This is a genomic window from uncultured Allobaculum sp. (genome assembly GCF_948576815.1).
Taxonomy (GTDB): domain Bacteria; phylum Bacillota_I; class Bacilli_A; order Erysipelotrichales; family Erysipelotrichaceae; genus Allobaculum; species Allobaculum fili.
Map to the genome: position 1 here is coordinate 1 of NZ_CAPAEZ010000013.1, position 41,652 is coordinate 41,652.

The 41,652-nt window shown below is 52.4% G+C and carries 29 protein-coding genes, 1 pseudogene and 1 other annotated feature; of the genes and pseudogenes, 24 read left to right on the top strand and 6 right to left on the bottom strand.

Annotated elements, in window-relative coordinates:
• The first annotated feature begins 349 nt into the window (after positions 1-349).
• The 8 genes and pseudogenes from Q2J39_RS02920 to Q2J39_RS02955 all read left to right on the top strand — a co-directional run bounded on the left by Q2J39_RS02920 (position 350) and on the right by Q2J39_RS02955 (position 13,344).
• The gene (locus Q2J39_RS02920) at positions 350-1,534 is read left to right on the top strand and encodes a RodZ family helix-turn-helix domain-containing protein (protein WP_288338918.1); all 1,185 of its coding nucleotides are present in this window, start codon (positions 350-352) and stop codon (positions 1,532-1,534) included.
• A gap of 181 nt (positions 1,535-1,715) precedes the next feature.
• A complete protein-coding gene (gene pgsA, locus Q2J39_RS02925) occupies positions 1,716-2,312 on the top strand; it encodes a CDP-diacylglycerol--glycerol-3-phosphate 3-phosphatidyltransferase (RefSeq protein ID WP_288338917.1) in 597 nt (198 codons plus the stop codon).
• A gap of 66 nt (positions 2,313-2,378) precedes the next feature.
• A complete protein-coding gene (locus Q2J39_RS02930) occupies positions 2,379-3,020 on the top strand; it encodes a CinA family protein (protein ID WP_288338916.1) in 642 nt (213 codons plus the stop codon).
• 336 nt (positions 3,021-3,356) lie between these two features.
• A pseudogene (gene recA, locus Q2J39_RS02935) lies at positions 3,357-4,355 on the top strand (recombinase RecA); the annotation flags it as partial.
• 565 nt (positions 4,356-4,920) lie between these two features.
• Complete coding sequence (locus Q2J39_RS02940) at positions 4,921-9,930, top strand: sugar-binding domain-containing protein (protein ID WP_288338915.1); 5,010 nt, start codon at positions 4,921-4,923, stop codon at positions 9,928-9,930.
• A 324-nt stretch (positions 9,931-10,254) separates the two neighbouring features.
• Positions 10,255-10,875 carry a cysteine hydrolase family protein gene (locus tag Q2J39_RS02945; protein ID WP_288338914.1) on the top strand — a complete coding sequence of 207 codons (621 nt, stop codon included), beginning with the start codon at positions 10,255-10,257 and terminating at the stop codon, positions 10,873-10,875.
• 6 nt (positions 10,876-10,881) lie between these two features.
• Entirely contained in the window at positions 10,882-12,327 is a 1,446-nt protein-coding gene (locus tag Q2J39_RS02950; RefSeq protein WP_288338913.1) for a nicotinate phosphoribosyltransferase, read from the top strand.
• 240 nt (positions 12,328-12,567) lie between these two features.
• Positions 12,568-13,344, top strand: coding sequence for a uracil-DNA glycosylase family protein (locus Q2J39_RS02955; protein WP_230267565.1), 777 nt, complete (start codon positions 12,568-12,570; stop codon positions 13,342-13,344).
• Positions 13,345-13,443: 99 nt separating this feature from the next.
• Here Q2J39_RS02955 and Q2J39_RS02960 read toward each other — a convergent pair whose 3' ends face one another.
• Positions 13,444-14,133, bottom strand: a complete 690-nt coding sequence (locus tag Q2J39_RS02960) for a carboxylesterase (RefSeq protein ID WP_288338912.1) — start codon at positions 14,131-14,133, stop codon at positions 13,444-13,446.
• Positions 14,134-14,680: 547 nt separating this feature from the next.
• Positions 14,681-15,196 (bottom strand): hypothetical protein, encoded by a 516-nt coding sequence (locus tag Q2J39_RS02965; protein ID WP_288338911.1) that lies wholly within the window; start codon positions 15,194-15,196, stop codon positions 14,681-14,683.
• 122 nt (positions 15,197-15,318) lie between these two features.
• Between Q2J39_RS02965 and Q2J39_RS02970 the strand changes: the two genes are divergently transcribed.
• The 5 genes from Q2J39_RS02970 to Q2J39_RS02990 all read left to right on the top strand — a co-directional run bounded on the left by Q2J39_RS02970 (position 15,319) and on the right by Q2J39_RS02990 (position 22,685).
• A complete protein-coding gene (locus tag Q2J39_RS02970) occupies positions 15,319-15,855 on the top strand; it encodes a hypothetical protein (protein ID WP_288820755.1) in 537 nt (178 codons plus the stop codon).
• Positions 15,850-16,081, top strand: a binding site (T-box leader). (Overlaps the previous gene by 6 nt.)
• A 62-nt stretch (positions 16,082-16,143) precedes the next feature.
• Entirely contained in the window at positions 16,144-17,187 is a 1,044-nt protein-coding gene (locus Q2J39_RS02975) for a methionine ABC transporter ATP-binding protein (protein ID WP_230267561.1), read from the top strand.
• Positions 17,171-17,848: a methionine ABC transporter permease gene (locus tag Q2J39_RS02980; RefSeq protein ID WP_230267560.1), complete on the top strand. Its 678-nt coding sequence runs from the start codon at positions 17,171-17,173 to the stop codon at positions 17,846-17,848. Before Q2J39_RS02975 ends, Q2J39_RS02980 begins: the two co-directional genes overlap by 17 nt.
• 220 nt (positions 17,849-18,068) lie before the next feature.
• Positions 18,069-18,935: a MetQ/NlpA family ABC transporter substrate-binding protein gene (locus tag Q2J39_RS02985; RefSeq protein ID WP_288338910.1), complete on the top strand. Its 867-nt coding sequence runs from the start codon at positions 18,069-18,071 to the stop codon at positions 18,933-18,935.
• A 258-nt stretch (positions 18,936-19,193) separates the two neighbouring features.
• A complete protein-coding gene (locus Q2J39_RS02990) occupies positions 19,194-22,685 on the top strand; it encodes a transglutaminase domain-containing protein (RefSeq protein ID WP_288338909.1) in 3,492 nt (1,163 codons plus the stop codon).
• A gap of 201 nt (positions 22,686-22,886) precedes the next feature.
• Here Q2J39_RS02990 and Q2J39_RS02995 read toward each other — a convergent pair whose 3' ends face one another.
• Positions 22,887-23,435 (bottom strand): hypothetical protein, encoded by a 549-nt coding sequence (locus tag Q2J39_RS02995; RefSeq protein ID WP_230267557.1) that lies wholly within the window; start codon positions 23,433-23,435, stop codon positions 22,887-22,889.
• Positions 23,436-24,433: 998 nt separating this feature from the next.
• Between Q2J39_RS02995 and Q2J39_RS03000 the strand changes: the two genes are divergently transcribed.
• Entirely contained in the window at positions 24,434-25,126 is a 693-nt protein-coding gene (locus Q2J39_RS03000) for an HAD family phosphatase (RefSeq protein ID WP_288338908.1), read from the top strand.
• A gap of 104 nt (positions 25,127-25,230) precedes the next feature.
• Here Q2J39_RS03000 and Q2J39_RS03005 read toward each other — a convergent pair whose 3' ends face one another.
• On the bottom strand, positions 25,231-26,052 hold the full coding sequence (locus tag Q2J39_RS03005) for a M15 family metallopeptidase (protein WP_230267555.1): 822 nt from the start codon (positions 26,050-26,052) through the stop codon (positions 25,231-25,233).
• Between the two features lie 274 nt (positions 26,053-26,326).
• On the opposite strand from Q2J39_RS03005, the gene Q2J39_RS03010 reads away from it, so the two are divergent.
• Positions 26,327-27,187 carry a zinc-ribbon domain-containing protein gene (locus tag Q2J39_RS03010; RefSeq protein ID WP_230267554.1) on the top strand — a complete coding sequence of 287 codons (861 nt, stop codon included), beginning with the start codon at positions 26,327-26,329 and terminating at the stop codon, positions 27,185-27,187.
• Between the two features lie 333 nt (positions 27,188-27,520).
• On the opposite strand, the gene Q2J39_RS03015 is transcribed toward Q2J39_RS03010, so the two are convergent.
• Positions 27,521-28,447 (bottom strand): class I SAM-dependent methyltransferase, encoded by a 927-nt coding sequence (locus Q2J39_RS03015; protein ID WP_288338907.1) that lies wholly within the window; start codon positions 28,445-28,447, stop codon positions 27,521-27,523.
• Positions 28,448-28,632: 185 nt separating this feature from the next.
• On the opposite strand from Q2J39_RS03015, the gene Q2J39_RS03020 reads away from it, so the two are divergent.
• Entirely contained in the window at positions 28,633-29,817 is a 1,185-nt protein-coding gene (locus Q2J39_RS03020) for a hypothetical protein (protein WP_288338906.1), read from the top strand.
• Positions 29,818-30,108: 291 nt separating this feature from the next.
• Here the strand turns inward: Q2J39_RS03020 and Q2J39_RS03025 are convergent, their stop codons facing one another.
• Complete coding sequence (locus Q2J39_RS03025) at positions 30,109-30,840, bottom strand: SIS domain-containing protein (RefSeq protein ID WP_288338905.1); 732 nt, start codon at positions 30,838-30,840, stop codon at positions 30,109-30,111.
• 514 nt (positions 30,841-31,354) lie between these two features.
• Here Q2J39_RS03025 and Q2J39_RS03030 point away from each other — a divergent pair.
• The 8 genes from Q2J39_RS03030 to Q2J39_RS03065 all read left to right on the top strand — a co-directional run.
• Positions 31,355-33,634, top strand: a complete 2,280-nt coding sequence (locus tag Q2J39_RS03030; RefSeq protein ID WP_288338904.1) for an ATP-dependent helicase — start codon at positions 31,355-31,357, stop codon at positions 33,632-33,634.
• A 275-nt stretch (positions 33,635-33,909) separates the two neighbouring features.
• The gene (ligA, locus tag Q2J39_RS03035; RefSeq protein ID WP_230267549.1) at positions 33,910-35,913 is read left to right on the top strand and encodes an NAD-dependent DNA ligase LigA; all 2,004 of its coding nucleotides are present in this window, start codon (positions 33,910-33,912) and stop codon (positions 35,911-35,913) included.
• Positions 35,900-37,021: a CamS family sex pheromone protein gene (locus Q2J39_RS03040; RefSeq protein ID WP_230267548.1), complete on the top strand. Its 1,122-nt coding sequence runs from the start codon at positions 35,900-35,902 to the stop codon at positions 37,019-37,021. The genes ligA and Q2J39_RS03040 overlap by 14 nt, the downstream gene beginning before the upstream one ends.
• 137 nt (positions 37,022-37,158) lie before the next feature.
• Complete coding sequence (gene gatC, locus Q2J39_RS03045) at positions 37,159-37,452, top strand: Asp-tRNA(Asn)/Glu-tRNA(Gln) amidotransferase subunit GatC (protein ID WP_288338903.1); 294 nt, start codon at positions 37,159-37,161, stop codon at positions 37,450-37,452.
• Complete coding sequence (locus Q2J39_RS03050; RefSeq protein WP_288338902.1) at positions 37,453-38,832, top strand: amidase family protein; 1,380 nt, start codon at positions 37,453-37,455, stop codon at positions 38,830-38,832. It abuts the gene before it with no gap.
• On the top strand, positions 38,817-40,238 hold the full coding sequence (gene gatB, locus Q2J39_RS03055) for an Asp-tRNA(Asn)/Glu-tRNA(Gln) amidotransferase subunit GatB (RefSeq protein WP_230267545.1): 1,422 nt from the start codon (positions 38,817-38,819) through the stop codon (positions 40,236-40,238). The genes Q2J39_RS03050 and gatB overlap by 16 nt, the downstream gene beginning before the upstream one ends.
• 180 nt (positions 40,239-40,418) lie before the next feature.
• Positions 40,419-41,153, top strand: a complete 735-nt coding sequence (locus tag Q2J39_RS03060) for a hypothetical protein (RefSeq protein ID WP_230267544.1) — start codon at positions 40,419-40,421, stop codon at positions 41,151-41,153.
• Between the two features lie 328 nt (positions 41,154-41,481).
• The coding region (locus Q2J39_RS03065) for a transposase (RefSeq protein WP_300968113.1) at positions 41,482-41,652 on the top strand (171 nt) is incomplete at its 3' end.

The window sequence follows — 41,652 nt, forward strand, 5'->3', positions numbered from 1 at the left end:
AACTAACCTGATTTGTAAGTGAGCTTGTGAAGCTTAAGTGAACAGCATTGGCTTTGCAACGACGCGAAAAAAGCAGAACATCTTAAAAAGAAAAGAGAAGAAACGAAGCGCCGGGCGAAGAACCTGGCGCTGCATCGTGTGGACTGCGCGTTAAAACGGCGTGCAAACGGGACAGAAAAACGGAGAAATTCCGCTCCTTTGGGTCTTCTAAAAAATGGGATATAGGCCAAAAACGCTTTATCTTTAGGTGGCGTCCCAAAATATATTGACAACTTCACATACTGCCACAGCCAATCCCGATCGGATCATGGAAGGTGTTTTGCTATAATTGAGAACCGAGGGAGGAGCTATGCCCTATTATCAGACACTGAAACATCGACGGGAAAGCCTGCACCTGTCCATTGAAAACGTATCGACACAGACGAGGCTGAAACCCGAATTTATCCGCGCGATTGAAGAACACAATCTGGATCTGTTTTCAGATGACTTTTCGTATGTCCGCTATTTTATTCATGCGTACTGCGATGCGATCGGTGTCAACTGGGACATGATCCGCAAGGAAGTCGATGAAGACGTTTCCCGCTATGCCCAGGCGCGCGATCAGGCGCTTTATCAGGCCCAGATCCAGATGATCGAAACGATGCCGCAGGCCAAATCGACTAAAGCTACGGTGCGCAAGGGAAAACGCCGCCGCAAGAAATCGTTTCTCGAACGCAGCGCCGGATCGCTCTCGCGAAAACTCAGCTGGGGCGGCAAGAAAATTTCCAAAGGCATGATTCTTCTGATCGTGGCTGCCGTAGCCGGACTGTTCGCCTTAAGCGCCTATCAGAATTCCGTCGCGCAAAAAGCCTATGCCGCGCGTGCAAAGCAGATGGAAGAAGAACGGCTGGCCAAGGAAGAAGAAACCCAGCGCCTTGCGCAGGATCTGCAGTCCAAGCGCAGCTCGGATGCGCAGCCGGAAAGTGAAAAGCCGACGCTTCGCATCAGCTCGCTTGAATCCGAAAACACTTACCGCGTTGAAGGCTTTCTGTCCTCCCAGCCGCAAGTGCAAGTACAGTTTTACGCGGTCGGCAGCCAGACCGTGACCATTACGTGGAACGGCGCGCCCGCCTTTTCTCAGGTCGTCAGCGGGGAATATACGTACACCCTGCAGGCGGGACAGAGCGGCACGCTGTCCGTCGTCTTCTCCGGTCCGTCGGTTTATAACTGGCTGCGCATTGACGGCAGTGAAATTCCAGCCGACTATACGCAGTACTCCCAGTCCGGAGGAAACCGCATTGATCTCGATCTGATCTTCTCCGGAACGCCGGAACCAGCCGATTCCACGCAAAGCAGCGACGAAACGGTACCGGAAAGCCAGCCGCTTACCGATCCAGCCGGTCAGGATCTCAATACGCCATACGTCGAGGATGCCTACGATGCCCCGATTGACGAAAACGGCTACTACACCGATCCAAACGCCTACGATCCCAATGTGTACGGTGACGGCACGGAGATCTACGGGGATACGGATGGTGCCGAAGCTTTGCAGTAAAGGTTTGGAAACACAGGATTTGTACAGGAAATACGAATATGGCTTTATACTGAAAAGGATCGAATGCCGCCTCATGGCGGGCTGTTCGATCCTTTCTGGCTGTCTGGGGGACGGGCGCGTGTTCGTCTTTGCCCTGGGTTTGTGCAGCCGAAATTTTGAAGTCTGAAGAAGGAGAAATGAAATGAATTTCTGGAAGCAGCTTAATCTGCCCAATAAACTGACTGTGCTTCGCATGGTCATGGTCCCGGTTCTGTGGATCGTCTATCTTTGCATTCCAGCCGACTGGCTGCTCATGTCCAAGGAAGCCGGATTCGGTCTGCGCAATCTGCTTGCGCTGCTGCTTTTTGCGGCCGCCTCGATTACCGATCTGCTCGATGGCAAAATCGCCCGTTCGCGTCATCTGATTACCTCGTTTGGCAAGTTCCTTGATCCGATCGCGGACAAGATGCTCGTCAACAGCACCCTCATCCTGCTCGTTTACACCCATTCGGCAGCTGTGCTTCCGGTTCTGCTGATGATCAGCCGCGACCTCGTTGTTGACGGTCTGCGCCTGAGCGCGGCCTCCAAGGGCAAAGTCGTTTCCGCGGGCTTTCCGGGCAAGCTGAAAACCGTTCTGCAGATGATCGCGATCATTCTTCTGCTTCTGGGCAACTGGCCGTTTGTCTACCTGCACTTCCCGCTGGATCAGATTACCCTGTGGGCAGCAGCGCTGGTTTCGCTGTATTCCGGATGGATTTATTTTGTAAAACTGCGCAAATACGTCATGGAGTCTATGTAGTGCGCATCTGATTTCTCTTTTTCCCGGGAATCGTCAAAGATGAAAGGGGAAGAAGGAGAGTTTGATATGAATGCAACACAAAGTGAAGAAAAAGCTATTCAAAATCACGGCGGTCTGTCCGAAGAATCGTACGAAGAAATCGATCAGCTGACGATCGAGCCTCTGCAGGACGACGGCCTGATTTCGTATGACGATCTGTTCGACGCGGCCAGAGCGCTCGTAGAATGTGCCAGCGCCTTTTCGCAGACGGTATGTTCCTGCGAAAGCTTCACCGCCGGTCTGTTCTGCGCGACCATCGGCAGCGTTCCTGGCGCCTCCAGAGTTCTGCGCGGCGGACTGGTCACGTACCAGACTCCGCTCAAAACGCTTCTTGCCGATGTAAGCCCGGCGCTGATCGAAGAGTTCGGTGTCGTAAGCGCCCCGTGCGCGGCGGTGATGGCTTATCATACCCGTCAGAAACTGCAAGCCGACTACTGCGTATCCTTTACCGGAAACGCCGGTCCGGACGCGATGGAAGGCAAGCCGGCCGGACTCATTTACTGCGGTCTGAGCGGTCCGCGAAAAACCGTCGTCTTCAAGGCGCATCTTCAAAGGGAGAGAAACGGTCTGCGCAAGCTGGCTGTACGGTCCATGCTGATTACGCTGCGTCAGATGATGGAAGACGATCTTCTCGATGCGGCCGCACAAAAGCAGGATGAGCAGGCCTGAAAAAACACGTTCCCAAGCGGCTGAAAAGCCGCTTTTTTGGTGCATAATGAGTAAAAAATGCGTATAATATCAGAGTGATATGCGCGAAATTGATTCAATTTACGCAACAAATAAGCACTTTACGCAAATCGAAAGAGATTTTAGATAAGCGGCGCGATTCAAAAAGAATACGAAGAATCGCGCTTGTCTGCGTATACTGAAAAGAAGAATCCCTTTTTCCAGAGGCAAGTCTGGAAAACGGCAATTATCCTTGGGATTCAGAATCTTCTGCATCCCCGATCAAGAAAACAGGGAAAGGAGAATTTTATGGCTGTAAAAAAAGCATCTGTAAAAACGATCGCGCAGAAGCGATCGGAAAAAATCAAGAATAAATCGAAAGACGAACTTTTAGGCGATGTCGTCAAGGCGATTGAGAAAGAATACGGAAAAGGTTCGATCATGAAGCTGGGCGATCGCTCGAGCGTGGACGTTGAACCGATTCCATCCGGCTCGCTGCTGCTCGACCAGGCGCTGGGCATCGGCGGCTATCCAAAAGGCCGTATTATTGAAATTTACGGTCCAGAGTCTTCGGGTAAAACGACCCTCGCGCTGCACGCGATTGCGGAAGTGCAGAAAAAAGGCGGACGCGCGGCGTTTATCGATGCCGAAAACGCGATCGACCCGGTTTACGCCAAGCATCTGGGCGTCAACATCGATGAGCTCATTCTCTCCCAGCCGGATTCCGGTGAACAGGGTCTGAACATCATGATGATGCTGATTGAAAGCGGCGCCGTGGATCTGGTCGTTGTCGACTCCGTTGCGGCTCTCGTTCCGCAGACCGAACTGGACGGCGAAATGAACGAGCTGCAGGTCGGCGCGCAGGCGCGAATGATGTCCAAGGCGATGCGTAAAATCGCCGGTATCATGAACCAGTACGACTGCACGGCGATTTTCATCAACCAGCTGCGTATGAAAGTCGGCAGCATGTACGGCAACCCGGAAACGACCCCGGGCGGCGTGGCGCTGAAGTTCTACGCTTCGGTACGTATCGATATCCGCAAGAGCGAAACGATCAAGGCCAACGGTGAATCCATCGGTAACAAAGTCAACATCCGTGTCGTTAAAAACAAGGTGGCCCCTCCGTTCCGTACGTGCCAGCTGGAAATCATTTACGGTGAAGGCCTCTCGGCCATTTCCGAGCTGATCGATCTGGCTTCCGAATACGATGTCATTAAGAAGTCCGGTTCCTGGTATTCCTATCAGGGCGAAAAGATCGGCCAGGGCAAGGAAGCGGCCAAGGCATTCCTGAAAAAGAACCCGGAACTGTACGAAGACATCGTTAAGAAGGTTCAGGAAATCATGCGCGGTACAACCCTTTCGGACGATATCGACAAGGACGATCAGAAAAAGGAAACCGACAAAAAAAACAAGACGAAAAAGGCCGATGAGGACGACGCAGAGGCCGAATTCGATCTGGCTGAGGGCGATTTTGAAGACGATGACGAAGACTTCGACGATGATCTCGACGGAAACTTCGTGGACTTCGATCTTGAAACCGGCGAAATCCGCGAATAATCCGTTTTTCGCAGAGCTCACCTAGAGAAACGATTAAAATCCTGTACAAAACTCCATGAATACGGCTCTGCCTTCTGCAAGGATGATTCCTGCAGAAGACAGAGCTTTTTTGCGTGCGCGCCTCGCCGCTGCAGTCTGAAAAAACGGATTAAAAACGACTGAAAAGTGTGTGGGAATTGGGAATGGATTTGCACGGATACAAGCATTCTATTCAGTTTCCTCCGGTATTTTTGTAAACTTTTAATGTAATGGGTTTCATCGCAGACGACGGCAGTGGCATATTCGGGCAGCTTTACACGTCATGACCGCTCTTCTGCGAATCAGTTTTTCTAGAAAGGAAACATAAATGAGAAAAAATAAAGCAAGGCTTGCTTTCGGTTCCGCGATTTTAACGGCAGCCATGGTTGTGTCTTCCGTTCCTTCCTTCGCCCTGCCGGTGGCAGCCGTGGAAGATACGAAGACCGGGACCCAGTCCGGACAGCTGGATACCCCATCCTACACACATCCCGTGCAGACCGTCAGCGCCCAGGATGCATCGAAGAGAAGTCTGAACTTCAACGAAAGCTGGAGCTTCCACTTTGGCGATGCAGCCGGTGCCGAACAGCCGCTCGCTGACGATGCCAGCTGGGAAATCGTCAATGTACCGCACGACTATTCCATCACTCAGGATTACGACCGCAACCTGGAAGGCGAAAGCGCCTATAAGCCAGGCGGTCTGGCCTGGTACCGCAAGTCCTTTACGCTGGATGATGCCCTGATGGGAAAACAGGTCCGTATTGACTTTGACGGCATTTACATGAATTCCACCGTCTACATCAACGGACACAAACTCGGCGATCATCCGTATGGCTATTCGCCGTTCTCCTATGATCTGACACCGTATCTCAACTGGGGCGGCGAAAACGTCATCAGCGTTCGGGTCAACCACCAGATTCCATCCTCCCGCTGGTATTCCGGAAGCGGTATCGGACGCAACGTCCATCTGACCGTAACCGACGACGTTCATGTCGATCTCAGCGGAACGCAGATTACCACGCCAAAACTCGCAGAGCAGCACGACGGCGATGTTGATACCAACGTCAAGACGACGATCGTCAACTCCAGCAACGAAGCGAAAACCGTAACGGTTCAGCAGTTCCTGTACGAAAAAGGACAGGAAGACGGTGAACCGGCCGCTTCTTCCGCAAAGAGCGATGCTGTAACGCTCGAAGCCGGCAGCACGCAGGTTGTGGATCAGACCTTCCAGGTCAGCAAGCCAAAACTCTGGCATACCACGAACAGCTTTGAAGAAAAATCACAGCTTTACACCGTTGTGACGAAAATCTTTGAAGGCGAAAACGAAGTCGACAGCTACTCTACTGAATTTGGCTATCGCTATTTCAACTTTGATAAGGATACCGGCTTCTCGCTGAATGGCGAAGACATGAAGCTTAACGGTGTCTGCATGCATCATGACCAGGGCGCGCTCGGTTCGGTTGACACGTATCGTGCCGTAGAACGCCAGGTCGAAATCCTGAAAGGTATGGGCGTCAATTCCATCCGTACGTCTCATAACACTCCAAGCAAGGTTCTTGTCGATGTCTGCAACGAAAACGGCATCATCCTGATGGAAGAAATTTTTGACGGATGGGATCAGCACAAAAACGGAAATACCGAAGATTACGCCAGCTACTTCAGCGAACCGCTGCCGGAAGATACCGAACTTCTGCATGCGGATCAGGCCGAAGTCTGGGCGCAGTATGACCTGCAGGAATCCGTACGCCGCGACCGCAACGACCCGGCGGTAGTAATCTGGGATATCGGCAACGAAGTTGAACACGGCTCTACATCCCACTTCCCGACGATCTGTCAGAACCTGCTCGACTGGATCAAGGCCATGGACGATCGTCCCGCTGTTTTAGGCGATAACAAGACTTTAGGCAACGCCACCCCCGTATCCAACCAGATGCGTGACGCCATTCACGCCGCCGGCGGTCTGATCGGTTCCAACTACGGTCTGCCCGAAGCGCTGCTTACGCGTTTCCGCCTCCACCATCCGGAATGGCGCTTTATCGGTACCGAAACCGTTTCTTCTGTAAACTCCCGCGGCATTTACGATCGCGTCGGCAGCCAGGCCGACAAGAATGGCGACCGTCAGCTGACCAGCTACGACTACTCCTGCGTAAGCTGGGGCCATCGTGCAGCCCAGGAGATGATCGGAAGTCTTCAGTACGACTGGTACGCCGGTCAGTACGTATGGACCGGATTTGACTACCTCGGCGAACCGACGCCCTGGAACGGCATTTCCAATACCGATCATGCCAACTATGGCTGGCCGGCTCCGAAAAACTCCTACTTTGGAATTATCGACACCGCCGGTCTGCCAAAGGACACCTACTATTTCTACCGTGCAATGTGGAAACACGATGATACGACGCTCCATATGCTTCCGGCATGGAAGTCGGATCTGGTTTACACCGGCAACTCCAAAGGCGTTCCGGTTGTCGTCTACACCAACGCGCACAAAGTAAAACTGGAATTCACCGATACCAATGGTCAGACCAGGGAAATCGGAACGAAGGAATTCACCGAAAAAACAACCGAAAACGGCTACAAGTGGCGGATTTACGAAGGCGCGGATAAAGAAGGCGCCGACTATATGAATCTCTACTTCACCTGGTACGTTCCATACGCTGACGGCACGCTGACCGCGACCGCCTATGACGTCAACGGAAACGAGATCGAAAAGACCGTTGGACGCAATCAGGTAACGACGTTCGGCGATGCGGCCAAACTCGACGCCGAAGCCGACCGCACCGAAATCAAGGCCGACGGCAAGGACCTTTCCTACATCACCGTCGACATTAAGGATGCAAAAGACAACGAAGTAGCCAACGCGACCGACCGTGTTTCCTTCAGCGTCGAAGGCCCTGGCGAAATTGTCGGCTGCGACAACGGAAACTCCATTGACTTCCAGCCGTATGACGAAGACAACCGTGCCGCATTCTCCGGCAAGATGGTGGCTATCGTCCGCTCTACCGGCGAAGACGGCGAAATTCGCGTCACCGCTTCTGCCGACGGTCTGGCGTCGGATACCGTAGTCATTAACGCTTCCGGAGCCCAGGCGCCAGAAGCCAGCGATCTGATCAGCGCCGAATACGCGAAAGGCTGCTACCTGCGCAGCGGCGCCGTTCCGACACTTCCAGCCACCGCGAAACTGACGTACGCGGATGGAACCGTTAAGGAAAACGTTCCAATCGTCTGGGAAGACTTCTCCCTCGATAACCTGACGTTCGACAAGCCGGCCGTTGTCAACGGCGTGGCCGACGGTCAGAAACTCACGTACTACATCAACCTTGTTGCCGATCAGGGCGCTGTTGCCAACTACTCGGCTGTGGTTAAACCAAACGAAAAACCGTCTCTGCCTTCCACTCGCCCATTCCTGTCTCAGGATGGCGATGTGATGCCGTTCCTGGCGCCAGTCACCTGGAAAAACGTACCGGAAAACGGCTGGACTGACGAAGGCACGTACACGATTGAAGGTACAGCCGATGTTCTCGGCAAGGAATACCCGGTAACCGCAAGCATTCGCGTCGGAACCGAAACTCTGACCCAGGGAGCCAACGTTGTTCCAAACCTTGGCTATAAGATCGAACAGAATATTCCAGCTTCTCTGCAGTCCGATACGCTGCTCGCCATTAAGGACGGAAATGTCGCACCGTCTGCTCAGGGCGGAACGAACAAGACGATCTGGACCAACTTCAACGCGACTAACGCGACCGGCGAGAATAAGATGCTCGACACGGAAATCAAGGTATACCTCGATACCGCGCAGCTGATCAACCAGACGAGCATTTACTTCATCAAGGACACCTGGTCCGCCGTTTACCCGGCAGCCGGCGCTGTAAAACTGTACGCATCGGCAACGGGTGAAGAAGGAACCTGGACCGAAATCAATGCGACCGAAACGATCGGCGACGAACAGGGTGATGAAGCTCCGTTCTACAAGGAATACAAGTACACCTTCGATCCGATGTCGATTACCGTTCTGAAAATTGCCTTCACTACACCGGAAGGACAGGGCCTTGGCGGTGCGGACGTACACGTTTGCCACGGCATTTCCGAAGTCGAAATGTATCCCGTTACTTCCGCTCTGGAAGCCGGATCGACAACCGATCTCGAAACGCTCATTCTGAACGGCAAGGACGAAGATCTGACGGCTACGCAGGCAAGCCTGCTCAAGTCCGTAGCGTACCTTGTGGATACCCTCGACGTGAAGGGTGCCGAAAATGCGGCGGTAACCGTCGTTCGCCAGGATGACGAAAGCGTTCTGCTTTACGTGGAATCCGAAGACCACAGCGCGACCCGTCTCGTGACGGTAAAACTGCGCACCCCGTATGAACGTGAACCGGAAACTGATGAGTACGATCTCGATCGCACGACGATGACCGCTTCTGCGACGAGCGTATACCCCGGTACAAATGAAGGACCGGCGTCCAACGTTCTCGATAACAGCACCGGAACCTGGTATCACACCAACTGGAACAATTCCGAAGGTTCCAAAGTGGAAAACCGTCACATCGATCTGACCTTTGAAGAACCGCAGACGATCGCGGCTCTGCGCTATCTGCCAAGAAACAGCTCCGGCAGCGGCGGACGCAACGGTCAGGTTGTTACCTACAAAGTGCAGTACAAGGAAAGCGATGACGGCGAATGGAAAGACATTTCCGAAGGCGAATGGCCGTATACCACCGGCTGGAAAGTCGCGGAATTCGACCATACCGTTACCGCGAAAGCGGTTCGTTTCATCGGTGTCGAAACCATGACCAACGGTGGCAAAGCCAATACGGACATGTCGGCAGCCGAAGTGCGCGTGGCGACAGAATTCCCGAAACGGAATCTCACAGCGCTTGAAGGCTTTAGCGTAACCTGGCCGGAAACGATCGACGATACGTTCGTTCTTGGTCAGACCGACCTGCACAAGGACATCACCGTGAGCGCCAATGAAACGCTCCATTACGGAAGCGACTACTACTTCGATTACGAAGCCAATCCGGAAACAAACGAAGTGACCGTAACCCTCAAAGGAAACGGCTACTATTCCGGTTTGGTTTCCAAAACGTATAAAGTGGCTTCCATCATCGCCATCGATACGACCCAGCTCGAACTGGCAATCGCCGAAGCCGATGATCTGCTCCAGAACGCCCAGGCGTATAAGACCGTTGCTCCGGTAACGGCAGCTCTGCCCGAAGCCAGAACGGCTCTGGACAAAAAGGAAAGCCAGAAGGCGGTTAACGACGCGGCCCTCGCGCTCAACCACGCTCTGCTTTCTGTACGTCTTCAGCCGGGCACAGACGCACTGGACGCCCTGAAGTAGTCGATCCAAACGCATATCCAGAGATCCAGAGCGTTTTAAAGATTTCTTCGAATTCAGGACATACAAAAGGCTCCCCATTTGCACAGTACTGTGCAGGCGGGGAGCCTTTCTTATTGGGCCGCAGTGTGCCGCAGGAAAGCGGACCGTTCCGGTTTCGAGGCATTTCGTAACGAAAACGGCACGAATTGAAAAGATCGAAACCTCAGAAATTGGCCGGCACGATTTAGAGTATAATAATGCACAAACTCAGGCGGCCCGCTTTGTGTCCCCTTTTTCTGTGCCTCAAACCGACGCAGAAGGCCGCCAAAGAAAGGAAACTGAAGTATGGCTCGTCTGCAGCGTTCAAAATCATCGTCTGTATCGCTTGAATCGCTTCATCATCCCGTTGTGTTTGTGGTCGATATGATTAACGGCTTCGCCCGTGAGGGCGCACTGGCCGATCCGGCGATTCTGCAGTCTGCAGCACCGATTCGAAAGCTCATTGAAGAATCTCAGGCGCCCGTCTGGTTCATCCGGGATTCGCATACGCCCGATGCGGCGGAATTTCAGTCGTTTCCCGTGCACTGTCTGGAAGGCAGTGAAGAATCCATGGTGATCGATGAACTGAAGGATCTTGAAACGGCTTCGCATACCCTGTATAAAAACTGCATCAGCGCCGCGGCCAGCCCGCAGTTTGCCTCCATGCTCGAAAGCCTTCCAGAAGAAGGCGCCGATCTGATTGTGACCGGATGCTGCACCGATCTTTGCGTACTTCAGCTCGCCCTGCCGCTTCAGAGCTGGATCAATCAGACCAATCGAAAAAACATGCGCGTGATCGTGCCGGAAGACTGTGTGGAAACGTACCACATCCCGGATGTACACGATGCCGCCAAGTGGAACGAAACCGCGCTGGCCATGATGGCCGCAAATGGAATTCTCATCGCAGGTTCCGTTGAAAAGGAATAAGGAAAAATGAAAGATGGAAGAAATCTGACCCTGGTCATGGATTTTTACGAACTCACCATGAGCCAGGTCTACTTTAATCAGCACAAAAACGAAGAAGTTGTGTTTGATCTGTTTTATCGACGCAATCCCGAAAAAGGCGGCTTTGCCATCTTCGCCGGACTGAATCAGGTCATCGAATACATTCAGGATCTGCATTTCTCGCCGGAAGAAATCGACTACCTGCGCAGCCGCGGGCAGTTTACGGAAGAGTTTCTCGAATACCTTTCTCAGGTGAAATTTACGGGCGATGTCTGGGCGATTCCGGAAGGAACGCCGGTCTTCCCGTACGAACCGCTCATTCGCGTCAAGGCGCCGCTGATTGAAGCCCAGCTGCTCGAAACCGCGCTCCTTCTTGCGGTCAACCACCAGACGCTGATCGCCACCAAGGCCAGACGCATTGTGCAGGCGGCCAAAGGCAAGGCGGTTATGGAATTTGGAGCCCGCCGTGCCCACAACTTCGATTCCGCCATTCAGGGCGCACGTGCGGCGTATATCGCCGGCGTAGCCGGAACCGCAACGACGGAAGCTGGCAAGCAGTTCAGCATTCCCGCCCTTGGCACGATGGCTCATTCCTTCGTGCAGAGCTTTGACAGCGAATACGACGCCTTCCTGGCGTATGCCAAAATGTATCCGGACAGCTGCACGCTGCTGATCGATACGTACAACACGCTGCACTCCGGTCTGGAAAACGCTATTCGCGTTGCCAAGGAATACCTTGAACCCAACGGCCATCGCCTCAAAGGCGTGCGCATTGACTCCGGCGACATGGCGTATCTGTCTAAGAAAATCCGCCGCCGTCTCGATGAAGAAGGCATGCAGGACTGCTCCATCGTCGTTTCCAACTCGCTCGATGAATACCTGATTGAATCGCTCGTAGACCGTCAGGGGGCCAAGATCGATGCGTACGGCGTCGGTGAAAACATGATCGTCTCCAAGGACTCGCCGGTATTTGGCGGCGTGTACAAGCTGGCGGCCATTGAAGAAAACGGCGTTATGGAACCCCGGATCAAGATTTCGGAAAACGAAGAGAAGATCACCAACCCGGGCTATAAAAACCTGTACCGCATTTACAACAAGGAAGACGGCAAAGCGGTCGCCGACCTGATGACGCTTTCGGATGAAGTGCTCGATGAATCGGAAGATCTGACGATTTACCATCCGATGAACAAGTGGAAAAACAAAGTCATCGAAAAGGACACGTACGAAATCCGCGAACTTCTCGTGCCGATTTTCATTAACGGCGAACTCGTGTACCGCCAGCCGTCCCTGCTTGGCATTCGCGACTACTGTGCCAGAGAGCAGGAAACGCTCTGGGAAGAGATCAAGCGCTTCACCAACCCGCAGATCTACTACGTCGACCTTTCCGAAAAGCTCATTGACCTCAAGCTCGACATGATCAAGTCCAAGCGCTGAATGAAACGCTGAACTCCGATCGAAAATACATTTGCCCGGATCCAGACGGATCCGGGTTTCTTCGTCCGTCTGTGCGGATCCTTTACCGGGGGCAGAAAGCAACGCATATGCCCCTTCCTGCGCAGACTTTATTTACGCTATGACTAAAGCGGTGGAAGCGGTATCCCGTTTTCAATGCGCTACACTGGCAGAAGAGCCGAAAAGACAGGCACGATTCACAGAAAGAGCAGGTACCGTTTTATGGAAACCGATACAGCGTTACAGGCGGACAAAAACCAGACGCCGGCAACTAAACCGTCCGATTTCAATCAATCCGAAAGGATCGATACGCCCATCGACTGTCTTCAGAAACAGATTCTGGCCTGCCGTCAGTGCCGCCAACTGTTTGGTTTTGAACCGCGCCCGGTCGTCTTTGGCGGCCCGCATGCGAAAATCGTTCATATTTCTCAGGCGCCCGGACGTCTCGTCCATGAAATCGGCCGCCCCTTCGCGGATCCTTCCGGCAAGCGTCTGCGCCAGTCCTGGTATTACCTGAGCGAAGAGCAGTTTTACGATCCGAAAAACTTCTACTTCACTGTTATGGGTCACTGCTTTCCCGGCAAGGGAAAGACCGGCGACAAGAAACCGCCTGCCGTATGTTACGAGCGCTGGACGAAAAAAGAGCTTGAGCTTCTTAAGGAAGCCGAGCTGATTCTGATCGCCGGCCGAGAAGCCGCCAGCCGGATTTTTCCGGGAAAGACGCTCGATGAGCTCGTCTTTTCCCATCTCGAATACGAAGGCAAGCCCTGCTGCGTCCTGCCGCATCCCTCGGGATTAAACCGCGGCTGGTTTATGAAGCACCCGGAATTTGAAGAAAAGGTCGTACCGGAAATCCGTCAGAAAATTCATGACGTGCTCAGTATTCCGATCGATCCCGACTTTAAAGACCATCTGCCCAAACGCGAGAGCTGGCAGAAAACCGCCTCGAGAAAGCCGGCAGGATCAAAGACAGACGATACGCAGAACAAACCAAAATAGCAGCGGCCAGACGAAAGCATAAATCCAGTCCGCAGATCCAGCCGGGCGGCATAAAAAAGACCGCCTCAAAATGAAGCGGTCAATCGGTCGAGATAACAATCAGTGAAAAGGCGTCATCTCATTGCGGAAGTAATCGCGAATGATCGGAAAGACGATCGATTCGTACGTGCCGTCATACAAAAAGCGATGTTTCGCTCCATACAGATAGAGCAGACGCGTATGCGCCGGATCAAGCAGGGAAATCATGCGTTCGGAAGATTTGGCGCTGATGACCTCATCCGCCGTTCCGTGCAAAATGAGAACCGGACAGTCTACCTGCAAAATCGAATAGCGATACGTCGAGACGACTTTCAGAAACGTCTGGGTATGATTGCGGCTCAGACTGCCGGAATCCCCGTCGCTGAAGGGAAAGAGCGCTTTTTTGGCGGCGCGTTCCACCTGATAAAAATCGAGCGGGAAATAGGCGGGTGCGCAAAGCAGCAGATGCTTCACCTTGAATACGGAAGCCAGATAGGAAGAAACCACGCCGCCCATGGAAAAGCCAAGCAGGTGAACGGGACGACCCGTCGCAATCGCCTGGCGCAGTTTTTCTTCACAGCGGCCGATCCAGTCTTCCATGCGGGTATCGCCTGGATCCTGCGGATCAAAGTAATCAAAAGTCCAGACTTCAAAGCCCTGCTTTTCCAGCCACGCTTTGAGCGGATCCATCTCGTGAGAAACTCTTCGCCCGAATCCGTGAATGGTGACGACAATATCCGGACGGTGAATAAACGGGAAATGTAAGTTCATGGCCGAATTATACCATGGGCAAAGATCCGGCTTCTGTCCGCTTTTCGAAGAAGGCCGTCCGCCCTGTCCAAGACGATCATCAAAAAAGAGACTGGCGGGAAAGATAACGCATAAATCCCATATTCTCGTCAGAAATGGACGAAAAAAAGACGGTGAAAAAAGTGCCTGAAAAAGACGAAATTTACTAAAACATCAGGCGATTTTTAACCGTTCTGTACGCGGGCAGGGAAATTTCTCAAGCGGAGAATGAGACAAAAAGAGATAGATTAGACAACGAAAGTATAGACATATTTTGGCCGTTGTGGATTCGATTGTCAAAACGGGTCGAAAGACAGAAAATCGATGCCAAATATGAATTTCGGCATATATGGAATTTATTCATTATTTTCTTATCCGATTATGATGATTAATTGACTATTTTCTATCTTAATGCGAACTTAATGCTAATTAATGTGTTCTTAATGCAAATTTTACCCTGGTTAAATTTCCTGTGTATCCGCCTTTTCCTCGAAATATGGCATCTGATACACTTTAACCGTCAAAGAAATCAGCAGGTAAAACCTGAAGAGAACTTAGACATTTGAGAGAAATAGAAAAAGGGAGCACAGCCGCCATGAAAGACGATAGACGAATGAAACTTTACCAGCTCAATTCCAACAGCCGAAACCTCCGGGCGAAAATGGTAAAATCCCTCCGCATGATGCGCGATGGAGAATTTGAAAGGGCGAATCAGGTTCTCAGCGAATCCAAGGAGGAATTCGATGAACTCAGAGAAGAAAACCGTTCCATCCAGGACGATTCCTTTGAATCTTCCATGGGATTTACGGAAGTCTTCCACGAGGCGATCGCACAGGCCAATCGGCTTTGTTCCCGCAACTGCTCGGCGATCAAATTCCACGTATACAACTGATCCATCATAATTCACACACGCCGCAGCGCACTTTGCATTTCCAGTCATAATTCGATTTATCTCTGGCAAAGGATCGTGGGTTGAATCGTCAAGCTGTGCCAAAAAGAAATCTGCTGCGAAAAAGAGTCCATGGGCAATGGGCTCTTTTTTCATGCCCGTTTCTTTTGAGAAAACAAAGCGGACCGGATGGGGGGGATAAGAAATACGGGTGCAAAGAGAAATAGAAGAAATAGAAATATGAAATAGAAATTCAGGTTTTGAGAGAAAAATGAAGTTTGAGAAAAATAGAAAAGGGGACAGCCGATGGAGATCGGCCGGTTTGGGGGGACGCAGAAATTCTGGGGTTTTGCCTGGATTGGACAGGCGCTCAGCAGGCTGCTTCTCCGGAAACGCGATCGAGCCTTAATATCCTCTTTATGCGGAGTCAAGAATTTTTTTACACAGTCGAAAAAAGGGAAACTGCAAGCGCATTTGAGACAGGCACGCATAGCCCAGATTTCAAAAGAGGACGCATGCGATCCGCCGTTCCGTCTGGATGGGGTCTGGATTCTGTCTGCTGGTACGAATACGCTCCAGAAAACCAGACGTATCTTTTGGGGTATACACGAAACCTTAAAATTAAGACTTTGTTTAAGAAGAATGGACAGAAGACGCAAAAATGCGCCGTTTCGATTCATCCTGGACGTTTGAAAAAAGGGAGAAACCCGCTCAAAAACTGCATTCGAACCCGGAAAAATTCACATAGTTCCCAAAATATTCTGTTTTTTCTTTTGCCATTTTCAAGAAGCGTGATAGAGTATGCGCATAAATAAGCGAAGAAGAGAAGAGTAAGACATTCCTAGGGTGCAGAGAGTTTCTGGCTGGTGAAAAGAAATGCCGAAGATGTCCGAACATGGTCTTGGAGCAGCATGGCCGATTAACAGGTCTGACGGGAACGCCCGTTACAGCGTTAGAGTATGTTTGTACTTGATGAGGCGTATCTGGCGACAGGTATGCGAATTTAGGTGGTAACACGAAGTGTCAGCTTTCGTCCTAATGTGATGAAGGCTTTTTTTGTATCCGGATTTTCCAATCTGGATTCTGACAGGAAGGAGAAAACTGTGATTGAGCTTGAACATGTCACAAAGACGTTTCAGACAAAAGACGGAACCGTCAGCGCGGTAAAAGATGTTTCGCTCCATATCAAAAAAGGACAGATCTACGGCATCATCGGATTTTCCGGTGCCGGTAAATCCACGCTGGTTCGCTGCATGAACCTTCTTGAGCGTCCGGATGAGGGAAAAGTAATCTTTGACGGCGAAGACTTAATGGAAGCATCGCCCAAAGCGCTGCGTAAAGCCCGTTCGAAAATGGGCATGATTTTCCAGCACTTTAACCTGCTGCCGGCCCTGACGATTTACGAAAACATCGCCCTGCCGCTGCGGCTGGAAAAACGGCCAAAGGAAGAAATCGACGCCAAGGTCATGGAACTGCTGGCGCTGATCGATCTGGTCGAGCGAAAGGATTCCTATCCTTCCCAGCTTTCCGGCGGTCAGAAACAGCGCGTGGCGATTGCCAGAGCGCTCGTTAACGATCCGAAAGTTCTGCTCTGCGACGAGGCCACTTCGGCACTCGACCCGCAGACGACGCAGACCATTCTGAAACTGATTAAGCGCATCAATACCGAACGGCACATTACGGTGGTTGTCATTACCCACGAAATGTTCGTCGTTAAGGAGCTGTGCGACGAGGTCGCTATTATGGCCAATGGCCGCGTAGTGGAACAGGGAGACATCATCCCGATCTTCACCAACCCTCTGCAGGAGATGACCAAGGAGTTCATCGCAACCGCGTCCAACGCCAACAAGGTAGATGAACTGATTCGTCAGAATCATCCGCTGACCCGCCTGAAAGCCAACCAGCAGCTCGTCAAGCTGCAGTACGATTCGAGCAGCACAGCCGAAGCAATGATTTCGCACATTTCCAGAGAATTCGGCATCGACTGTTCCATTATTTTCGGAAGCGTCGAAATCTGGAAAGACGAGCCGATCGGCCAGCTGGTAACGATCTTTACCGGAAGCAACGAGCAGATTGAAAACGCCGTTGCGGATTTGAAAAACAGTCATATTCGAGTGGAGGTGATCAAGCGTGGACACATTGAGTAACTGGATTCCAAACGTCATCGCGTTTGCGGACGAATTCCCCCAGGCCATTGTGGATACCCTGATCATGTTAGTGATCACCGGAATCGTCAGCTTTATCATCGCGCTGCCTCTCGCGGTGCTGGTGGTCATCACCAAGCCCGACGGCATTGCCCCGAATAAAGCGGTCTTCTGGATCCTGGATAAAATCATCAACCTGTTTCGCGCCATCCCGTTTGTCATCCTGATTCCGCTGATGATGGGGCTGACCCGTCTGATTTTCCATACGACGATCGGTATCAAGATGGCCATCGTTCCGCTCATTGTCGGTACGATCCCGTTCATGGCGAGACAGCTGGAATCGGCGATGGAAGAAATTCCCGACGGCATTGTCGAAGCCAGCATTTCCATGGGCATGAGCACCTGGGAAATCATCTGCAACGTCTATCTTCGTCAGAATATTCCCGGCATGATCCGCGGTCTGACGATCGTTCTGATCGCCGTAATCGGGCAGATCGCCATTGTCGGTACCGTCGGCGCCGGCGGTCTGGGCGACCTGGCCATCCGCTTTGGCTGGCAGAGACAGATGTGGGATATCACGTTTGTCGTTCTGATCCTGCTTCTGATCATCATTTCGATCATTCAGTGGATCGGCGACTGGCTCGTGCGCAAGACAACGCATTAATGAATTAAAAACGCTTAAAACAAACGCTTTCTCCGGCAAATGAAAAAATGCGGACCATAAAAAATTCCGCAAAGACGAAAGTGTCTGAATCCAGCCGGAAAGCCTGACTTCATTTCAAATTTGATCTGTATCCTTCTCGCCTGACCGGACCGGCTGCGCATCCTGACCGGCCAGAGCGAGTCCGATAAAAAACATTTCCAGTAAAAGGGAGGAAAACAAAATGAAAAAACTGACTTCGCTTCTTGCCTGCGGCGCACTCGCGCTCTCGCTGGCTGCCTGCTCGAACAGCCACCCTGCCGCCTCTTCAGCTGCTGCTTCTGCATCCAGTGCCGAAGGCGAAAGAACCACACTGACTGTGGGCGCAACGACCAGCCCGCACGCGATCATCCTGGAAGAAGCCAAAGACGCACTGGCCGATCAGGGCATCGATCTGAAAATCGTGGAATTCTCCGATTATCCAAACATCAACCCGTCCACATCCGACGGCTCTCTGGATGCCAACTACTTCCAGCACGAACCGTATCTGATCAGCTACGATGAAGACAACGGCTACAAATCCGGAGATGACGGCTACCTCGTAAGCGCAGGCGCCATCCACTACGAACCGCTCGGTCTGTATTCCGAAAAGCACAAGTCTGTTGATGAAATCGAAGACGGAGCAACCATCGTCGTTCCAAACGATGCGACCAACGAAGCCCGCGCTCTGTACCTGCTCGAAAGCCTTGGCTGGATCACGCTCGATGAAGACGCAACCATTTCCACGGCAACCGTTCGCGATATCGTCGACAACCCGAAAAACCTCGACATCGTTGAAATTGCGGCGGACCAGGTGGCTTCCAAGCTTCCGGATATCGATTACGGCGTAATCAACGGCAACTACGCCCTCGCTTCCGGCGTGGAAGACAAGCTGCTCGAAACCGAAGCTGCGGACTCGGTAGCTGCACAGACGTACCAGAACGTCATCGCCGTTAAGGAATCCAGAAAAGACGATCCGGCGATCAAAGCACTTGTCGATACCCTGAAATCCGAAGAAATCAAAAACTTCATCACTGAAGAATTCAAAGGAATCGCCTTCCCGGCGAAGTAAGACACGCCCTTAAAGCAAAATCCAGGCGGATGCAAAAAACGGCTCAAGCAGAATGTAACTTCTGTCTGAGCCGCTTTTTTTATGGGGTGAAAAATCAGAGCTCCAGCAGGGCGCAAAAAATTGCTCGCAAGCAAAAAATTGCTCGCAATAGGAAAAGGCAGCTTTCGAAGGAAAGAGCAGATTCGTCTTTAAAAACAGTCTTTCATAGCGAAAAAATATGGAATATGTTGTTCAAATAAAAAAAGACGATTTATAATAATGTCCAGGCAATTCACACTGGAAAGGAAAAAGAAAGCCTATGCATGCGAAGAAAATACGAAAGAGAGCCTTCGCCGGTTTTTCGGCGATCCTCTCGGTTTCCCTGTTCCTCTCCTCGAGCGTACTCCCGGCCTTCGGGCACGAAGAACCGAAAAACGAGCCCGTCGAAAGCCAGCCGATTCGGTCTGCTGGTCAGATCAGCCGGGATTTCGTTTTGAAATCGAAAAAGCCTGGTCGGATGAACATTCGTCTCAGAAGATTCTTCTCCATCTGATCTTCCTGAAAGACGCTGGAAGAGTGGAGAAGGGCGATACGGTACGACTCCCGATTCCCGAGGCGATTCATGTCGAACACACGCATAAGCCGCAGCCGATCTGGCTGGAAGGCGAAGTTCTCGCCGGTCAGTGGACGATGGAAGGAAACGAACTGGTCATAGAACTGAATGCACGAAGCGGGAAGGACCTTCAGGACCCGCTTCCTCTTACCCTTCCTGTAGAAGCGGCAGCCGAAGATCTGCCGTTTTCCTGGAAACTGAATGCGAATGAAGAGCCAGCTGTTCTTACGTTTGTCGACGAGTCGGAAGAAGACACGGAAAACGAAGAGAAGCCGTCCTCGTCAGAAGATACGGACAGACCGGATTCCAGAGCGGACCAGTCCGAAGACAATGCGGCGACAGACCGTCCGGCGCAGGAAGACAGCGGAAGGCCGGAAGCCAGCCGGCAGACAGAAGAAAATTCGAATTGTGAAAATGATCAGACGGGCAGAGACCTGCTGAAAGAAAACCAGATTCAGCTCAAGCCAGAACAGATCGGCTCTACCGTTTTCCTGAATCTCGAATATCCTTCTTCTTATAGATGGCAGGACGGAGATCATTTCTCGCTTCGTCTGCCGGATTTTGCGTCTGTATGGGTCGCTAATGAATTTGAGCCCGGTGCAGAATCGGGTTTTGAGACGAAAACCGAAAATGGAACGATGCGCGTCGCGTTCAAGGACGGCGGCAATCTGCCTTCCTGCATCGCCTTCCAGCTTCAGAGCGACGACCCAGAACGGGAGCATGCCCTCTGGGTTCTGTATCAGAGCGAAAGCCAGACGATTTCTCTGGATGTGGAATTCGTCAATCGGGAGGAAATCCCTTCTTTCACGGACAGCGACATTCTTCTGGAAAGCTATGCTCCGTCCATGAGCGATTTTGTCCGGAGGATTGATAAAGATTCCTATTCCAGATACGAATGGAATGAGATTGCAAAAGCCTTTGGAACATCCGGTCAGCAGAAAGTATTCAATAAAGTTAAGGAAATCGTCAATAAAGGCAGTCTTACGTCTCTGGATAAACGGCCGCTGATCGACATTTCCGATAAAGTGCAGAAGCTGAAAGTTATTAACCGGTATCTGATTCAGACGATCGATTATGAAAATAACTACAAGAAGCTGAAAGATGGCGGACAGACCGCCTACAGTGCTTTAATCGGCCGCAAAACGGTCTGCTCAGGATATGCCCATGCGTTCAGCCTGCTGGCCAACGCGTCGGGCGTGGAAACGTATATCGTCGGGGGAACCGGAAATGCGACCGGCAAATTTGAGCCTCATTCCTGGAATATTTCAAAACTTGGCAATTACTACTATTCCATCGACGTGACATGGAATGACTCCTTTAATGCGGAAACCCGGTGGTTTTTATTGGGTAAAACGAACATCAATAAGGACCACAGACCGGATCCTGCAAATTTCAAGACGCCAGGTACAAAGCTTGCAAAAGAGGGAACCTGGCTTGCCGCCAGCAATTTTGTACACGTGTCGGGTGTGTCCGCGTCCTATAAATCGAAGACGGTTCCCAACAACGGCAGGCTGACGCTGGAACTTGGAGGTACGTATTCGATCAGTCTGTCCACATCCAGCGGTTCCAGATACTCCCTGACGTGGTATTCTGGCGATACGAATATTTTTACCGTCAATTCATCCAAAGGCGCCGGAGCCGTCATCAAGGCGACCCCTGTGAAAGCCGGATCCGCAGAGCTGAAAATTTATTCCCCGAACCGAAGGGAATACACCATTCAGGTGCAGGTGCCGGACAAAAAGTTCACCATCAAGTATGAGGCTAACGGCGGAAAGGGAGCGACGATGAAAGATACCGTCGTCCATTACGGCCAGAAGGTAACGACCACAAAATGCACATATACGCGAGACGGATACAGCTTTGGCGGATGGTACGTATACAGCGACAGGAAGAAGCAGTACATGTATAAAAGTTCATCCGGAAACCGGTTCATGTCCGACGCCGAAGCCGCCAGACACAAATATCCAAAATCGATTTACTCCAACGGCACCCCGCTGGCCAAAACGACAGACATAGACGGAGATGTCCTCCGCTTTAAAGCCGTGTGGAATGCGCTGCCGTCTTTGAGCAGCGCTTCCGTTACCCTGTCTTCGACAAGCTATACGTATACCGGAAGCGCGATTCAGCCGGGCGTAACGGTGAAACTCGGAAACAAAACCCTCTCATCCGGCAAGGATTACACCGTTTCCTGTTCCAGCAATATCAGTGCGGCAACCGCGACCGTTACCATTACCGGAAAAGGAAACTATACGGGCTCCGCAAAGAAAACTTTTACGATCAAACCCGCCTCTCTGAAGACGGATATGATTTCGGCAATACCGGATCAGACCTGGACAGGCCAGCCGATTGCGCCGTCCGTAACCGTCAGCCATGGCAAAACGCGTCTGATACAGGACAAAGACTATACCCTGAGCTATTCGGGTAACCGGGAACCTGGAACGGCCTCACTGAGCATCACGGGGAAAGGAAATTACACGGGAAGTGCAGTCAGGAAGTTCGAGATTGTTCCTGTCCGCCTGAGTGAAGACATGGTCGGTCAGATCGCTGAGCAAATCTGGACAGGCAGGGAGATTCAGCCGTCTTTAACGGTCCGCAGCCGCGGCGCAGATCTGATTCCAGGTCAGGACTACACCGTAAGCTATGCCAATAACGTGAACGTCGGAACAGCCAGTCTTACCATCCAGGGCACAAACCATTACACAGGAAGCGTAACGCGGACGTTTTCCATCCGAAAAGAGGCGGCCGTGCCGCGCGTCGCCATGTTCCGTCTGTACAATCCAAACTCGGGCGAACACTTCTATACGGCCCAGGAGAGGGAAAAGAACAGCCTGATTCAGGCAGGCTGGACGTATGAGAACATTGGCTGGTACGCGCCGCAAACGTCCCGTACGCCGGTATATCGTCTGTACAACCGCAATGCGGGCGATCATCACTACACGATGTCGGTCAATGAACGCGATCATCTGATCCGCGCCGGATGGACGGACGAAGGCATCGGCTGGTATTCCGATGATGCCCAGGGCGTCCCGCTCTATCGTCAGTACAATCCCAACGCGAAAAGCGGAAGCCATAACTACACGACCGACCCGAACGAAAACGCCTTCCTTGTCCGAAACGGATGGAACGCGGAAGGCATTGGCTGGTACGGCTTAAGATAGCCAGACAGATCAATCCAGTCTTTCTCTTAAACAGAACAAAAAAACAGCGCTTTCCAGGCGGATCCGGACTGCATGTCCTGCATGCGTTCCAGCCGCCTCGAAGGCGCTTTTCATTTTTTTGGATGCTGCGTCAGACATAGGCACTTCGGTGAAGGACCTCAAAATCGCTGCAGGACTTAGTCGAGCATCTTATCGTAAGCCTTATCTGCGAAAATCACGATGCCTCTTTGACCGCTGCAATCGAGCGTATATACCGTGCAGCGAATAAATGCTTTCATACAATCTGGATCCATCGAATACTGGAAGACGGCATCGTCTCCCTCTTTCCAGTAAAACCCGCTTTCTTCGTCGATATTGTTTCGAATGGGTCTGGCTGTTTCCTCCCTGACCGGGCTGTATGGCAAACGCATGGAAATCAATTCCGGAAGTGCTGGCCGCACGAATTTCAAATTCAGAGTCGCCATCCGGCTTTCCCCGCTTCAGGCCAGATTCCATGAACAGTACGTCACGGAACGCCAGAGAACGGACAAAATTGAAAACGATGCCGTTTCGATCCTGGTCATAAACTAAAGGCTGCAGCCTGTCCTGATCTTCTGCATGTTCAAAGTCTAAACTGAAAGAGCGATTGAACGCCTCCAGCAGTCGAGCGCGGCGGCTGGAATAGAAATAAAACGGCGAAGAACTGCTGCCATAATTCATGGTGCTGCCAGGCATCCCCATAAGACAGCCATAATAGTCTTTTGCCGGCATATGCAGATCTTTGACTTCAAATTCGCAGAACATATACAGGGCGATGGCGCGCATTTCCTCACACAGCCTGTCCTTATATTCATGCCGCGCCTTCGTATCCAGTATCTGCAGAGGAATAAATCCGTCGAAAACGGTTCCTTCCTCGCTGGCCGTCCAGCGGGCACCCAGCGTGCGGCTTAAAGCCTCGAGAAAAGCCTGTTCATTTTCCTTTGAAAAATGGTCAGCCGGTTCGATCTTCAGATCGTCCAGCCCTTCGCTTCGAGCATCCGCATCGTCAATCAGGTGCGTATGCGTAAAGTACTGGAATCGTATGCGTCAGAAAATTCCAGCGGATACTTTTCACGGATCTGGTTGAAAAGTGCGATCCGACGGCTGAATTCATTTATGTTGTAGTCTGCCGAAAAGGTTTTCCGCTGTTCCGGTCAATACTGAGAGGCCCTGTCCTTTGACGATTTCAGCAGATCCACAAACTCCCGGATCCATTCCTTGAGTTTCGGATCCTGAAATAGCGGTCATAAAAGGGTTCAGGATGCTCCAGTTCTTTCTCAAACATTTCTGAGTAAGCTGTCATCTGCTCTTTCTGACTGTTTACGAGTCTTGTGGTTCAGTGACGAGTCGGCCTGGACTCCAAAGCGTTCAGACATTCCTGATCGCTTCCCTTTGTCCAGGTTTCCACCAGACCTGAGCCAACCAGGCCTGCAAGCGCGACAGCCGCCGCCAGCCCTGCCAGCAGAATCCATTTCGTTCTGGGCGCAGACGGCTGGGAAGTATCCGATCCAGAATCGGACTGCGCACTGGGAATCGGCCTGGATGGCAAAGGCGGAGGCGGCAGCAGGAAAGAAGCAGAGGATTCACTGAAAGCAGAACCTGGATCGAGAGGATCCGTATTTGTCTGCAGGAAAAGCATGGGTTCGATAAGATAGGACTGAACCGATAAATCCGTCTGCTCAAAGAAAGAGCGATGGACAAGAAAGCCATAAGCCAGAGAGGGGATCCGAATGAAAGGTGTAATTTTCGATTTTAATGGAACGCTGTTTCTCGACCACGACAAGCATGTCAAAGCGTGGAACCAGATCAGTCTCGAACTGCGAAACCGTCCGGTGACACAGGAAGAACTCGTTTTGCATATGAATGGAAAGCCGAATGTGCAGATCATTCGCTACCTCAATAACGGGAAAATCGACCCGGCAAGGGAAGAGCAGCTCTCCCAGCGCAAGGAAGCGCTGTATCGCCAGTACTGCGCAGAAGATCAGGCGTCTTTTCATCTGATCGAAGGCAGCGAAGCGCTGTTTGATGAACTGACCCGGCGCGGCATTCCCTTTACGATCTGTTCTGCTTCCATCTGGGAAAACATCGAGTTTTTCGTTCGCAGCTTTCATCTCGATCGCTGGATTCGAGAGGAAAATATCGTCTACGATGACGGAACATACGTAAATAAAATCGCCATGTTTGAGCGGTCCGCCGAAATTCTCGGCCTTCCGTTAGAGGAACTGACCATTCTGGAAGATTCTGTGGCGGGAATAAACAGCGCGATTGAAAGCGGCTGTCAGGATGTGCGGCTGCTGGATTCGTCGCATATTGCCTCACAGATGGCCGGCAGAAAACAGATCCGTCAGGTCGTGCATTCCATGAAGGAGATCCGCATTGATCTGCCAATCGAAGCCATTCCATCCGAAAAGGAGAACGATTAAGGAAAATCGATTAAAGAAAAGCAATAAAAACGATCGGCGATAGAAAGCCGATCGATCAGAAATATGGGGAACGGTACGATCCGTTCCCGTTTTTTTTAATGGCATTATTGGGCGTAATCGCCGCCGTCCACGCCAAGATATTCTTCCAGGCAAAGACCGCTTTGCGCGATGGCCTGCGCTTTGTCGCCGATATAGCGCAAATGCCAGGGCTCCGCCTGATAGCCGGTAATTCCTTCTTTTCCTTCCTGATAGCGAACGATGAAACCATACTTCCAGGAATTGTCCAGAAGCCACTGGGCTTCTGTGGGTCCGGTCAGCAGCGCGCCGCTGCTGTGCTTCAAATCGAACGCCAGTCCGGTCTGATGTTCCGAATATCCAGGTCTCGCAGAGAAGGTATCCGCCTCAGCCTGACCATAGCCGGCGACATAGTTGTTGTAGAGGCCGGCCTGCGTGTCGTAGCTTCGGAAATTGGACGTGTCATAGCTTACGTCCATGCCCTGCGCGATCATGTCCGCAATCAGAGCGGAAACCTGCGCGCTGGCGGTCGGATCGACGCCTGGGGCATAATCCGCCGGAAGACCGTGCTTTTTATTCGCAATCAGAATGCCGTCCTTATAGTAAATGCCGTCGATTGTCTCTTCTTTTAGAGCAGTAGCCTGCCCGTTTTCCGGAAGCGTTTCAGCGGGAACCGAATCCCCATCCTGGGGACCGTCAGGCGACTGGATGGCTTCTTCCGCTTTGCGTCTGGCTTCGGCAATTTCTTCGAATGTTCGTTCCGAGCGCTGAGCCGAGGGAACGGTCTGGCTGCTCGGATCCGCCTGGGAAGAAGTGCCTGACCTGGAAGAGCTGCAGGCGGCCATTCCAAAAATGGAAAGCGCAGCGAGCTGGGCGGCTAAAATCAGTTTTTCGATTTGACGTCCTTTCATGCGAAGGCTCCTTTCGACCGCATCCGCTTCTGGCAAAACTGCGGACGCAGATGTTTTCTCTTTTTCATACGTGTTGAATGTATTGCCCTGGAAGAGGAAAGACCAGACCGATCAGTTCCGGCTCCTGTTTTATCAAGCAGACCGTACACTTTTTGCACCGAAAAAGGGATACGGGCTTGCTGGATTCCGGTGGAGTTCAGGCTGTCTTGTTTTATCGGTTTTGGCAATGATAAGATGATTATAACTAATTAATATTCATATTCAGGGAGGTTCTATGAAAAACTGTCCATCCTGTCATTATTCCAACAAGGATGAGGCTCGATTCTGTGCAAAGTGCGGGACGCCGCTGCCCAATTCGAACTTCAGCGCAAATCCGAATCCAAACCCAGCGGATCGTCCAAATCCGGCATCGTCTGACGGCCTGCAGACCGGGCAGAGGCCAAATCCTCAAAATCCGTCGTCCAACAGAGGATTTTCGCCCCATTACGGTCCGAACAGCGCAGGGCCAAATGGCTATGCTGAACCGCCGCGTCAGCCCGGTCCGCAAAACTATGCCCCAGTGCCGCCTGCACCCGTTTCCGGTCCTTCCGCTCCTCAGCCCAAAAAGTCTGGCTCTGCAGGGAAAATCGTTCTGATCGTTCTGGCTGCTGCACTTCTTTTAGGGGTCGGCGCCTTTGGCGGATGGTTCTTCTTCACCTATAACGGGGCTGGCAGGCAGGATGTGGCCGTCATCTCCTCCGATTCGTCCGCGAAGGATTTTCTGTCGGACAAATCGTCGGATTCTTCCCAGAAGCCGAGTGCCGAATCGTCTTTAAAGGCTTCTGAAGCTCCCGCATCCGACGAAAAAGCATCCGTCAGCTTGCAGGCTGCGCAAGCAGAAGAGCCGAAACCTGAACCAAAACCGGAGCCAAAGCCAGAACCCGCAAAGACGCAGTATCGCCTCAATTATGTGATGAAGGTTCGCAGCGGACCGTCTCTGGATCATTCCCAGGTCGATCGTCTTAGCGAAGGCACCATCATTACCGTGCTTGAAGAAGAAACCGCGGGTGACGGCAGCGTCTGGGGGCGTGTTGGCGAGGACAAGTGGGTCTGCCTTTCGGATGACGACTATGTTTACGCTTCCCGCGCAGGCTGATTCTCATCCGTTTTCCTTCTGCGTACGATCGCGTTTGAAAACAGGCCGTTTTCGGATCTGTTCCAATTTCTTCAAAAAGATTGCCGCTTTATCTGGACAGAACGCCGAAAGCATTAATTAAAAACCTTACCACTGTATTTACAATTCATAAAAATTATTATTCATACAATACAACAGCCAGCAAGCTTCCCTCTTCATAAGGAAATCCTGCTGGCTGTATTTGAATGCATAGTTTGAAATTGTCTACGAAGTATCATCGGGCGCTCAGGCCTTCTTTTTGTACGCAGAAGGTTGTACGCAGAAGGTCAGATTTCGCCAGGTGATGACTCAGCTCTAGCCGTTTTTCGCTTCGGCGATGGGGTCGGGATGTTCGGGACGAAACGAGGTCCACCGTCCAAACAGACCGCATGGCAGTACCGCGTCGCCGGCCTGAATCGGCAGAAGCGTTTCGCCGGTTTCCACATAGCCGCCATGCTGGCGAACAACCGTGCGCTCCAGGGTCTGCGAAAGGGTCGAGAGCGGGAAGCCGGTAGTGTACAGATTGACGATAAAGAACAGCGCGTCATCGGCTAGCAGCTTCTGCGCTTCGTCGATCAGTTCATAAATGTTGTCTTCCAGTTTCCAGACTTCGCCGTTCGGGCCGCGTCCGTAAGAAGGCGGGTCCATGATAATGCCCTGATACGTCCGTCCGCGGCGCAGTTCGCGGCGTATGAATTTCAGCGCGTCATCGATCAGGAAGCGGATCTTTTTATCCTGCAGATGGTTCAGTTCCATGTTTTCTCTGGCCCAGGCGTTAATGCCTTTGGAGGCGTCGAGATGGATGACTTCATCGGCACCGGCTTTGGCAGCCGCCATAGTCGCCCCGCCGGTATAGGCGAAAAGGTTCAGAACGCGGATCGGCGCTTCGGGCGCTTTTTTCTTCCGTTCGCGGATGGCCTTCATTATAAAATCCCAGTTGGACGCCTGTTCCGGAAAAAGACCGGTATGCTTAAATCCGGTCGGGGAAATTTTAAAGCGAAGATCTTTATAGGAAATCGTCCAGAAATCCCGGACGGATTTTTTGAATTCCCACTGTCCGCCGCCTTTGTTCGAACGATGATAGACGGCGTCCGCTTTTTTCCATGGCCGTTCGTCATCGATCGGCCAAATGGCTACCGGATCCGGGCGGCGCAGAACGACATGGTTCCAGCGCTCGAGCTTTTCTTTATTTCCTGCATCAAGGACCTCATAATCGGTCCAGTCTCTGGCAATTTGATTCATAATCGATACCTCTAATCAACAACAGTATAATCGATTCAAAGAAAATGACCGGCCGCAACGATGTTTCGTTTTTGACCGCGCCCGGATCAGGCCGTACCGCATGAAAAAAGGCAGATCGGGCATGAGCCCAATGGGCGATGCCAAAAAATGAAATAATACTTGTGGTCCTATTTAGAACAGAAAGGATGTTAATCATGTTTGTTCAGCTGATCTGTAAAAACAGAGAAGAGAAACAGATGGAAGAACTGTATGAAGTGCTCGGCGCACTTTGCGAGCGGGAAGGCGTTCAGATTGAAGAGCGCGGCGGCCATGTTGAAATTCTGGTCTGCCCGCAGGGAAAAATCGTCGCCAGAGAAGATGGAAAGGATCTGATTCTTTCTTCCAATACCCGTCACGGCGGTCCTGGCTTCCACGCGTTTGTGGTCGATCTGTTTAAAGACATTGAAGAAGAAATTCCCGGAGACTATGAGCTCGATGACGATCTCGACTATGCCAGGGACGAAAATTTTGACCGTCTGGTGCAGCAGTACGAGCAGGAGATCGATTATGTCCGTCAGCTCGTTCTGGAAGAACCCGGATTTAAAGATCGAAACTATATGTTCGATGAAACGTACTATCTGCCCAAAGCAGAGGCAGGACAGATTCTGACCGCCAGCGGCGACATGGATGAACACGAATTCCGCGCAAAGGATGCGGCTGAACTCATGGATCATTTTTATGTCTGGAACAACTGGGATCGCGACGGACGCTTTTTCCGCAACGCCGCCCTGACGCTTCTGGCCAAGGAAAGCTACGGCGAATTTTCCAAAATGAACGAACAGACGGAAAAGGTGGCCAATGAAATCTGTGATGATCTCGAAATCGCCTTCCGTCTTGACCCGACGCTTGGACTTCCAATTGACGCCTATAAGAAACTGATTTCTGTTCTCGGACGCGACAACAAACTGGAAGGAGCCATCGAAATGGACGGGGAAGCTGTCTCGTATCGGACACGCGAAGTCTACCACATCTTTGAAGACGTGCGGATTGTAGCTGCGGGTACTGCAGAGAGAAGCTACGATCCAGCCACACAGTCCGTTTTCCTGACTTCTCCATTCAAAGAAGAACAGGAATGGGCCTGGCTGCTGCAGGCTTCCAAGCAGCCGTCCATTCTTCCTGACTTGAAAAGCGTACAGGAACAGGAGCCGGAGTTCCGCAAGGACGACAGCGTCCTGTGGCTGGAAGAATACAAGCAGGATGGCATTTACACGATCGATGCCATGATCCGCGACAACATGCGCGATCTCTATATTCATGGTGTAGCGCGCAGCGAAGCGGAACGCGACTATTTGAAGACGTGCATTGAAGAATCCGGCTTTACCACCCTTTAGTCAAAGCAAGAAGAAGTTTTGAGACTTCATACCTGCAGGATGTGCGGGATGATAAAACCGAAGACCCTCAGCCAAAACGAAGCAAGACAGGGAAGCCGGCGTATAAACGCGTCTGGCTTCCTTTTTCTATGCATGACCCGGCAGATTTTGCGCACCGATCCGCCGGGCAGATTCGCACAGCCGATCCGGCAAAAGCATTCGCCAAAAGTTTTCCAGCCTGAGATTTCCCAAAAACAAAGCGGCCGTTCTGTGCAGAGCAGAGCGGCCGTCTTTTAAGACAGAGGCAGGTTTTTATTTCCAGTAGCCGTAATACGTTTCGAACAGTCTGCGGTTGACTTCGTCGCCGCCGTCCACGTTCGAGCTGACAAAGACGGGCGGCTTCCTGCCGGCTTTGGCGAGGTTTTCAATGACCTGCGTCATCATGGCATCCATCAGGAAAATGCCCAGGAAGCTGGAAACCGGGCCGACGGGCGTATCGCAGCCTTCAATTTCCAGAGAGGCATCGCCTTTGGGGGCGTGGTTGTCGAGAACGACATCGGCAAGCTCAAAGAGCCGCTTGCCCGACGGCGCGCGGGACGTGCACGCTTTCGAGTGAGCCAGAGAAGTCAGAGCTATGACTTTGGCACCTTTTTCTCTGGCGGCCTGCGCCATTTCCACGGGTACGCTGTTTCTTCCGGAGTTGGAGATGATGACAATCGTGTCCTTTTCATCGAGCTTGTACAGCTCAAGCAGCGAGGCGGCATAGCCGGAAATGCGCTCGAGACCGGTCGACTTGGTCGGGAAGTCGATGACCATCAGCTCCTGGGGAAGGATAGCTTTAATGAGCGCCAGTCCGCCGGCGCGGGCGTACACTTCTTCAGCCATCATGTGCGAATGGCCGGAACCAAATACGTAAATTCGTCCGCCCTGCAGACAGCTGTCTGTCAGCAGCGAGGCGGCTTGCTGAATGTGAGCTTCTTCGTCTTCAAATGTCTGATCGAGAAGGCTGGAAGCATGCTGGTAATACTTTGCGGCTGCATTCATGAGGATCCGTTTCCTTCTTTCTTTCCTTTTTTACGGGGATGAGCAACAGTACCATCTTTTGCTGCGCCGCCTGGAGTGCGGATTTCTTTTCAGGATGCGGAGAGATCGGCAGGCGCAGGTGCGGACACAGATCCGGCTGCCGGATCCATGCCGGAAGATGGTAAATCGCTTCCTGCTGTCTTTACTTTAGCCGACAAAAAAACAAAGCGGTAATCCTTTGTATGCATATGCAGACAATTGGAGCCGCCAGGATCCGAAAAACGGCGTTTTCCGTATACGATAGATGTTTTATTATCCATTCAATGAAGAAATAAATTCATACGGACTGAATTGTTCAAACATTCTGCCAGGTAAACGAAAAGAGTACGCACATTTGTACAGACCTGCGCCTGCCTTTCGGGCATGGGAGGGCATGGTATAATAACAGGACGATTCTTACCGCCCGAACGGGCAAAACGATGCGGTCAGAGATCGGATTTCGACCGCTTTTTCGAGAAAAGAAGAGGGAAGCAGAATGAGCGAGTTGATGGAGAAACTGAACCCGGCACAGAAAGAAGCGGTGTGCTGTCTGGACCGGCCGCTGCGCATTGTCGCCGGCGCCGGATCGGGCAAGACCAGCGTACTGATGGCCCGCATTGAATATCTGATCCGTGAAGCGGATGTGTACCCCAGCCGGATCATGGCGATCACCTTCACCAACAAGGCTGCCCGGGAAATGAAAGACCGCCTTGAGGCAATCCTGCCTGAAGAAGCGGGTGACGTGCGCATTTCGACGATTCACTCGCTGTGCGCCCGCATTTTGCGCATGGACGCCAAAGCGGCCGGCTATCCGTCCAACTTCACCATCCTCGATGGGGACGACCAGAAATCCATGGTCAGCCGCATTCGCAAGGAAAAAGGATTCGATAATAAGAAATATCCCGCCGGGCAGATTCTCAGCTTCATTTCTTCATGCAAGCGCGAACAGGTCGATCCGGAGAAAGCGCGCGTTCTGGCCGATACGCCGGACGGACACGTGCTGACGACGATTTATGCCGAATACCTTCGCGAACAGAACGAAATGTTCGCCATGGACTTTGACGATCTGCTTCTCAATACGGATGCTCTCCTTACCGAAAACGAAGTCGTCCGCACGAAGTGGCAAAACCGTCTTGACTACATTCACGTCGACGAGTTTCAGGATACCGACCCGATCCAGTATTCCCTGATTCGAAAACTCGTTCGCCCCGATGCCCAGCTCGTGGTGGTCGGCGATCCGGACCAGACTATTTATTCGTGGCGCGGCGCTTCGGTTTCCATCATCATGGATTTCGAAAAAGATTTCCCCGATGCAAAAACGATTATCCTCGATCAGAACTACCGTTCAACACAGGTCATTCTCGACGCGTCCAACGCGCTGATCGCCAACAACCGCAACCGCGTGAAAAAAGATCTGTTTTCCACGCGTCCAAGCGCGCAGCCGATCCTTACCTTTGGGGGCATGGAAGACGAAAGCGAAGCCAGCTTTGTGGCGATGATGATCGCCCGTCTTCATTCGATCGGCGCCAAGGATCTCAAGCCCGTTCCGTATAAAGATATTGCGGTTCTGTACCGGGCCAACTATATTTCCCGTATTTTTGAAAAAGAACTCGTAAAGCAGAAAATTCCGTACCGCATTCTGGGCGGCATCCGCTTCTTCGAGCGCAAGGAAATCAAGGACATCCTGGCCTACCTCTTTCTTCTGCGCAAACCGGATCCCGATGATCCGGCGTTCATGAGCCAGGATCTGTATCTCGAGCGCATCATCAATGTGCCAAGCCGCAAAATCGGTCCAAAATTCATGGATACGCTGCGCAAGGAAAGTCAGGATCGAGGATTAAGCATGCTCGATGTGCTGCGTGATCCAAAAACCGTCAATGCGGCCAGGGCCAGATCCTTTATCGATGTGCTCGACCGCATTCAGGCGCGCTATGAAAAGTACGGTCTGCTCGGTCTGGTCGACGCGGTCGTCGAAGAGACCGGCTATAAGAAATCGCTGGCGATGGATGAAGTCGAAGAGCGCATGCAGAACATCGGTGCGCTCGACAGCGATATTACCGCCGCCTATTCCAACGACGCGACCCTCACCCTCGATGAATACTTAAGCAATCTGGCGATTTACACCGGCCGCATCGACGAAGAAGACCGCAACGCCGTCACCCTTTCTACGGTCCATACCGCCAAGGGCATGGAATACCCGGTGGTGTTCGTGAGCGGCCTGTATGAAGACACGTTTCCGTCCATGCGCTCCGTTATGGAAAGCGGAAAAGAAGGCATGGAAGAAGAGCGGCGCCTCATGTACGTCGCCATGACCCGCGCAAAGGACCTTCTGTTTCTGACGTGGAACACCGGCTATATGTACAGTCAGCAGGGCAATCGAATTCCTTCGCAGTTTATCGACGAAATTCCCGATACGCTGACTGCCCACATGCGCCGTCCTGGTCCCGTACCGGAACTGAGCGATTTGGAGCAGGAGAAAAAGGACGTCAAAACGTCGAGACAGACCGGCGAAAAGATCGCCAAACTGGTCGAAAATCGCGAGAAGCGCATGAAGTCGGCCCGTACCCTTGCGGCACGCGCCAAGTCCAGACCGAAAAAGGTGACGTACCATAAGGGCGATCGGATTTTCCACAATAAGTTCAAGCAGGGAACGATCCTCGACGTTTCCGGCGATATTATCCAGATTCAGTTTGACGGATACGATCACGTCAAAAAGATTAACGCGAACTTCATTACGCCGTTAGCCGACGTCGATCCCGAAGATCTCGCCAGCTGAAACCCGTCCTTAGCCGCCTGCGACAAGCGGGGTGCACTTTGATACAATGGACGATGGTTTCATTTCCTTTTCAGGCCCGCCGCGCAGTATGCGGCAGGCTGTAATCCGAACAGGAATAAAGAAATACATAAGAAAAGAATATGTACGAATAAATACATGGAAACGGTCTGTACAAGGACCGTATTCCCCTCCCGTTTTCCCTGGCTGACCGGCTTTTACATTCGCAGTCGGCCGCAGGAGACCGGCAGGAGGAGCAGAGACAGGAGGCATGCCGTATGGATGAAATCAAACGCATTGAAGAACTTCGCCGTCTTCTTGAACGGTATTCAAGAGAGTATTACATCAACGACAATCCGACGGTATCCGATGCGGAATACGACGCGCTGCTCGAAGAGCTCAAGGCGCTCGAAGCCAGACATCCGGAAAGCTACGATCCCAATTCGCCAACGCAGCGCATTATCGGAAAAGTGCTCGACGGCTTTGAAAAAGTCGTCCACGACCAGCGCATGCTTTCTTTGGATGATGTCTTTTCCAAAGAGGAACTGAAAGAGTTCTGCGAACGGATCTGGAAAGAATTTGGACGGGCATCCTTTGTGTGCGAATGCAAGTTCGACGGACTGGCCATGGCTCTGATTTATGAAAACGGGTCCTTTGTTCGTGCGGTTACGCGCGGGGATGGATCGGTCGGCGAAGACGTGACGGAAAACGTCCGCACGATTTCTTCGATTCCGATGCATATCGACGAGGCGGGCCATGTAGAAGTGCGCGGGGAAGTCATCATGCCCAAGGCGAGCTTTGAAAAGCTCAATGCGCTCCAGGAAGAAATGCATCTGCCGCTGTTTGCTAATCCGCGAAACGCCGCGGCCGGCACGATCCGCAACCTGGATACGTCCATTGCCCGCAAGCGCCGCCTGGACATGTTTCTTTACTATTTCCAGAACGGCGAAGAGCATGGCGTAAAAAGCCAGGCCGAAGCCCTCGAACAGCTCAAAGCCATGGGCTTTTCGGTTTTCCCCAACTGGAAGCTCTGCACTTCCTTTGAAGAAATCTGGGACTTTATTGAAAGCATTTCGAAGATTCGTTCGAGTCTTCCTTTTGAAATTGACGGCATTGTCGTCAAACTGAACGATTTTGCGATGCAGCATGAGATCGGTGTGACTGCCAAGTATCCGCGCTATTCCATCGCCTATAAATTTCCGGCGGAAGAAGTCGAAACCACGCTGATGGGTATCGAGCTGACCGTCGGACGCACCGGCAAAATTACCCCAAACGCCATTCTGGCGCCAGTTCGCGTAGCCGGCACGCTCGTCAGCGCCGCGACTCTGCACAACCGCGATCGCATCGACGCCTACGATCTGCGTATCGGCGATCAGGTCATCATCCGCAAAGCGGGCGATATCATTCCGGAAGTCGTACGCGCACTGCCCGAAAAGCGAAACGGAACGCAGGTGCCCTACGAATGGCCAAAGACGTGTCCGGTCTGCGGCTCGGATCTGGTGCGTCTGGAAGGTGAGGCGGACTATTTCTGCCCGAACCCCAACTGTCCGGCCCGCATCGTGCGCAGCCTGATTCATTTCTGTTCGCGCGAAGCCATGGACATCGACGGCTTTGGCGACAAGCGCGTCGTCTGGCTGCACGACAACGGCTTTTTAAGCACGATTGAAGCTATTTATCATTTGCATGAACGCCGCCAAGAACTGCTCGCGCACAAAGGCTGGTCCGAAAAAGGAACCGACAAGCTGTTTGCGGCCATTGAAGCCTCCAAAAAGCAGCCGCTTGACCGTCTGCTTTTTGCCCTGGGCATTGAGCAGGTCGGAAGCAAGGCCGCTAAACTGCTTGCGGACGCCTTCCATTCGATGGATGCGCTCATGAACGCCAGCGAAAGCGAACTTTCCGCGGTGAAGTTCATCGGGGACGTATCCGCCAGAAGCATTCATTCTTTCTTCGCGCAGGAAGAAAACCAGAAGCTGATCGCGGCGCTCAAGACGCTCGGTCTCAATATGGAAGAAGCCCCGAAAGAAGCGGTCAATTCCGATTCCTTTTTCGCCGGCAAGACGGTTGTGCTGACCGGTACGCTTGAACAGATGCCGCGCTCGAAAGCCAAGGAAATTCTGGAATCGCTGGGTGCTTCGGTCGCCGGATCGGTTTCGAAAAAGACCAGTCTGGTCATCGCAGGCGCCAGTGCGGGAAGCAAGCTGGCCAAGGCCGAAAGTCTGGGCATTCCTGTATGGAGCGAAGACGACTTCCTCAAGGAGATTTCTCACGATGAAGCGGCGTAATACCGATACAAAGGCGTCCGTCAGACGCTCGGGCGTTCTGAAAAAGGCGCTGGTCTTCGCGGCTTCGGCTTCGATGCTGCTGAGCGGCTGTTCGGAAGAAGGCGCCCGCGTCGTGCAGGGCCTTCGCCCCGGCGACTATGGCGCGGTGCTTCCGTATGAAACGAGCGATACGCGCGGCAAGCATATCGGTCTGATCAGCGACATCGACATTCGAAGCCAGCTCGAATCCGGCCTGATGGATTTGTCGAAGCAGTACTTCTCGCCCTCGGACGTCAACTTCCGTACCCACGTGTTCCTCGACTACGATGAACTCGACGCGACCGACGGCAGCCGCGGCCTGCTTGGTACGCTGCGTGACGGCAACCCGAACGGTCTGAACCCGTCGGCGGATGAAGAATTCGATACCGGCAACGGCATCGTGCGCGGTCCGATTCTTGTCAACGACATTTACGAACTCGACTTTTATTCGGGCGATACGCTCAAGGGCATTTCCATTGGCCTGGCCGTCTCCGATGCGGTGACGCAGGATGGTCAGCGCATTGAAATCGCCCCGGAGAAAATGGAAAACTTTCTTACCCAGACGGGAACGAAAATCGTGTCCTATTTGCGCGAGCGCTTTAACGAGATTTCACCCGATGTGCCGATTTTCATCGCGGCTTACCAGCTCAACACCGATGAAAACAGCCACTCCAAGGGCGGCTATATTTTCACCGAATACTTCCGCGGCCAGAACTCGCAGGTCAATACCCTTCACGAAGAGTATCTGATCGTTCCATCCAGTCAGTTCAGCCAGGCCCATCCGGAAATGGCGCAGGAATTTGAAACGTTCCGCCAGCAGGTCATGTCGATTTTGTCCGACGCGACGTATACGACCGGCGAAGCCAAGGTGCAGGACGGCACCATCGTGCGGCTGACGATTCATATCACGGCCCACGGAAAGACGGTCAGCGAGATTCTCGCGGTCATTCAGTCCGTGCGCGAAGATCTTTCGGCGTTTACCGATACGACGTGCACGTATAAAGTGATTATCGAAAACAACAGCGACGTCTGCGCTCTGCTCGAACGCGCACCCGATTCGAAGAGCGTCAAGGTCATGAGCATTTACTAAGACAGAAACGAGAGGCTTCTGCTTTTCGGATCCGGCGGCTTTAAAAGCCCTTTGAATCCAGCGAAACGTACAGGCCGCTCGTTTTCAGCCGGTTTTCCGGCCAGATAAACAGAACAGCACAGAAAGAAAGGAAACCGATGGAAAAATTTTCAACCGAATATTTTCGCAAACTGGCCTCGGATCTGAAATTTGATCTGAGCGATGCGGAAATTGAAGAGCTTAAAAAGGACTTTCAGGCGGTGGAAGCCCAGGTTGAACTCTTCGAGAGTATCGACACCGAAGGGCTGGAACCGATGATTTATCCCTTTGAAGACGAAACCGTATTTTTACGGGAAGATACCGTATGCGATGTGCTCTCCCGCGAGGAAGCACTTGAGAACGTGCCGGATGTACGCATGGGACACGTTCATGTTCCAAAGGTGGTGAAATAAATGAAAACCCGTCTGACTCCAAACGAATCCGCAGCCCAGATTGAGGCGCTCCAGCCGACGCTGAACGCGGCGGTCACCATCGTAAGCGAACCGCAGGAAAAACCCGTTCAGGGCCTTCTTTCTGGCATTCCGGTTGTCCTCAAGGACAACGTCAGCACAAAAGGCATCCGTACGACCGCCAGCTCGAAAATTCTCGACAACTACGTGCCGGTCTACGATGCCACGATCGTTGAAAAACTGAAAAACGCTGGCGCCGTCATCGTCGCCAAGTCCAGCATGGATGAACTCGGCATGGGCGGGACCAACCGCAACGCATCGACCGGTCCGGCCTGCAACCCGTGGAATCCCGCCCACATTACCGGCGGTTCTTCCGGCGGAAGTGCGGCCCTGATGGCTGCCGGCTGCGCGCCCCTTGCCATCGGTACCGATACCGGCGACTCCATCCGTAAGCCGGCTGCCTTCTGCGGTGTCGTCGGCTTCAAACCGACCTATGGACGCATTTCCCGCTACGGCATCATTCCGTATGCCTCTTCGCTCGATACCGTCGGCTTCTTTACCCGCACTATCGAAGACGCGGCCGAAGCGCTCGAAGTGCTCGCCGGCCGCGACGATCATGACATGACCAGCTCCTTTCTGCCGGTCGAACACTATAAAGAAAATCTCAATCCGGATTTAAAGGGCAAGCGAATCGGTATTTTCCGTACCGTCAGCGATCGCATCGCCCGCCCGGAACTGAAAAAGGATTTTGACGAACTCGTTGAAAAAATTCAGGCAGCCGGTGCGGAAGCTGTCGATCTGTACATGGATGAAAAGCTGATGAATCTCATCGCGCCCGTATACAAGACGATTGCCAACGCCGAAGCGACGGCCAACCATTCCAACCTGGACGGCATCCGCTTTGGTGTGCGCAAGCCGGGTGGATCGGTCGAAGAAGTCATGACCAATTCCCGTACCGCCGGTTTCTCAAGCTACGTGCGCGCCCGTTTTGTGATCGGCTCCTACACCCTTTTTGAAGAAAACCAGGACCGCCTGTTCCGCAAGGCGCAGAAAATCCGCCGTCTGCTCGTCGACGCCTGGAAAGAACTGTTCGACTCGTGCGACGTGCTGCTTGCCCCGGCCGCACCGGATACCGCGCCGCTCATTGAAGAAAGCAGCGATGTCCGCTTTGGCAAGGACCGCTTCGAAGAAGAGCATATGCAGCTGGCCAACTTCTCCGGCTATCCGTCTTTGACGATGCCGCTTTCTCTGGCCGATAACGGTCTGCCGTTTGGCATTAACCTGAACGCCCCTGCCTTCCAGGAACAGGAACTTCTGGATGTGGCCGCTGCGCTCGAGAAAATCATTGACTTTAAGGAGGAACCGGCATGCCGCGTGAAGTAACCATTGGAATTGAAATCCATTGCGAGCTGAAAACAAAAACGAAAATGTTTTCCGGAGCGCTGGTAGCCTTCGGCGATCCGGCCAATACCAACACTTCGGTCATCGACCTCGGTCATCCGGGAACGCTGCCCTGCGTCAACAAGGAAGCGGTCCGCCTGGCTATTAAAGCGTGCACCGGTCTGCACTGCACGATCGACCCGCTCGTCAAATTCGACCGGAAAAACTACTACTACTCCGATCTGCCCAAAGGCTTCCAGATCACCCAGCAGTTCCACCCGATCGGCAAGGACGGCTATGTGCTCATCCAGACCGATGAAGGGGAAAAGAAAGTGCGCATCGAGCGCATTCACATGGAAGAAGATACGGCCAAGCAGTTCCATAAGGACACCGGCACGTACATCGACTTCAACCGCGCCGGCACGCCGCTTGTCGAAATCGTTTCCCGACCGGATATGCATTCCGCAGCCGAAGCGGCTGCATATGTCGAAGCGCTGCGCCGCACGCTCTTCTATCTGAACGTTTCCGACGTCAAGATGGAAGAAGGTTCCATGCGCTGCGACATTAACATTTCGCTTTCCGACGATCCCGAAAAACTCGGAACGAAAGTCGAAATCAAAAACCTGAACTCGATCGCCAACGTGCAGAAAGCCGTTCAGGCGGAAATCGAACGCCAGAACGCTGCGCTGGATGCCGGCGAAGAAATCGTACAGTCCACCCGCCGCTACGATGAGCCGACCAAATCGACCGTGCTCATGCGTAAAAAAGAAGGCAATGTCGACTACAAGTACTTCCCGGAACCGAACATTTTCCCGATCCGTCTTGATGAAAAGTGGATCGAGGAAATCCAGAACTCGCTCGAAGAACTGCCCGAACAGCGCCTCGAACGCTTTAAAAAGCAGTTTGGCCTCAACGATTACGACGCGTCCGTTCTCGTCAACGACCGCGATATGGCCGACTTCTACGAATCCGTGATGGCTGATGCAAAAGACGCCAAGAAGGCCGCCAACTGGGTCATCGGCGATCTGAGCGCCTGGCTCAATAAAAACGGCCTGAACTTTACGAAAAATCCGGCTTCCGCCAAGGCGATCGCCCGTCTGGTCAACCTCATCGAAGAGGGTACCATTTCCGGCAAGCAGGGCAAGGAAGTCTTTGAAGACGTCATGCAGGGCGCCGATCCGGATCAGGTGATCAAGGACAAAGGCATGCAGCAGATGTCCGATGACGGCGCGCTGCTCGAGCTGATCAACACCGTACTCGATCAGAACCCGAAATCGATCGAAGACTTCAAGAACGGCAAAAACCGTGCCGTCGGCTTTCTCATGGGTCAGGTCATGAAGGCGTCCAAAGGCCAGGCCAACCCGAAAAAGGCCAACGGTCTGCTCGTTCAGGAACTGAACAAACGGTAAATTCTCCCTTTGAACAAAGGGAAAACCGGAGTTTTCTAACAGTTTGTTCACGCGGCCGGCCTCAGCCATCACAAAAGTCTTCGTGTGATATGATTGTGTTGGTTTTTGAGAGAGCTCAGAACCGGACACGAAAAAATACTGCTGCCTGAGGCAGCTGATGGAAATGAATTGGAGAGAACTATGCCCGATACACCTAAAAAAACGAAACGGGTCAGAAAGCCGAAAAAGGAGAAAGTCAAACAGGGCCACAAGCTCGTCTGGTTTACTCTGATCATCATTCTGATTCCGTTCCTCATTGTCGGTTACGTCCTGCTGACCAGTGCACAGGGCAACAACCACCCCGTTGAAGGAAATCGCTTTGGCGTCAACGACCTGCAGCCGCGCATTCAGGATTCGCAGATGAATGCCATTCAGGGCGATCTGCTTACGATCGGCGGCGTAGAAAGCGCCACGATCAATCTCGAATCCGCCACCCTGCGCGTCAACCTGAACATGGTCGACAATGCGGACAACGCGATTCTCGAAGAAGCGTGCCGCCAGGCGTACGACATCGTCAACAACTACCTGCCGATCGATACGTACTTCACGAATTCGGAAAACGGTAAAAACTACGATCTGGAAATTTCCGCTTACAACTACATCGTCGACGATCAGCATCCCGCCGACGGCTGGCACTTCACCAAGCTGCTGAAAACTGCAGCCGCCAGCGACTTTGTGGTGGATCACATTACCCAGCCGAAAAATCCGGAACTCGCCGAACAGGTGCGCAAGAAGGAAGCTCAGACGCCGCAGGCGCCTGCGCAGGATTCTGCAGCCGAACAGCCGGCCGAAGATCCCAACGCGCAGCAGGAAGCTCTGCCGGATGAAAATCTCGGCTACTACGACGAATACGGAAACTTCATTTACTACCAGTAGAACATTTGAAACAGACAGCCAGCCGGAATCCCCGGCTGGTTTTATTTTGGAGCAAGCTCGCAAACGAACGCGCTGACCCAATAGAAAGTCCGCGCAAAACGGGGAAAGCCGCCAGTTCAGCCGAAGCCATTGTCAAAGTTTACGAACAGGAAATTCAAAAGGAGAGAGCGCCCGTAAAGGACCGGAACGCCGTAAGCCTCAAATAAAAGACGGGTATTTTCTCGACGGCCTCCTTGGGATAATTTCTTTATTCAAGGAGGCTTTTTCATGGAACCAATCATCCCTGAAATCGATCTCGGTATCGATTTCTCAAAAGTTAAAAACATCTATCTGGCTCAGAGAAAGACTCACAAGAGTCATGATAGAGAGTCAGGGTGGATTCGAGGAAAAAAGTGCCGCCTACAGAGCAGCCAAGTACTTCATGGATCGAGTGAACTCGCTGGTAAGGTACCTGGAAGACGGTGATTATCCGATCGACAATAATGTGGCAGAAAGAGCC

Bases quoted from the DNA above. Each gene is read 5' to 3' on its own strand.
- Q2J39_RS02920 (WP_288338918.1), top strand. From the start codon at position 350: ATGCCCTATTATCAGACACTGAAACATCGACGGGAAAGCCTGCACCTG.
- pgsA (WP_288338917.1), top strand. From the start codon at position 1,716: ATGAATTTCTGGAAGCAGCTTAATCTGCCCAATAAACTGACTGTGCTT.
- Q2J39_RS02930 (WP_288338916.1), top strand. From the start codon at position 2,379: ATGAATGCAACACAAAGTGAAGAAAAAGCTATTCAAAATCACGGCGGT.
- Q2J39_RS02940 (WP_288338915.1), top strand. From the start codon at position 4,921: ATGAGAAAAAATAAAGCAAGGCTTGCTTTCGGTTCCGCGATTTTAACG.
- Q2J39_RS02945 (WP_288338914.1), top strand. From the start codon at position 10,255: ATGGCTCGTCTGCAGCGTTCAAAATCATCGTCTGTATCGCTTGAATCG.
- Q2J39_RS02950 (WP_288338913.1), top strand. From the start codon at position 10,882: ATGAAAGATGGAAGAAATCTGACCCTGGTCATGGATTTTTACGAACTC.
- Q2J39_RS02955 (WP_230267565.1), top strand. From the start codon at position 12,568: ATGGAAACCGATACAGCGTTACAGGCGGACAAAAACCAGACGCCGGCA.
- Q2J39_RS02960 (WP_288338912.1), bottom strand. From the start codon at position 14,133: ATGAACTTACATTTCCCGTTTATTCACCGTCCGGATATTGTCGTCACC.
- Q2J39_RS02965 (WP_288338911.1), bottom strand. From the start codon at position 15,196: ATGAAAAAAGAGCCCATTGCCCATGGACTCTTTTTCGCAGCAGATTTC.
- Q2J39_RS02985 (WP_288338910.1), top strand. From the start codon at position 18,069: ATGAAAAAACTGACTTCGCTTCTTGCCTGCGGCGCACTCGCGCTCTCG.
- Q2J39_RS02990 (WP_288338909.1), top strand. From the start codon at position 19,194: ATGTCCAGGCAATTCACACTGGAAAGGAAAAAGAAAGCCTATGCATGC.
- Q2J39_RS02995 (WP_230267557.1), bottom strand. From the start codon at position 23,435: ATGCCGGCAAAAGACTATTATGGCTGTCTTATGGGGATGCCTGGCAGC.
- Q2J39_RS03000 (WP_288338908.1), top strand. From the start codon at position 24,434: ATGAAAGGTGTAATTTTCGATTTTAATGGAACGCTGTTTCTCGACCAC.
- Q2J39_RS03005 (WP_230267555.1), bottom strand. From the start codon at position 26,052: ATGAAAGGACGTCAAATCGAAAAACTGATTTTAGCCGCCCAGCTCGCT.
- Q2J39_RS03010 (WP_230267554.1), top strand. From the start codon at position 26,327: ATGAAAAACTGTCCATCCTGTCATTATTCCAACAAGGATGAGGCTCGA.
- Q2J39_RS03015 (WP_288338907.1), bottom strand. From the start codon at position 28,447: ATGAATCAAATTGCCAGAGACTGGACCGATTATGAGGTCCTTGATGCA.
- Q2J39_RS03020 (WP_288338906.1), top strand. From the start codon at position 28,633: ATGTTAATCATGTTTGTTCAGCTGATCTGTAAAAACAGAGAAGAGAAA.
- Q2J39_RS03025 (WP_288338905.1), bottom strand. From the start codon at position 30,840: ATGAATGCAGCCGCAAAGTATTACCAGCATGCTTCCAGCCTTCTCGAT.
- Q2J39_RS03030 (WP_288338904.1), top strand. From the start codon at position 31,355: ATGAGCGAGTTGATGGAGAAACTGAACCCGGCACAGAAAGAAGCGGTG.
- ligA (WP_230267549.1), top strand. From the start codon at position 33,910: ATGGATGAAATCAAACGCATTGAAGAACTTCGCCGTCTTCTTGAACGG.
- Q2J39_RS03040 (WP_230267548.1), top strand. From the start codon at position 35,900: ATGAAGCGGCGTAATACCGATACAAAGGCGTCCGTCAGACGCTCGGGC.
- gatC (WP_288338903.1), top strand. From the start codon at position 37,159: ATGGAAAAATTTTCAACCGAATATTTTCGCAAACTGGCCTCGGATCTG.
- Q2J39_RS03050 (WP_288338902.1), top strand. From the start codon at position 37,453: ATGAAAACCCGTCTGACTCCAAACGAATCCGCAGCCCAGATTGAGGCG.
- gatB (WP_230267545.1), top strand. From the start codon at position 38,817: ATGCCGCGTGAAGTAACCATTGGAATTGAAATCCATTGCGAGCTGAAA.
- Q2J39_RS03060 (WP_230267544.1), top strand. From the start codon at position 40,419: ATGCCCGATACACCTAAAAAAACGAAACGGGTCAGAAAGCCGAAAAAG.